Consider the following 54,426-nt stretch of genomic DNA (forward strand, 5'->3'; position numbering starts at 1 on the left):
GGTCGACCCGTTGGAAGTCAGCCTGGCGTTCCGCACAGGCCTGGTTGAACGGTTCCATCTGCCTGGGCAGCCACGGCATATGCGCTTTGCCAGCCTTGGCGGGGTGACCGCCGCCAATCTGGAGGAGGCGGAAAGCCGGGTCAGGGCTGCCGAACTCTCGCCAAAGCTAATGAAGTACCTGGTGGAACTACCGTTCTGGACGCAGTACCTCAAGCGCACGCATGCGGCCAGGTTCGAGGGCTTGAACGAGCCCTTTGATGGACGGCTGCAAGCGGTGTTCGACCAAAGCCTTACGCTGGACGACGCCAGTTACCGCGAGCAGATGAACATCATTCTTCGGGAGCAGGAGAAGGCCGAGAAAACCGAACTGGAGCGCTTGACCCTGGACGCCTTGAAGCAAGGCGAACTGAAGGGCTGCATCTAGTCAGGCCTTGTTCGCGTTGCTGCGCACCAGCCCGCGCACGGCAAACCGATTGGGGTGGCAGGCGTCAGCTACGCTGCGGGGCACGGGCAAGGGTTCGTCATCGAGCCAGGCCGCGAGCAGCTCGGCAGACAGTGGTGCGGTGATCAGGCCGCGGGAGCCGTGGCCGCTGTTGACGTACAAGCCGTCGAGCCAAGGGCAGGCTGTGTCCGGAACGCTGCGTGCGTCCTTGCGCAATACTGCGTAGGCCTGGTTGAACGCCATGCTGTCGGCCAGCGGCCCGACAATCGGCAAGTAATCCGGGCTGGTGCAGCGGAACGCAGCGCGGCCTTGCAATACGCTGGGGTCGAGCGTGTCGGCGTGCAGGCGCTGGGCCAGATCGGTGGAGATGTCGTGCAGCATCGTCAGGTTGCCGGCGTGGTCGGCAGCCGTGGGGGTGAGGTCTTCGTTCTTGAAGTCGAAGCTGGCCCCCAGGGTGTGTTCGCCCAGGCGCGGCGGGGCGACGTAACCTTCGGCACACACCACGGTGCTCAGGGCCTGGCTCTCGGCAGTCTGTGGCAGACGCGTGATCTGCCCGCGAATGCGCTTGAGGGGCAGGTCAGCGAAACGCTGGACCTCGGCGGCGCCGGCCAGGACCACCACGGGGGCGCTGGCCAGCAGGTGTTCACCGTCCCAGGCTTGCCAGTGATCGTCGACGCGGCGCAGGTCGAGCACATGGGTGTGGGGCAGCACCGTAATGCCGGTTTGGCTGGCTTGCCATTGACACAGCGCGGGGGGATGTACCCAACCGCCTTCAGGGAAAAACAAGCCACCGTGTTCCAGCGCAATACCGGCTCTGGCTTGCGCCTGGTCGCGGTCAAGCAGGTGCAACAGGTCTGGCGCAAAGGCTTGCGCAAGCTGTGCCTGGCGCTGGGCTTCCTTGGTGTCGAAGGCCAGTTGCAATACACCGCAGCCGTCCCAGTCCACGCCGCGATGCAAGTGCTCCAGCAGTCGGCGCGTGTGGCCGAAACCGGCGACGATCATTTGCGACAACGCGGTGCCATGGGCCGAGAGCTTGAGGTAAAGCACGCCCTGGGGGTTGCCCGAGGCTTCCTGGGCGAGTGCGGCATGCCGCTCTAGCAGGCTCACTTGCCAACCCCGCGCTGCCAGGCTGGCGGCCGTGGCGCAACCGGCCAGGCCGCCGCCGATGACCAAGGCCTTGCGTTCGCCTTCCACGGGCACAGGGCGGGCGAACCAGGGTTTGGCGCGGGTGGGCAGCGGGGCTGTTTCGGGCCAGCCGAGAAACTCGCCGCGCAGGATCTCCCACTTATGGCCGATGCCCGGCGTGCGCTTCATCTTGAACCCGGCGGCGTTGATCAGTCGTCGCACCCAGCCGGTGCTGGTGAAGGTGCTGATGGTCGAGCCCGGCGCGGCCAGGCGTGCCAGTTCGGCAAACAGCTCGGCGGTCCACATCTCGGGGTTTTTCGCTGGTGCGAAGCCGTCGAGAAACCATGCATCGACCTGCGCATCCAGTTGCGGCAATTGCTCCAGTACGTCGCCGATCAACAGGGTCAGGGTCACGCGGCCGTTGTCCAGCACCAGGCGCTGGAAACCCTGGTGGATGGCGACGTACTGCTGGAGCAGTTGCTCGGCGAATGGCTGCAACTCAGGCCAGAGGGCGAGGGCACGTTGCAGGTCGGCGTGGCTCAGCGGGTATTTTTCCACGCTGACAAAATGCAGCCGCGCCCCGGCCACCGCGTGCTGTTCGAACAGCTGCCAGGCGCACAGGAAATTCAGGCCCGTGCCGAAGCCGGTTTCGCCAATCACCAACCGCCCACCCACCGGCAAGGCCGCAAAGCGTTCCTGCAAGCGGTTCTGTTCGAGGAACACATAGCGGGTTTCTTCAAGGCCCGACTGGTCGGAGAAGTACACGTCGTCGAAGACCCGCGAGTGCGGGCGACCTTGTTCGTCCCAGTCGAGCTGGGCGTGGGTGATGGGGTTCATGGGCGGCTCGGTAAACACAAGGCCGTCATTCTAGCCGATCAATGGGGAATGAATTGACCCACGGCAAGCGCCGGTGGAATTTCCTCCCGCGTGTTGCTGCCCAATCCGCTAGTCTTGAGCCATCTTGAAACGGAGCTGCCCATGTTCGAATCCGCCGAAATCGGTCACGCCATCGACAAAGACACCTACGACGCCGAAGTGCCCGCCCTGCGCGAAGCCTTGTTGGAGGTGCAGTACGAGCTGCAACAGCAAAAGCGCTTCCCGGTGATCATCCTGATCAACGGCATCGAAGGCGCCGGCAAGGGCGAGACGGTCAAGCTGCTGAATGAATGGATGGACCCACGCCTGATCGAGGTGCGCACCTTCGACCAGCAGACCGATGAAGAACTGGCCCGCCCACCGGCCTGGCGCTACTGGCGACAGTTGCCGGCCAAGGGGCGCATGGGCGTGTTCTTTGGCAACTGGTACAGCCAGATGCTGCAAGGCCGGGTGCACGGGCAGATCAAGGACGCCCGCCTGGACCAGGCCATCGCCGGCGCCGAACGCCTGGAAAAGATGCTCTGCGATGAAGGCGCGCTGATCTTCAAGTTTTGGTTCCACCTCTCCAAGAAGCAGATGAAGGCACGGCTCAAGGCCCTGGCCGACGACCCGCTGCACAGCTGGCGCATCAGCCCGCTGGACTGGCAGCAGTCCGAGACCTACGACAAGTTCGTGCACTTTGGCGAGCGCGTGCTGCGCCGCACCAGCCGCGACTATGCGCCGTGGCATGTGATCGAAGGTGTCGACGCCAATTACCGCAGCCTCACCGTGGGCAAGCTGCTGCTCGAAGGCATCCAGAACGCCCTGAAACTGCCCAAGGGCAAGGCCAGCGGCATGAACCCGGCGCCGTTGATTGCGTCGGTGGACAAGAAAAGCCTGCTCGACAGCCTCGACCTGAGCCAGCGCCTGGAAAAGGACGATTACGAAGAACAGCTGATCACCGAGCAGGCGCGGCTGTCCGGCCTGATGCGCGACAAACGCATGCGCAAGCACGCGCTGGTCACGGTGTTTGAAGGCAACGATGCGGCAGGCAAGGGCGGGGCGATCCGCCGTGTCGCGGCCGCGCTCGACCCGCGCCAGTACCACATCGTGCCGATCGCCGCGCCGAGTGAAGACGAACGCGCCCAACCGTACCTGTGGCGCTTCTGGCAGAAGATCCCGGCGCGCGGCATGTTCACCGTGTTCGATCGCTCGTGGTACGGCCGCGTGCTGGTGGAGCGTATTGAAGGCTTCTGCACCTCCGCCGACTGGATGCGCGCCTATGGCGAAATCAATGACTTCGAAGAGCAACTGCGCGACGCGGGGGTGATCGTGGTCAAGTTCTGGCTGGCGATCGACAAGGACACTCAGTTGGAGCGCTTCCAGGCCCGCGAGGAAATCCCGTTCAAGCGCTTCAAGATCACCGAAGACGACTGGCGCAACCGTGACAAATGGGATGACTACCGTGGGGCCGTCGGCGATATGGTCGACCGTACCAGCACTGAAGTCTCGCCCTGGACGCTGGTGGAGGCCAACGACAAACGCTGGGCGCGGGTCAAGGTGCTGCGCACCATCAACCTGGCGCTGGAGGAGGCGTTTGCCAAGTCCGACAAGCACGCCAAAAAGAAACACAAATAACCGACTCGTGACGGACCCCGCCTCGCCTGTTGTAGTGAGCGGGCTTGCCCGCGCTGGGTGGCGAAGCCGCCCCAAACCCAGGCACCTCGGTCTTCCTGATACACCGCGGCGGATCGATTTGGGGCGGCTTCGCCACCCGGCGCGGGGCAAGCCCGCTCACTACGGGGATGGCAGTTCAGCAGGGGATGATTTTTGTCCCCATGCTTTTGCATACGCCGGGTGAATGATCGTCGCGGTTGGAATCAGCTGGATCTATGCTCGATCCATCTCCCAACAATGACAAGATCGAGGTAGCCCATGCGTGAAGTAGTGATCGTCGACAGCGTGCGAACCGGCCTGGCCAAATCCTTTCGCGGCAAGTTCAACCAGACCCGCCCCGATGACATGGCGGCCCATTGCGTCAACGCGCTGCTCAGCCGCAACGGCATCGACCCGGCCGCCGTGGAAGATTGCATCGTTGGCGCGGGTTCCAACGAGGGCGCCCAGGGCTACAACATCGGGCGCAACGTGGCGGTATTGTCGCAACTGGGCACCGGCACGGCGGGGATGACCCTCAACCGTTTCTGCTCGTCGGGCTTGCAGGCGATTGCGATTGCGGCCAACCAGATTGCTTCGGGGTGCAGCGACATCATCGTTGCCGGTGGAGTCGAGTCCATCAGCCTGACCATGAAAAGCGTCAACACCGACAACCTGATCAACCCGCTGCTCAAAGAGCAGGTGCCGGGTATCTATTTCCCCATGGGCCAGACCGCCGAGATCGTCGCCCGCCGCTACAACGTCAGCCGTGAAGAGCAGGACCTGTACGCCCTGCAAAGCCAGCAGCGTACGGCCCAGGCCCAGGCCGATGGTTTGTTCGACGATGAGATCGTGCCGATGGCGGTCAAGTACAAGGTCGAGGACAAGAACTCCGGTGCGGTGCAGATCCTCGACGGTGTGGTCGACCGCGACGATTGCAACCGCCCCGATACCACCTTGGCCAGCCTGCAAGGCTTGAAGCCGGTGTTTGCCGACGACGGTTCGGTGACGGCGGGTAACTCGTCGCAGTTGTCCGACGGTGCGTCGATGACCCTGGTGATGAGCCTGGAAAAAGCCCTGGAGCTGGGGCTCAAGCCCAAGGCGTTTTTCCGTGGTTTCGCCGTGGCCGGTTGTGAGCCGGACGAAATGGGCATCGGCCCGGTGTTCTCGGTGCCCAAGTTGCTCAAGGCCAAGGGTTTGCAGGTGGCGGACATTGATCTGTGGGAGTTGAACGAAGCGTTTGCGTCCCAGTGCCTGTATGCGCGCAATCGTCTGGAAATCGACAATGCCAGGTACAACGTCAATGGCGGTTCGATCTCCATCGGGCATCCGTTCGGCATGACCGGTTCGCGGCAGGTGGGGCATCTGGTGCGTGAGTTGCAGCGGCGCAACCTGCGCTACGGCATTGTCACCATGTGTGTGGGCGGCGGCATGGGGGCCACCGGCCTGTTCGAAGCCGTACGCTAAGGCTACTGAAGAAACCGGATCAAATTGTGGGAGCGGGCTTGCTCGCGAATGCGGTGTGTCAGCCAATACATGCAGCGACTGACACCCTGCATTCGCGAGCAAGCCCGCTCCCACATTTGAACTGCAGCGTATCGCGAGTCGTGTTCTTGCCCCTAGAATGCGGCTCCACTTCCTCTGGCTTCTGGGGCACTCATGCACATCTCTTCCGGCCGCTGGGTCTATGGCTTTCTGTTGACCCTGCTGACCGCGTTCCTGTGGGGCATCCTGCCGATCAAACTCAAGCAGGTGCTGCAGGTGATGGACCCGATCACCGTCACGTGGTTTCGCCTCACCGTTGCCGGTGGGTGTCTGTTCTTCTACCTCGCACTGACCAAGCGCCTGCCCAGCCACAAGGTGCTCGGCCCCAAGGGCGGCTGGCTGGTGGGCATGGCTGTGTGTGGCCTGGTGGGCAACTACGTGTTGTACCTGGTGGGCTTGCAACTGCTCAGCCCCGGCACCGCGCAATTGGTGGTGCAGATGGGCCCGATCTTTTTGATGGTCGCCAGTGTGTTTGTGTTCAAGGAGCGCTTCAGCCTGGGCCAGGTGCTTGGCCTGATCGTGCTGATCTGTGGCTTTGGTTTGTTCTTCAATCAACGCCTGGAGGAGTTGCTGACGTCCCTTGGCGATTACACGGCGGGCGTTCTGACCGTCCTGCTGGCCACCACCATTTGGGTGTTCTACGCCTTGGGCCAGAAGCAATTGCTCACCGCATGGAATTCGCTGCAAGTGATGATGGTGATCTACCTGTGTTGCGCCGTGTTGCTTACGCCGTGGGCACACCCGTTGGAAGCCTTGGACCTGAGCCCGCTGCAAGCATGGCTGTTGCTGGCGTGCTGCATGAATACCCTGGTGGCTTACGGTGCGTTTGCCGAAGCATTGGCGCATTGGGAAGCCTCACGGGTCAGTGCGACTCTGGCGCTCACGCCGTTGGTGACTTTTGTTGCGGTGGCGGTGGCAGCGTGGTGGTGGCCGGATTATGTGCAGGCCGAAGAGATCAACGCCCTGGGGTATGCCGGGGCGTTGGTGGTGGTGCTGGGCTCGGCGACCGTGGCGCTGGCGCCTTCATTGATGGCCGGGCTCAAGGCCCGGCGGTTGCGCATGGCGTCTTAGGCTCCCAGCATGTTTTCCGGGCGCACCCACAGATCGAACTCGGCATCGGTGAGGTAGCCCAGCGCCAGGGCGGCTTCCCGTAGCGTCAGCCCTTCGGCGTAGGCTTTCTTGGCGATTTCGGCCGATTTGTCGTAGCCGATATGCGGGTTGAGCGCTGTCACCAGCATCAGCCCGCGCTCCAGGTGTTCGGCCATTTGTCCGGCGTCGGGCGCAAGCCCAGCCACGCAATGTTCCTGGAAGTTGTTGCAGCCGTCGGCCAGCAGACGGATCGATTCCAGCAGGTTGTGGATGATCACCGGTTTGTACACGTTCAACTGCAAGTGACCCTGGCTGGCGGCGAGGCCGATGGTCACGTCATTGCCCAGCACCTGGCAGGCCAGCATCGACAGGGCTTCGCACTGGGTCGGGTTGACCTTGCCCGGCATGATCGAACTGCCAGGCTCGTTGGCGGGCAACTTGACCTCGGCAAACCCGGCACGCGGGCCGGAGCCCAGCAGGCGCAGGTCGTTGGCGATTTTCATCAACGCCACCGCGAGGGTTTTCAGGGCGCCGTGCAGGGTCACCAGCGGCTCATGGCCGGAGAGGGCGGCAAACTTGTTCGGCGCGGTGACGAAAGGGAGCCCGGACAACGCCGCCAGCTCGGAGGCAATCGCCTCGCCAAAGCCATGGGGCGCGTTCAGCCCGGTGCCCACCGCAGTGCCACCCTGGGCCAGCTCGCACACCGCGGGCAGGGCGCTGCGCACGGCGCGTTCGGCGTAGTCGAGCTGGGCGATGAACGCCGAGAGCTCCTGGCCGAAGGTGATCGGCGTGGCATCCATCATGTGGGTACGGCCGGTCTTCACCAGCTTCATATGCCGTGCAGCCTGTTCGGCCAGGCCACCGGAGAGGGCGGCAATGGCTGGCAGCAAGCGTTGGTGTATCGCCTGGACCGCCGCAATGCTCATCGCCGTGGGAAAGCAATCGTTGGAACTCTGGGAGCGGTTCACATGGTCGTTGGGATGCACCGGGCTCTTGCCGCCACGGGATTTGCCCGACAGCTCATTGGCGCGGCCCGCGATGACTTCATTGGCGTTCATGTTGCTCTGGGTGCCGCTGCCGGTCTGCCAGACCACCAGCGGGAACTGGTCGTCGTGCCTGCCTGCGAGGACTTCGTCGGCGGCCTGTTCGATCAGGCGGGCGATGTCGGCGGGCAGGTCGCCGTTACGGTCGTTGACCCGCGCGGCGGCCTTCTTGATCAGCGCCAGGGCGTGCAACACCGCCAGCGGCATGCGTTGCTCGCCGATGGCGAAATTCACCAGTGAACGTTGGGTCTGCGCGCCCCAGTAAGCGTCATCCGGGACTTCTACGTCTCCCAGGCTGTCGGTTTCGATACGGCTCATCGGGCACACTCCTTGAGATCGGTTTGCGCAGTTTAGGCCGTGATCGGCCGGTGGGGTTCCCTAAAAGACTTTTCATCGGATTCATCCGCGCGGAATCCTTGCCCGGCAAGGCCCGGGGTTGAGCCGCGAGGTTTTTTAGGCGCAGAATGGGCGCCCTTGGGGTCTTACCTCGCCTGCTAGAAAAGGAAACTCGATGACTCGTCTTCGTGCCATCTGTACCGCGGTTGCTCTGGTTTGCGCCAGCGGCCAGGTTTTTGCCGATACCGCCAGCCACAACGCCAGTGCCGAAGCCTTCCTTACCCTGGCCCACGCCGACAAGCTGGGTACCCCGGTGTACATGCAAGTGCAGCAAATGTTCGCCCAGCGTTTCGAACAGACCAAGGCACCTGCCGCCAAGCAGTCCGTGCTGGACAGCTACCAGGCCAAGGCCAACGCCGCCCTGGACAAGGCCATTGGCTGGGACAAGCTGAAACCGGACATGGTCAAGCTCTACACCACCAACTTCAGCGAATCCGAACTCAAGGACCTGGTGGCTTTCTACCAATCGCCATTGGGCAAGAAGGTCCTCGAAAAAATGCCGCAACTGACCCAGCAATCGGCCCAGATGACCCAGGCCAAGCTGGAAAGCGCCGTGCCGGTGGTGAACAAGCTGTTGGACGACATGACCAACGAGCTGGCGCCGAAAGCCGCCGCACCGGCCAAGAAGAAGTAAGCAGGAATGACCATGCAACAGCGTATCGAAACGGCGCTCGCCGCCCTGGGCTCGGACCACTTGAGCGTGCTGGATGAAAGCCACATGCACAGCCGTGGGTTGCAGACCCACTTCAAGGCCGTGCTGGTCAGCCCACAGTTCGAGGGGCTTAACCGCGTCAAGCGCCACCAGACGGTCTACGCCACCCTGGGTGACCTGATGAGCGAGTTTCATGCGCTGGCGCTGCATACCTACACGCCTGAAGAATGGGCGAAAATCGACGCAGCCCCGGCCTCGCCGACCTGCGCCGGCGGGCATGATTGATGATCGGGTGTCTCTGACACCGGGCATTTGTTAGAATCCGCAACGCGCCGCTCAGTCGGCGCGTTTTTTTTTGCATCCGGTTCACCCTTTACGAGGGTAGCCACCTGGAGAGAACACCCATGACTCAACCGATTGTCGTGGCGGCACTGTATAAGTTCGTCACCCTCGAAGATTACGTCGCCCTGCGCGAGCCACTGCTGCAGGCGATGGTCGACAACGGCATCAAAGGCACCTTGCTGATCGCCGAAGAAGGCATCAACGGCACCGTTTCCGGTAGCCGCGAAGGCATTGATGGCCTGATGGCCTGGCTGAAGAACGACCCGCGCATGGTCGACATCGACCACAAAGAATCCTACTGCGACGACCAGCCGTTCTACCGCACCAAGGTCAAGCTCAAGAAAGAGATCGTGACCCTGGGCGTCGAAGGCGTCGACCCGAACAAGAAAGTCGGCACCTACGTGGATCCGCAGGACTGGAACGCATTGATCAGCGACCCGGAAGTGCTGTTGATCGACACCCGCAACGACTACGAAGTGTCGATCGGCACCTTTGAAGGCGCAATCGACCCGAAAACCACCAGTTTTCGCGAATTTCCCGACTACATCAAAGCCAACTTCGACCCGGCCAAGCACAAGAAAGTCGCCATGTTCTGCACCGGCGGTATTCGTTGCGAAAAGGCCTCCAGCTACATGCTCAGCGAAGGCTTCGATGAGGTGTATCACCTCAAGGGCGGCATCCTGAAGTACCTCGAAGAGGTGCCGCAGGCCGAAACCAAGTGGCAGGGCGACTGCTTTGTTTTCGATAATCGCGTGACCGTGCGCCACGACTTGAGCGAAGGCGACTACGATCAATGTCATGCCTGCCGCACACCCGTGAGTGTCGAAGACCGCGCGTCCGAGCACTACGTGGCCGGCATCAGCTGCCCGCATTGCTGGGACAAGCTGCCGGAGAAGACCCGCCGTAGCGCGATCGACCGGCAGAAGCAGATCGAGCTGGCCAAGGCCCGCAATATGCCGCACCCGATTGGCTTCAACTACAAGCAATCCCCTTCCGAGGCCTGAGCCATGTCCGCGCGCTTGCTCTATGTAATGGACCCGATGTGTTCCTGGTGCTGGGGGTTTGCCCCGGTAGCCGAAGCCTTGGTGGAGCAGGCCCGGGCCGCCGGTGTGGAACTGCACCTGGTGGTGGGCGGCTTGCGCACCGGCAGCGGTGCGGCGTTGGAGCCGACCACGCGGCGCTACATCCTCGAACACTGGCAGGCGGTGACCGGCGCTACCGGCCAGCCGTTCAAGCGCGAAGGCGCGTTGCCCGACGGTTTTGTGTATGACACGGAGCCTGCGTGTCGCGCCATCGTCACCGCGCGCAGCCTGGCGCCGGATTGTGCGTGGACGTTGCTGGGGCTGATCCAGCGCGCGTTTTATGTCGAGGGCCGCGACGTGACCCTCGCCAGCGTGCTGGTGGACCTGGCCGAACAGGCGGGCATCCCGCGTATCGAGTTTGCCGGTGCCTTCGACCGTGCCGAGCAGCATGCGGCCACGGCTGCCGATTTCACCTGGGTGCAGGACCTGGGCATCGCCGGTTTTCCGACGCTGCTGGCCGAGCGCAATGGCCAGCTGGCTTTGCTGACCAACGGCTACCAGCCGCTGGCCGAGCTGTCGCCGCTACTGGGCCGATGGCTGGAGCGAGCCACCTGTGCATGAACCGGCCCAGCGCACTGATCGACTGACCTGGGCGGAGATCCGCCGCCTGGCCCTGCGTCACAAGAAATCCCTGTGGATCGCCAATGGCGTCGCCGTCCTGGCGACCCTGTGCAGCGTGCCTATCCCGCTGCTGTTGCCGCTGCTGGTCGATGAAGTGCTGCTCGGCCACGGCGACGCCGCGCTCAAGGTGATGAACCACGCGCTGCCGCTGGGCTGGCAGAAAGCCGCCGGTTATATCGGCCTGATGCTGCTGGTGACGTTGTTCCTGCGCTGCGGCGCGCTGGTGTTCAACGTGGTGCAGGCGCGGCTGTTTGCGCGGCTGGCCAAGGACATCGTGTACCGCATCCGCGTGCGCTTGATCGAGCGGCTCAAGCGCATCTCCCTGGGGGAATACGAAAGCCTGGGCAGCGGCACGGTCACCACCCATTTGGTCACCGACCTGGACACCCTGGACAAATTCGTCGGTGAAACCCTCAGCCGTTTCCTCGTGGCGATGCTCACCTTGGTGGGCACGTCGGCGATCCTGGTGTGGATGCATTGGCAGCTGGCGCTGCTGATCCTGCTGTTCAACCCGTTGGTGATCTACGCCACGGTGCAGTTGGGCAAACGGGTCAAGCACTTGAAGAAACTCGAGAACGACAGCACCTCGCGGTTCACTCAAGCCCTGACCGAAACCCTGGATGCGATCCAGGAAGTGCGCGCCGGCAACCGCCAGGGGTTTTTCCTGGGCCGCCTGGGCCAGCGCGCCCAGGAAGTGCGTGACTATGCGGTGCACTCGCAGTGGAAAACCGATGCGTCCAGCCGCGCCAGTGGCTTGCTGTTCCAGTTCGGCATCGACATCTTCCGCGCGGCGGCGATGCTCACCGTGCTGTTTTCCGACCTGTCCATCGGCCAGATGCTCGCGGTGTTCAGCTACCTGTGGTTCATGATCGGCCCGGTGGAGCAACTGCTTAACCTGCAATACGCCTATTACGCGGCGGGCGGCGCGCTGACGCGGATCAACGAGCTATTGGCACGGGCCGACGAGCCGCAATACGCCGGCGGCGAAGACCCGTTCAGCGGGCGGGAAACGGTCGGTATCGAAGTCCGCGGGCTGAATTTCGGCTATGGCGAAGACCTGGTGCTCGACCAACTGAACCTGGCCATTGCGCCGGGCGAGAAGGTCGCGATCGTCGGCGCCAGCGGTGGCGGCAAGAGCACCCTGGTGCAGTTGCTGCTGGGGTTGTACACGCCGCAGGCGGGCAGCATCCGCTTCGGCGGTGCGACCCAGCAGGAAATCGGCCTGGAGACCATCCGCGAGAACGTCGCCGTGGTGCTGCAACACCCGGCGTTGTTCAACGACACCGTGCGCGCCAACCTGACCATGGGGCGCACCCGCAGCGACCAGGCCTGCTGGCAGGCACTGGAAATTGCCCAGCTGGATGCTACCGTCAAGGCACTGCCGATGGGCCTGGACAGTGTGGTGGGGCGTTCCGGGGTGCGGTTTTCCGGCGGCCAGCGGCAACGCCTGGCGATTGCGCGGATGGTCCTGGCCGAGCCGAAGGTGGTGATCCTCGACGAAGCGACTTCCGCCCTCGACGCCGCCACCGAGTACAACCTGCACCAGGCGCTGGCGCGGTTTCTCAGCGGGCGTACTACACTGATCATCGCCCACCGTCTGTCGGCGGTTAAGCAGGCAGACCGAGTCTTGGTGTTTGACGGCGGGCACATTGCCGAGGATGGTGATCATCAACAACTGATCGCCGACGGCGGGCTGTACGCAAAACTTTATGGACACTTGCAACAAGTGCGTTGATTTAGCCTAGGCTGAGCTATCGGAAGCGGTTTTTCGCGTGCGTATCCAGCGGTGCATGTGCAAGGGACTTCATGAAGCAAAAGCGGACTCTCGGAACGCCTCGGCTGTTGGGCATTGTGTGGCCCTTTATCGCCGTCGTGCTGTTCCAGGCATTGTTAGGCTGCGTCAGTCTCTACGTGCTTTCGGCCGTGCGCGGCTACGTGGCAGGCGAAAGCTTGTGGTCCAAGGGCCAGAAAGATGCCATCTATTACCTGACCCTCTACGCCGACAACCGCGACGAAACCACCTACCTCAAGTACCAGCAAGCCATCGCCGTGCCCCAGGGCGGGCATGAACTGCGCATCGCCCTCGACCAACCCGCTCCCGACATCGCCGCAGCCCGCCAGGGCATCCTCAAGGGCGGTAACCATCCTGACGATGTCTCCAGCCTGATCTGGCTGTACCTCAACTTCCGCCATTTCAGCTACCTGGAAAAAGCCATCGAGCTGTGGACGGTCGGCGACGGCTACCTGCTGCAACTGGATGACCTGGCCCAGGAAATGCACCGCGCGATCCGCGCCGACCACCTCAGCGGCAACGACGTGCGGCAATGGAAGGCGCGCATCACTGCGATCAATGAAGGCGTGACGCCGGCCGCCAAGGCCTTCAGCGACGCCTTGGGCGAAGGTTCGCGGATGATTCTGCGCCTGCTGCTGATCACGAACCTGGCGACCGCACTGGGCCTGATCGTGCTGGCGCTGTTGCGCACCCACAAACTGCTGGCCCAGCGTCATGCGTTCGCCGACGCCTTGCAGGCGGAAAAGGAGCGTGCGCAGATCACCCTGGAGTCGATTGGCGATGGGGTGATCACCACCGACGTCGATGGCGCCATCGCCTACATGAACCCGGCAGCCGAGGCGTTGACCCACTGGAAGTCGGCCCAGGCCCAGGGCCTGCCCCTGGCCGCGTTGTTCAAACTGCTCGACGAAAACGCCGAGCCCGACGGTTTTACCCTGATCGATCACATCATCAAGGGCCGGCTCAGTGGTGGCAGCGAGCATTCCAAGCTGATCCAGCGCCTGGACGGCAGCACGGTTTCGGTGACGCTGGTGGGGGCGCCGATCTGCAGTGCCGGCAAGGTCAGCGGGGCCGTGCTGGTGCTGCATGACATGACCCAGGAGCGCCAGTACATCGCCAACCTGTCGTGGCAGGCCACCCACGATGCGTTGACCGGCCTGGCCAACCGTCGCGAATTCGAGTTCCGGCTGGAGCAGGTGCTGCATCACGTGGGGCGCCAGCAGAACCCACGGCATGCGTTGATGTTCCTCGACCTGGACCAGTTCAAGCTGGTCAACGACACCTGCGGCCACGCAGCGGGCGATGAACTGCTGCGGCACATCTGCGCGCTCCTGCAATCGGACCTGCGCGACGGCGACACTCTGGCGCGCCTGGGCGGCGACGAGTTCGGCATCCTGCTGGAAAACTGCCCGGCGCCGGTGGCGGAGAAAATCGCCGAGAGCCTGCGCCATACCGTGCAAAGCCTGCATTTTGTGTGGAAAGGCCGGCCGTTCATGACCACCGTCAGCATTGGCCTGGTGCATATCTCCCAGGTCCCGACCACCCTGGAGACGTCACTGCGAGCGGCGGACATGGCCTGCTACATGGCCAAGGAAAAGGGCCGCAACCGGGTGCAGGTCTATCATGCCGACGATTCGGAACTGTCCCTGCGGTTTGGCGAGATGGCCTGGGTGCAGCGCTTGCACATGGCCCTGGAGGAAAACCGGTTTTGCTTGTACGCCCAGGAAATCGCGCCCCTGGGGTATACCGATGGCGGCACCGGGCATATTGAAATCCTGCTGCGCCTGCATGACGAAGGCGGTCGCATCATCTTGCCCGACAGTTTTATCCCGGCCGCCGAGCGCTATGGCTTGATGACCTCGCTGGACCGTTGGGTGGTGGATAATGTGTTCAAGATCATCGCCGACTGCATGCGCGAGCGGCCGGGCCTGCCCATGGCGATGTGTGCGATCAATCTGTCGGGTATTACCATCGGCGATGACGACTTTCTCGGCTTTTTACGTGAGAAATTCAATAACTACGGTATACCGCCGGCGATGATCTGTTTTGAAATAACCGAAACCAGTGCTATCGCCAACCTGGGCAGTGCAATTCGCTTTATTAATGAACTCAAAGCCTTAGGTTGTCATTTCTCGCTCGACGACTTTTGTGCCGGAATGTCCTCATTCGCTTATCTCAAACATTTACCTGTAGACTTCCTGAAGATCGATGGAAGTTTCGTAAAGGATATGCTGGACGACCCGATTAACCGCGCCATGGTCGAAGTGATCAATCACATCGGCCACGTCATGGGTAAGCGCACAATTGCCGAGTTTGTTGAAACACCGCACATCGAACAGGCGTTGCTTGAGATTGGTGTGGATTACGCTCAGGGCTACCTGATAGAACGCCCGCAATTGTTTACCTTTGATAGCTTGCAGTGTCGACCTGTGCGACCGCAGCCCCTGTTATTCAGGGCGCCCGGCACATTCCGCTGAAACATACGCTGGTCTGTACTATCACACTAAAAAAGGAGCCTTATAGTGATCGACACATTCAACAGAACCGGCCCGCTAATGGAAGCCTCAAGTTACCCAGCCTGGGCACAGCAATTGATCCAGGACTGTAGCGAGAGCAAGCGCCGAGTTGTCGAGCACGAACTGTACCAGCGCATGCGTGACAACACGCTCAGCGCCAAGACCATGCGCCACTACCTGATCGGTGGCTGGCCGGTGGTTGAACAGTTTGCGTTGTACATGGCACAGAACCTCACCAAGACCAAGTTTGCCCGCCATCCTGGGGAGGATATGGCGCGACGTTGGCTGATGCGCAATATTCGCGTCGAGTTGAACCACGCCGATTATTGGGTGCATTGGGCGCGTGCCCATGGGGTCAGCCTCGAGGAGTTGCAGGCGCAGAACGTGCCGCCTGAATTGCATGCGCTCAGCCACTGGTGCTGGCACACCAGCTCGGCCGATTCGCTGATCGTGGCCGTGGCCGCGACCAACTATGCAATCGAAGGGGCGACGGGGGAGTGGTCGGCCGTGGTGTGTTCCACCGGTGTCTACGCGGCGGCCTTCCCCGAAGAAGAACGCAAGCGTGCGATGAAGTGGCTGAAGATGCATGCCCAGTACGACGATGCCCACCCGTGGGAAGCACTGGAAATCATCTGCACCCTGGCCGGGATGAACCCGAGCAAGGCCTTGCAGGTCGAGCTGCGCCAAGCCGTATGCAAGAGCTACGACTACATGTATCTGTTCCTGGAAAGCTGCATGCGCCTGGAGAAAGAGAAAGCGCCTGCGGCCGCGCGTGAGCGCCCGATGCGCGTCGCCAGCGAGGCGTGATGTGACACGTGATGGCGGGGTGCTTACCCCGCCATTGCCAAGCGGTTGCGGCCTTCGCGCTTGGCCACGTACAAGGCGCTGTCGGCCCGGCGCAATAGGCTGTCGGCCGACTCTGCGGCCAGCAGGGTCGAGCAACCGAGGCTCACGGTCAATTCGATTCTTGTCCCATCCGCCCAATAGTCGTGGGCTTGTGCCGCCTTGCGCAGGCGTTCGCCGACCAGCGCCGCCGCGTCCCGGCCGGTGTTGGACAGCAGGATCAGAAACTCTTCCCCGCCAAACCTGAACACCATGTCGACGTTACGCAACTGGCTCTTGATGGCCTGGGCCACGGTGCGCAACACGCTGTCGCCGGCCGTATGGCCATGGGTGTCGTTGATGACCTTGAAGTGATCGATGTCCAGCATCAGCAGCGACAGTGGGTTCAAATGCCGACGCGCCATGTCGATTTCCCGTTGCAGGGTCTGATCCATGGCGATGCGGTTACCGGTTTGCGTCAACGGATCGCGCAGCGCGCTGCGGGTGGCCGCGCGATAGAGCAGGGCATTGCGCATCGGGTAGAGCAGGGTAGCCAGCAAGGATTCGAGCTGACTCAGTTCGTCTTCCAGAAGGCGCTGGTTGCGGCGGAACACCAACTCGCCCAGGTGCTCGCCTTCATGGCTCAGCGCGTAGCTCACCGAGTGATGGCCGCGATGGCCAAACTCCAGGCGCAGGTCGCTGGCCTGGTGGTGATATTGCAGGGCGTCCAGGGGGACCAGGCGTTGGATTTCGCGGAAAAACAGGCCGAGGATCCGCTCCGGTTCCAGGCTGGTCTGCAAGTGCATGCTCAACTGCTGGCGCAGCTGCGCGACTGTGGTGGGGCGTCGTGGCAGGGAGGACGGTTGACCGAAACCCAGGCGTTGCAATTTGGCACTGTCGAAGTCAATTGCGTTGGTATGGGTCGGTGTTTTCATAAACTATCAGCCTCTAAGCGCAGAACTGTCTTACAGGCTCGATAAGAGTGGCGAGTGCCATGCGTCGTACTGTTCCCTCAGTTCCGTAAAACATTGGAAACAGTTTAGACCGCTTTGCAGTGGGTTATAACCCCTGGGCACTGCCACACGTCTTGTCATCGCCTAACCTGCTTGAGACAAGTTAGAGCGAGATTCATGCCAAATCCTTTGTTTTTATAAAAGTCCTTTTAAATCAAATGGCTGTAAATACAGCCAACGTGCAACGGTGCCCAGTGACGCCATTTATTTGGCTATGGGTTGACCAGCGTTGTACGGTCGATCTGATCGATCGAGGTCACACCGGTCAGGGTCATGGCCACGCGCATTTCCTTGGCGAAGATATCCAGCAGGTTTTCCACGCCGTGCTGACCCTCGGCGGCCAGCGCGTAGGCGGTCGAACGTCCCAGCAGGCACGCCTTGGCGCCGAGGGCGAGCATGCGTACCACGTCGAGCCCGGAGCGCACACCCGAGTCCACCAGCACCGTCAGATCGTCCCCGACCACTTCGGCAATCGGCGGCAATGCCTTGGCGGTGGACAACACGCCATCCAACTGCCGGCCGCCGTGGTTGGAGACCACGATGCCGTCGGCGCCGAAACTCACGGCGTCCTTGGCGTCTTGCGGGTCGAGGATGCCCTTGATGATCATCGGGCCCTTCCAGAATTCACGGATCCACTCCAGGTCTTTCCAACTGATCGACGGATCGAAATTGTTGGCCAGCCAGCCGATGTAGTCTTCCAGGTGCGTGGGTTTGCCGAGGTATTTGGAGATATTGCCCAGGTCATGGGGGCGCCCCATCAACCCGACATCGACGGCCCATTGCGGCTTGGTCACGGCTTGCAGTATGCGGCGCGAAGCGGCGAACGGCCCGGACATGCCCGAGTGCGCATCGCGGTAACGCGAACCCGGCGTGGGCATATCGACGGTGAATACCAGCGTCGTGACCCCGGCGGCCTGCGCACGCTCCAGGGCATTGCGCATGAAACCGCGGTCCTTGAGCACATAGAGTTGGAACCAGATCGCCTGTGGGCTTTGCGACGCGACCTCTTCAATCGGGCACACCGACACTGTCGACAGGCAGAACGGAATACCTTTGTTCGCCGCCGCCTTGGCCGCCTGCACTTCACCGCGACGCGCATACATGCCGGTCAGGCCAACCGGGCTGAGGATCACCGGCAGCGCCAATTCCTGGCCGAACAGCGTGCTTTTCAGGCTCAGGTTGTCGACATTACGCAGGATGCGCTGGCGCAGGCTGATGTCGGCCAAGTCCGTGCCGTTGGCGCGCATCGTGTGCTCAGCGTTGGCGCCACCGTCGATGTAATCGAACAGAAAGCGCGGCAGCTTGCGTCGGGCGGCTTCACGGTAATCGGAAGCGGACGAAATGATCATCAGCGTAAACTCCACAGGTCAAAGGGGGTTCACGATAAGCAAAGCTCTGGCATGATAAAAACAACTTTTTCAACTAGCATCCAGTCGCTAAAGGAATACTGATGAACCTCAGAACACTGCGCACCTTTGTCGAAGTGGTGCGCCAGGGCGGTTTCTCCCAGGCGGCTGAGGTTGTGTCCCTGACCCAATCCACGGTGAGCAAGGCGGTCAAGACCCTGGAGGATGAACTGGGCATGCCGCTGCTCAATCGTCTCGGGCATAAGAACGAACTCACCGCCGCTGGCGAAATGACCTACCGCCGCGCCCAGGTGCTGCTTGCCGAGCACAATGACCTGCTGGCCGAGATCAACGACTTGCGTGGCCTCAAGCGCGGCGTACTGCGCATCGGCTTGCCGCCAGTGGGCTGCGGTGTGTTGTTTGCAGCGATGTTTGCGACCTACCGCCGCCGCTATCCGGACATCGAGATCGAACTCACCGAATACGGCAGCAAAAAACTGCGCGACTGCCTGGAAGCGGGGGAGGTCGACCTGGCGGCGCTACTGCTGCCGATGGACGAAGGTTTCGACTACCAGCCCGTACGCAACGAACCGTTGATGGCCGTGCTACCCGTGGAGCACCCTCTGGCGCAAAACACGCGCATCGACTTCAACGACCTGGCGGACTCGCCGTTCATCCTGTTCGAAGCCGGCTTCGCCCTCAACGCCAAGATCCTCGCCGCGTGCGAACGCAAAGGCGTGACCCCTCGGGTCGCGGCCCGCAGCGGGCAGATCGACTTTATCGTCGACCTGGTCTCGGCGGGCCTGGGCGTCGCCTTCCTGCCGCGCATGCTGGCGCACAAGCATCAACACACCGGCATCGCCCTGATCCCGCTGGACGAACCCCACACCGACTGGCACATCGCCCTGGCCTGGCGCGCCAGCGCCCACCTGCCACCCGCCGCGCGGGCCTGGCTGGATTTGGCCAAGGAACAGCCACTCACGACCGATCATCCGGTACGTTCGCACTGAATGCTTGACTTCTTCTTTTTAATCAGTAACATACGGCGCATTCCGCGATAGCTCAGTTGGTAGAGCAAATGACTGTTAATCATTGGGTCCCTGGTTCGAGTCCAGGTCGTGGAGCCAGATAGAGAAAAGCCTGCAGAGATGCAGGCTTTTTTTTGCCTTGGATTTGGCCGGGGTGATCGAAGCGCACAGCGTGGCAGGCATGAAGACGTCTCTAATCCCACGATTCAGAGGTAAGCCCCATGAAAGTCGCTGCAGTCGTTTCAACCAAAGGCGGGCCGGGTAAGACCACGGTTGGCGCCAATCTGGGCGCGTTCTGGCTTCGTAGTGCGCGCGAATCCGGCAAGCAAATGGAAACCTTTAAAATGATCAACTTAAGGCTGGCGAATGAGTATCTGGCTGGGCCGGTATTTTGCCCTGACCTAGATCAAATGGGGCACGTTGATATCGAAGATTTACCTGTTTCGCGAAGTTTGAGCGATAAAATCAGGATGTGGGATGATGAGTATCAAAGTACTTTCAATGACGAATATCCTCCCGACTCTGGGTTTTGCTCTCCGCAGGAGAAAGTCCGTCATGTAAACGAGGGGTGCCTATTGGCCCAAGAAATGCAGGCGGAATTAGGCGATAGCTATAAAATTGAGTATTGCCCCTGAGATTTCTTAAAAATTCCTAAGGTTGTTGTGAGCATAATCTGTCTGAGTCATATGTACATAGGGAAAAAGGGGGGCGGATTTAAATTCTCTTGATAAATAAATTTGGCCCCTCTTCGTGCTGTGAATATTTTTGATAATCAGGGCGTCATGTTGCGTCCACCAAGGAAAACTCCGTGATGGAAGAAAGAGTGACTTACGCTGAAATTAGGTCTTGGTTTTTGGGCAGTTACTACAGCTACTGCAGAGTAAAGCTTAGGCATCGAAGCGCTTGGGTCGAAGGTGAAAGCGAGGTAGGCTTTGCCTATAGCGAACTCGAAAATTCCTTTGATCTGCCAGTTGAGAAGTTGATGCTTGAAATTTTAGCTCTTGTTCTTTCTGCGGGTCGATCTTCCGAGAGCGTCAAACAATATCATATGGATGCTGCCTTAATGCTGATCGAGCAGATTGACCTTTCCTCTATGCTGAAAGAGCTGCCTCCGGAAGAGGCAGTAGACCTTGTTGAAGATCTTCGATTATTAGACATTTTGTAAGCTTTGTACGAACAGTTATGTCGATGATACTGCATAGCGCAGGCCGGCGATCTAGATGTATGGACTCGATCTCCATCATCATGCTCGGTTCGATAGTTTCTCCGGTATCAACGATGTGTTTTGAAAAGGACAAAAAAGGGGACGAATTTAAATTTTCTGAATAAATTAATCTGGCCCCTTTTCTCACTCACCGTGGATATGTCCTGTCCATGCACCTTTCATCCATTGGCGTGAGGGCTAAAATGAACATTCGTTTTTTTATGGAAGAGTCAGCTGAATTCTCAAGTCCTCGGTGCAGCACTGATGTGGAGAGAGTAGATGGTGTAGATCTTCTCGCATGCTTATTGATCGACAATGGTGGAGTGCCTTTTAACGAAACCATTCCTTGGTTGGATGAAGGGTTGAATAGACTATTGGCAGTGAGACGCGACGAGAAAGTTTTTACGGAATGGGCTCGTGATGCCTGGGCTGCTCATATATCGAAAGATGGAGTGAAAATTTATTCGCTTTATGATGAGGATTTTTCAATCACCATTAGCTTGGACGACTTCGAAAAGGCTTTACGAGGTTGGAAGGACTTTCTAGTGTCGCCGTAGAAACGGGCGACGCTTATGTAAGCTCAGCGATTGCGTGACGCAAGGGGCAAGTTCTGGCGAATTATCCTAAAATCACTGCGAATGTTTTCGATGCACGGCTCCGGATCCGACGAATTCTGATAGGTGTAGTATGTTGAAGGACTATGAATTTTTGCTGGATTCAATAAGTTCAGAAGATTACTGGTCGGATGTAGGAATTGATATCTTGGCCTCCAAGATCTCTCAGTTTGATAATTCAAGCTGGAACGAACTTGAATCTATTTTTCTGGCGAAGTCTGAAGTCTGGCGAGGTCGGTGCGCGGAGTCTCTCGGTGACTCGGATGATGAGCGGGCTTTGCGCGTTTTGCTAGCGCTTCTAAAAGCTGAAGAGGAGTCGGTTGTCATTCATGCAATTGAATCAATTGAATCAGTTTTTTTGGCTGGCTACATTCTTGACAGGGCGCAGGTCATACGCGCTCTAGATGAGGAGTTTGAGGTAGAGAGCAGAACATTGAAGCTAATGGCGGCTACGCTGGTTAGGAAGTTAAGTCAGGCATAAAGGTTACTCGGTAGCTGACAGAGGGCACCTCCTTTTCCTACAGGTCATTGCTCTGCGTCGCTTTGACAAGCCAAGTCAACCCAACCCGACTAACTTTCCAGGCATGACGTATGACAGACAATGCTCACCTAGCTTGAATTGGACTTGCAGAAAATGCCTCTTTTCAATCTGCCAGTTTCAGTGTGCGATAGGCGAAAAATACCCATCGTCGGATAGGTTGGCTTTCTCTGCCATCTGGCGATATATTTTAGCCATATGGCAGAGGAGGGCGACCATGATTCCTGCAAGCAAAAGCCTACAAGCGACAACATACGATCCAGCGCGGCCGCTGCAGCTGCTGTTTGGCGAAGGCAAAAAACTCAAGGTTACGAGTGCGTTTGAGCTTCATTCCATGATGGAGAAGGGGTTTCCGTCAGAGCTGGTGATTGCGTTTGTTCAGTCATACAGCCAACTACGAGATCACCATGTGTTCTCTAAGGTGCTCGGGCTTTCGGATCGAACGGTGCAGCGGCGTATCAAAAAGCCCGAACCCCTGACGGCTGAGCAGACCAACAGCACGTGGCGTCTGGCTAGCGTATTGAGTAAGGCAGAGGAGGTGTTGGGAGATCGCCAGCAGGCGCTCAACTGGATGACCTCTCCTGCTATGGGGCTCGAGGGAAAGACGCCTCTGGATCTGCTGACGACTCAGATGGGATTTGAGTTGGTAGAGGACTTTCTGACCCGCATGGAATACGGGGTGTATTCCTGATGACGATAGTGCCAGGGAATGGTGAGTTGTATTTGTGGCGATTGGATCAAGAGAAGCATGCATCCACTTGGTCGTCCGGTATTGGGGCTGAAATCGCTGGCGGCCGGTGGAACTCTAAAGGTATCAAAGCGGTGTACTGCTCCGCAGATCCGTCTACTGCGATCCTTGAGGTGGCCGTGCACAAAGGTTTTCAGGCGCTGGACACGATTGCGCATGTACTCACGTGTGCCCGGGTCAAGGACTTCAAGCTCGTCCATCGGGTCATGCCTGACTCGGTACCTAACGCAAACTGGCTGTTCCCGGGCTCACCCGGGCGAGGTCAGCAGCAGTTTGGTGACAGCCTCTTAGCAGAGCATCCCTTCGTGTTGATTCCTTCAGCCGTTTCCCGGCATAGCTGGAATGTGCTGATGAATCCCTCTACAACGCTCGATTTGTTCGAATTGATAAGTCAGGAGCATTTTGCCCTCGATACAAGATTGAACCCTCCTCAGTAGGTGCTTTGAGCAGAGAGGTGGGCCTCGGAGGGTTCGGCGACTGAGGGACTGCGTAGGTCTTACCGAGACGAGGCTGTAGAGAAAATTGGAGCTAGGTAGGTTTGCCCCCCCATAACGCAGGCGAGCGAAATCATCGCTGCGTCGGTAAGTTCGTTCCGTTTGACCGACAACCGTTGAGTTTTTTTCTAATGGGGTGTGGCTGATAGCCAGATGAAAAGGCCTGCACAGATGCAGGCCTCTTTTTGCCTTGGGATTGGCTGGGCAATCGCGTAGGTAGGCGCAGTTATAGGGTCTGCACAATCACCTGGCTTTTCAGGTCGTTGACCATCCCTTCAATCGTCGGCTTCATCGCGACGTAGTCCTGTGCGCTGCACTGCGCGTCGGTGTGGGCGAACTGGTAACTGCGGGTCACCACCACGCTGTTGCCGTCCTGGGTGTACGTGGCTTGGTAATCGAAGCCGCCGCTCTTGAGAGACACCGCCTTGGGCACTGCCAGAATATTTACCGTCTTCGGAAATTCGAAGCGCGCCCGTTCGGCAATTTCGCCAGACAGGCAGGTAAAGTTCTGGGTGCGCTCTTTCTCGGCCATAAACGCAAACACGTTCTGTGAAATGCCGCCGGCGAGGCTGGTGAGGGTCGGCACGCCGGTCGGGCCGGGCAGGTTGACCAGGTTGTCGGTGTGGCCCGTGATCGTCGATTTGAAGATCGGCGCATTGCCTTCCAGGGTGTCGCTGACGACTTCACCATTACCGGACTGGCCGTACATGCTGAGGATTTCCTGCGTCAGTTTCTTGAGGTCGGCGGGCGGCAGCGACTTGAATACGAAGCGGTTGAACTCCGCGCCCCAGCCTTCCACGGTGGAGACGTGGTTGAAGTCGGCGCCGCCGTTGTCGGCGACGGTGAAGGTCAGGGTGTTCTCGACTTTGCCCAGTTGGCTGATCGGCGTGCGTTCCAGTGCGCCGGTCTGGGTCAGCAACACCGGCTTGCCCAGGTCCGGAATCGGCAGATAGCCGGCGCCAATCGGCGCCGCCGTGGAGTCCAGGTACAGGTCCAGGCTCGGGACGTAGGTGATCGCATGGTTGAGCAGGCCCAGCGTCGGCACCGTTGGCAAGGTATAGGCGTTGCCGAAGTTGATCAGCGCCGGTGAGCTTTCGAGGGCGACGGCCTTGAGCAAGGCTTCGAGCAGGGCGACATGGTCTTTGCAGTCGCCGTAACGGTTGTCCAGCACCGCCTGCGCCGGGTGCGGTACTACGCCGCCAGGGCCGACGTAAACCGCGACATAGCGAATGTTCTTACGCACCCAGTCGCTCAGCGCCAGGGCTTTGCTACGTGGGGTGTCGAGGTTGTTTGTGAGTTCCTTGGCCAGTTTGCTGATGGCGGGCGTCACTTCGATCTGTGCCCTGGCGGCGTAGGCTTGGGCAAATTGTTTGTAGTCGGCGAACGTCGATACAGCCATGAATTGCCCGTAGTCGCTGTAGGCGACAGCACCGTTTTCGATTCGGAATTTCTCGCTGGGCAGTTGTTCCCAGTGATAGATCTTGCGACCGGGTGCCGCCGCTGGCGTGGAGGCCTTGTAGCCTTTGACATCGGCGTACAGTGGCATGCTCGCTGGCATGTCGTAGGAAAAGCTGGTTTGCTCGGTTTGGTAGAAGTCCGGGATGTTGATGTCTTCGAACTGCTGGGGAAACAATGGCTTGTTGCGCTGCAACTGGTAGCGCAAGACCAGGCGGTCGCCGACCGCCACGTCCGGGAAGATCACCACTTTGACCCGGGAGTCCTGGAACATCGGCGCATCGGCTGAGGCGCGCTCTTGCTGCTCCTTGATCTGTTTGGGCTGTACGCGGATTTTGCGACCGCTGGCTTTCTGGGTGTAGGCCTCGACGACTTTCAAGGTTTCCAGTGTGCGGTTGAAGCTCAGTGGCCGTTGGGCGTGCAGCTTGATTGCGCGCTCTTCATTGACCCGCGAGATCATTTCCACGTTGAGCACAAAGCTGCCGTCAGCATTGACGACATAGGCGTGGGTATTTTTTTCGACAGTGAGGGAGTGGTCGGTGTCATCGGCCTGCACCTGTGCCGTGAACAGCCCGCAAACCACCACAGCCAGCACACCGAACAGGCGCGCCGGGGAGAGAGTAAAGCCTTGCATAAAGATCCTTCTGAACGATGACGTGCGCCGTCGGTAACAGGGCGCGCATTCCTTGGGTAATCCGCTTAATGCGAAGCATTACTATATAGAAGTGGCGATAGGCCTGCAGTGTTTTTCCACGCTTCCCCGGCGGTTTTCCAGGTCTGCTACGGCTGTTTGAGTTGCGGCGCCACAACCGACGCCGCCACATCCCACGCCATCAGCAGCTGATCAATCGCCGCGTCGATCACGGCATGGGGCACGTTATCCCGTGCCAGGATCGACACCCCCTGCAAAAAGCTGTCAAACACCGTTGCCAGCACCGGGGCCTGCGTGTGTTGCGGCAATTGCCCGGCGCGGATCGCGCGCTCCACACACGCGACGATCCCCGCCCGTGTGCGCAGGCGTGATTGCGTCAGTGCATGGGCGACCCGCGCATTCTCCGGGCTCGGTGCACTCATCACGCCTAGCGCGACCATGCAGCCCTTGGGGTGCCCGTCTTCGCACTGCATGCGCGCCGACTGACGCAGGGCGGTTTCGATAGCCTGGCGGGGCAACAGGGTTTCGTCCCACAGGCATTCGGTGACTCTGGCGTAGGTCGACAGGTAGCGCTGCACGCATTCGTCGAACAACGCCTCCTTGGAGCCGAACGCGGCGTAAAAACTTGGCGCGGAGATACCGCCACCCAGGCCGGCCTTGAGTTGGGCGAGGGAGGTGGCGTCGTAGCCGTATTGCCAGAAAAGGTGCATCGCCTGTTCCACGGCATGGTCACGGTCGAAATTACGCGGGCGGCCCATCTGTGCCATGTCAGGTCTCCAGTAGAAAACGAGATAAATACTAGTCGATACATAAGTCGTTGACAATGTACCCGCTGGGCTTGCAACATTTGTATCGATCAGTATTTAAGTCGTCCCAGGAGTTGCCCATGACACCTTCACTCAGCTTGTCCGCGTCTTCAGAACGCTTGCCCATCGGCGCCTTGCTCGCCCTGGCCATGACCGGTTTCATCTGTATCGTCACCGAAACCTTGCCCGCAGGCCTGCTGCCGCTTATCAGCGCGGGCTTGGCGATTTCTCCGGCAATGGCCGGGCAGATGGTCACCGCCTATGCGCTGGGTTCGGTGCTGGCAGTCATCCCCATGACCATTGCGACCCGTGGCTGGCGTCGGCGTAATGTGCTGTTGCTGACCATCGTCGGTTTCCTGCTGTTCAACTCGATCACCGCGCTGTCATCCCACTACGGGGTGACCCTGGTCGCGCGGTTCTTCGCCGGCGTCGCCGCTGGCTTGGCCTGGAGCCTGCTGGCTGGTTACGCCCGGCGCATGGTCGCGCCCCGGCAACAGGGCAGGGCGCTGGCATTGGCGATGGTCGGCACGCCGATTGCGCTGTCGCTGGGTGTGCCTCTGGGCACGTTGCTGGGTGGGCTGCTGGGGTGGCGCACCACATTCGGGCTGATGTCGGCGCTGACGCTGGGGCTGATTGTGTGGGTGCTGGTGAAAGTCCCGGACTATCCACCCCAGGCCGCGCATCAGCGTTTGTCCCTGGGTAAGGTGCTGGCCACGCCGGGCGTGCGCCCGGTGCTGGCGGTGGTGATCAGTTGGATGCTGGCGCACAACATTCTGTACACCTACATCGCGCCCTTCGTGGCGCAGGCCGGGTTGGCGGAGCGTGTGGATGGAGTGCTGCTGGTGTTCGGGCTGGCGGCATTGGCGGGGATTTGGCTGACGGCCAGGCTGGTCGAGCCGCTGTTGCGCAAAACCGTGCTGGTGAGCCTGGCGACATTTGCAGGGGTCAGCGTGGTGTTTGGTGTTGTAGGAAGCCTGCCCGCAGTGATCTATCTCGGTGTCGCGGTGTGGGGGCTCAGCTTCGGCGGTGCAGCGACGCTGCTGCAAACCGCCCTGGCCGATGCGGCGGGGGATGGTGCGGACGTCGCGCTGTCGCTGAATGTGGTGGCGTGGAACAGCGCAATTGCCGCCAGTGGCATCGTCGGCGGGGTGTTGCTGGAGACCTGGGGCGTGGCGTCGTTCCCGTGGGCGATGCTGCTGTTGATTGCGCTGTCATTCGCACTGGCCTGGAGTGCACGCAGCCATGGGTTCAAGCCAGGGCCTCGAGGTGCGGGAAAACCTGCAGCGATTGGGCACTAATCTGACATTCGATAGTCAATAATCCTCGTAATATCATCCACTTGGCGGCGTTTTCCGCCGCCTGTCGCGTCACTCTCTGTCGAAGATTTAATGCATGTACCTACGCAATATTGCAGTTGGTCTCACCGCCCTTGTTTTACTTTCCTCCGGAGCCAATGCGCGCAGTCTGCCGGACCTTTACTCCAAACAGCAAAAGCAGGCGTCATTCGACAATTGCGCTGACTTGTTTCCCGCTGCAACACCGATCAATACCGCCACTGTGCCCGCCACGATGAGGCCCCTGGCGCTGTGCTCCGACCACTTCGCCGTGCTCTATTCGCAAACCAGCAAGACCCCGCTGGTGGTGGTCGAGCGCCTGAACGCCGCACAGTTGAAAGACGCCAAGGGCGAGGAACGCACCAACCAGTTCTACGCTGACCCGCGTATTCCCAAGGGTGGGCGCGCGGAATTGAGCGACTACCGCAGCCAGCATCCGGCCGTGGACCGTGGCCACCAAGCCCCGGCTGCCGACGCGCCGAACGCTAACGCGATGGCGCAGTCGTTCGCGCTGTCGAACATGGTGCCGCAAGACCCCACCAACAACCGCAAGATCTGGAGCAAGGTCGAGGCCGACGTGCGCAAATTCGCCGTGCGCGCCGGCGGCGATGTGTATGTGTTCACCGGCCCGTTGTTCGACCCCGGCCACAGCACCATCGGCGCCAATCAGGTCTGGGTGCCGACGCGCCTGTTCAAGCTGGTGTATGACGCTTCGTCCAAGCGCGCCTGGGCCTACGTGCTGCCCAACGCCGAAACCCGCATCCAGAAACCGATGGACTACGACACCTTTGTAAAAAGCACAGGGCTCAAGCTGCTGGGTAACCTGCCGGTATCGGGGTCGGTGGGGCGTACTTAGTCGTACGCTTACTTGGCCTTTTTCAGCGCTTTCAAACGCAGGGTGGCGCGTTGCACGGCGGCCATTTTCTCCGGCCGTTTCATCCTTTTCCATTTACGGATGTCGTCTTTGCTGCGCCCGCAACTGACGCAGAGGTCGCCGCTGAGCTGGCAGGTGGAGATGCAGGGGTTTTCTATATCTTTAGCCAAGGGGGCACCCATAGATGGCGTCAGTGGTCGCGGTTACGCCGCACGAAACTCGACGGTGAGGTGGCTCACTTCATGCACCGGCTTGAGGCGCTCGCGAATGCGCTCGGCATCCGTCGTTGCGGCGCCCACCACACTGACAATCGCCGCATGGGCGTCTGGCCCCACGCGCCAGACGTGCAGGTCGGTGATCCGCGCATCGCCGGGCTGCTCAACCAACTCGCGGATCTCGGCGGCGACGTGCTCATCGGTCTGGTCCAGCAGCACGCCGGCGGTCGCGCCCATCAGGCTCCAGGCCCAGCGCGCAATGACGATGGCGCCGACGATACCCATCACGGGGTCCAGCCACACCCAACCGAGGTAGCGCCCGGCCAGCAACGCGGCGATGGCGAGGACGGAGGTCAGCGCATCGGCGATGACGTGCACGTAGGCCGATCGCAGGTTGTTGTCGTGGCCGTGGTGGTGATGGTCGTGTGCGTGGCCGTGATCATGGCTGTGGCCGTGGCCCAGTAGCAGCGCACTGGCGATATTCACCACCAGGCCCACCACGGCAATCAGGGTAGCCGTGCCAAATTGCACCTCGGAGGGCATCAGCAAGCGCATCACCGATTCCACCCCGATACCCAACGACACCAGCGCCAGGATCAGTGCCGAGGCAAAGCCGCCGAGGTCGCCGACCTTGCCGGTGCCAAAGCTGTAGCGCGGGCTGTGCGCATGGCGTTTGGCAAAGGCGTATGCGGCGGCGGCAATGCCCAGGGCGCCCGCGTGGGTAGCCATGTGAAAACCGTCGGCGAGCAGGGCCATGGAGCCGGTGAGCGCACCGGCGGCGATTTCCACGACCATCATCACCACCGTCAGCATCACCACCCACAGGGTGCGCCTGGCGTTTTCATCGTGGGATGCACCGAGGAACACATGCTCGTGGCTATGGCTATTGGCGAGGCTCATTTGGAATAGCGCCGAATGGCTTCAAGCAACTCTTCGACGCCCTTGCTGCGTTCTTCTTCGGAGAGGGCAGGGTCGGCCACGTGCGACCTGGCGTGGTCTTCGATGATTTCTTCCATCAACCCGTTGATCGCGCCGCGGGTGGCCGCCACCAAGTGCAGGGTCTTGGCGCAGTTGGCATCCGCTTCAAGCTCGCGCTCGAGGGCCTGGATCTGCCCGGCGATGCGTTTGACGCGTTTGATCAGGTTGTCTTTGTTTGCCGAGACGTGGCCCATGCCTATACCCCCCCTACCTATGAAGGGGGCGATCATTGCATACCCCACCCCCCTATAACAAGGCGCGGCGCTGCCGTGTGTTTACGCTTGTTCCGCAGGCGCGGCGGCTTCTTCGGCGAGTTTCAGACGGTCGGCTTTGCTGATGTATTTGTCTTTGGATTTTGGCGCCAGTTTGGCACTGGCTTTTTTGGCTTTGGCCTTGAACAGTTGCTGGAGCTTTTTCTGGCGATTCATGGGGTTTTATCCGACGGGTTAAGGTGCGGATGATACCAGCTAAAAATCCCAGCCCTACAGCGCGCAATCCAGCCGAATCGGCCCAATCTCGATCATACCGGCCGACACCGAAGCGATACCCTCCATCCCCCAGAACAATGGCCCGCCATCACTGACCAGATCATAGATCGCACTTTCACTGATCAACCGGCCGTTGCGCTGATCGTACAGGCGAAAGAACGCCGGGCTTTCCCAGCGCACAAACAGGTGAACCTCGGCTGTTTCGTCCGGATGGGCCTGGGGGTGAAAGGCGCTGGGCAGTACCCAGAAAGGTTTGAATTGCTGCACCCGATAACAGCCGTTGGGGCTGATATGGGCGGAGCCGGAGGGTTGCGCCAGGCCTTTTTCCCACCACTGCGAAGCGCCCCACAGCGCTGCGCAAGTTAAGAGTGTGCTGAAGACTACTTTTCTCACGTTGACACGGCCTTATTTGCCCGCAGGTTGGGCGAGAAATTCGCTGATCAGGGCCACCACCTGCTGTTGAATCACCTCCCGTGGTCGCGCGCCCTCGCCATCGCGGCAAATCATGCCGTCACCGGGCGAACTCTCTTCAATCAGCGCCTCGCCGCCGGGTTTGCAGATCGCCATAAAGCTGAAGTGGGTGGCGTCGCTGATCTGCACATACTGGGTCGATGCTTTCGGCAGACGCCTGGCCAGGTCGGCGGATTCCAGTTCGGCCGGCAGTTGCGGTTCCGTCACGCCCGCCGCAAGTATCAATGCCGGCACCGGCAGTGCCGCCAGGCTGGCGTCGGTCATGCCGCGTGACAGGCCCAGGTCCAGCGATACCACGGCGCTGACGCGTTTATCGCTCAGGTCTGCTGCCACCTTGGCGTTGTCGGGGTTCATCTGCCGGTACGCCGTGCAGGCGACCAATTGCGGGTGAGCGGTGCAGTCCTGGGCGAACAGCGCGGGGTCGAAGCGCGCGCCGGCGGCTTCCAGCACGGTCCAGCCGCCGAGTGAATGGCCTATCACGGCAATCCGACGATTCTCCACGGCGCCGAATTGCTTGGGCTGCGTGAGCACCGCGTCGATGGCGCGGCTCAGGTCCTTGGGCCGTTGCCACAACTGCGCGGCGGCCTCGGGGCTGCGATCTTTGCTGGTGGTGCCGGGGTGGTTGACCGCCGCGACGATATAACCCTGATGCGCCAACGCACTGGCCAGCCACACCTGATTACCCCAATTGCCGCCATTGCCGTGGGAAATCACCACCAACGGATGTCTGCCGCTGGCGGGCGGTGCGTCGGGCACGGCGAGGGCGCCGTGAAAGACGGCGTCGTCGCGGATCAGCTCTGGGGCTTTGGCGGTTTTAGCGGGATACCACACGACCATCTGCAACGGGCGGTTGCCGTGGGCGTCGGGGAGGGTGGTGTTCTGGAAGCCGATGGGGCTGTTGTCGGCGAATGCAGGTGTGGCGAGGCAGACCAGGAACAACGCGGCAAGGGTGATTTTCACTGTTGTTATCGTCCTTGAAGTGAGGCGCGCATCATGACTGGAAATCGGCGATTTGAGTAGAGGGCAGGCGGGACTAGGAAGTTGCTGACGAACTCCAACTTTCAAGTATGACGCAGTTGTCTTTCTTGATTTTAGGAAGTGTGTGGGTTTATGCGGTTATTGAATCGTGCACAGGTAGTGGCGTGATTCTTACAGTTGGCTTGATTGGAACCTTAAGTGTTAATACCTGACGCTAGGGTGAAGATTATGAAAGGTTTTATCGTGTTTCCTCAGCGCGTAAATCTCGCTGGAGCGGTTCTTGCGCTGTTTGCTGTTTTAGTTGTTTTTAACAATGAAGCCGCTTTTGCCGGGGAGGGATCAATCACTCAATCCACTGCGCCCGGTCCGGTGCTGATTTTATCCAATGCTGATACCGTTCCCGCTGTTGGTTTTTCAAATTTCTATGCTACTTCTTCGGAGTTTCCTGCGGTTATGCTATTACCGTCCGTACAGCACTCAAGAATATTGTATGGACATGCTCGCGAATGCGAAGTGTCAGTCACCCGATAGATAGACTGATCCACCGCATTCGCGAGCAAGCCCGCTGCCACATTTTTGATCTCTGTGTTTTAGTTCATCGCACCAGGCACGGCTGTTTGTTGTTGAACTTCCACCCTGGAATCAAAAACTGCATCGCCACGCTGTCATCCCGTGCGCCCAGGCCCATGCCCTTGTACAGCTCATGGGCCTTGGCCACGGCGTCCATGTCGATGTCCACGCCCAGGCCGGGTTTGGCCGGCACGTTCACGTAGCCGCCTTCGATCTTCAGGGGTTCCCGGGTCAGGCGCTGGCCGTCCTGCCAGATCCAATGGGTGTCGATGGCGGTGATGTCGCCCGGTGCGGCGGCGGCGACCTGGGTGAACATCGCCAGGGAAATGTCGAAGTGGTTGTTGGAGTGCGAACCCCAGGTCAGGCCCCACTCATGGCACATCTGCGCGACACGTACCGAGCCTTGCATGGTCCAGAAGTGCGGGTCGGCCAGGGGGATGTCCACTGATTGCAGTTGGATCGCGTGACCCATTTCGCGCCAGTCGGTGGCGATCATGTTGGTCGCGGTTTTCAGCCCGGTGGCGCGGCGGAATTCGGCCATTACTTCGCGGCCGGAATAGCCGTTTTCCGCACCGCAGGGGTCTTCGGCGTAGGCGAGCACGTGGTGTTGGTCGCGGCACAGGCGGATGGCTTCTTGCAGAGACCATGCGCCGTTCGGGTCGAGGGTGATGCGTGCATCGGGGAAGCGTTCGGCCAGGGCGGTGACGGCTTCGATTTCTGCGTCGCCGCTCAATACCCCGCCTTTGAGCTTGAAGTCGTTGAAGCCGTATTTGGCCTTGGCGGCTTCGGCCAGGCGCACCACGGCTTCGGCAGTCAACGCTTGCTCATGGCGCAGGCGGAACCAGTCGTCATCGGCGTCGGCTTCGTTGCGGTAGGCCAGGTCGGTGGTGTTGCGGTCGCCGATGTAGAACAGGTAACCGAGCATTTTCACCGCATCGCGCTGCTGCCCTTCGCCAAGCAGGGCGGCCACCGGCACTTCGAGGAACTGCCCCAGCAAGTCGAGCAACGCGGCTTCCATCGCGGTGACGGCATGGATGGTGATGCGCAGGTCGAAGGTTTGCAGGCCGCGCCCGGCAGAGTCCCGCGAGGCGAAGGTGCTGCGCATCTGGTTGAGGATGCGCTGGTAATGGCCGATGGGCTGGCCGATCACCAGGCTGCGGGCGTCTTCCAGGGTTTCGCGGATGCGCTCGCCGCCGGGCACTTCGCCGACGCCGGTGTTGCCCGAACTGTCCTTGAGGATAACGATGTTGCGCGTGAAATACGGACCGTGGGCGCCGCTGAGGTTGAGCAGCATGCTGTCATGGCCGGCGACCGGGATGACTTGGAAATCGCTGACGATAGGCGTGTTCATGGCAGGTTCCTAAATAGGTTCAGAGAGGTTTGCTGATGGCCGCGCCGCTGGGCACGACGCTGGGTGCCGCCAGCGCGGCAGAGGGCGAAGTCTTGGCAAAGAACACCAGGATCGCGGCCAGCACCGAGGTGCCGGCCAGGCCGTAGAGGCCGCCCTGGATCGACCCGGTGGTCTGTTCCAGGAAGCCGAATGTGGTCGGCGCAACAAAGCCGCCCAGGTTGCCGATGGAGTTGATCAGCGCGATCACCGCCGCAGCGATGCGCGCATCCAGGTAGCCCTGGGGAATCGGCCAGAACAGCGACGACGCCGACTTGAAACCGATCGCCGCAAAACAGATCGCTACGAAGGCAAACACCGGCCCGCCGGTGGTGGACATGAACATGCCCGCCGCCGCAATCAACAACGCCGCCGCAACCCACGCCTGCTGGAACTTGAACTTGCCCGACAGCGACGCGAAGGCGTACATGGCGATGATCGAGATCAGCCACGGGATCGAGTTGAAGAAACCGACCTGCACGTCACTCAACTCACCCATCTTCTTGATGATGCTCGGCAGCCAGAACGTCGCGGCGTAGATCGTCAACTGGATGCAGAAGTACAACGCACAGAACAGCATGATCTGGCGGTCCTTGAGCAGCTTGCCGATGGTCGGCTTGACCGTGCTCAGCGCTTCACGGTCGCGTTGTTCCTGGTCGATGGCGTTGACCAGTGCGTCCTGCTCTTCGCGGCTCATCCATTTCGCGTCGTGAGGCTTGGAGTCGAGCCAGAACCACACAAAGAACCCCAGCGCCACCGAGGCCAGGCCTTCGATGCTGAACATCCATTGCCAGCCGTGCAGGCCGAAGCCTTCGATCTGCAACAGCGCCCCCGACAAGGGGCCGGAAATCAGCGAGGCAACCGCCGAGCCACTGAGAAAGATCGCGATGGCCTTGCCGCGCTCAACGCCGGGCAACCAGCGGGTGAAGTAGTAGATCACCCCCGGGAAGAAACCCGCCTCGGCCACACCCAGCAGAAACCGCAGGATGTAGAAGTGGGTTTCGTTCTGGATGAACGCCATCAGCGTGGCGACGATGCCCCAGGTGAACATGATGCGGGTCAGCCAGATCCGTGCGCCGACCTTTTGCAGGAGCATGTTGGAGGGCACTTCGAACAGTGCGTAGCCGATGAAGAACAACCCGGCGCCGAAGCCGTAGGCCGCTGCGCCGATGCCCAGGTCATGCTCCATGTGCGTGCGCACGAAGCCAATGTTGACCCGGTCGATGTAGTTGAGGATGAACATAATCACGAACAGTGGCAGCACGTGGCGCTTCACTTTGCTCACGGCGCGCGCGAGGACGGGATCACTGGTTGAAGCGGCGGATGCATGGCTTGAATGGGTCACAGTTCAAAACTCCCCCTGATTGTTTTTATGCGGGTTTGTGCGTCTTGTTGATAGACATCATACAAGTGCTTTTCTTGAAGCCGCAATCGGGCGCTGTGATTTTTGTTTTTATAAGGCCGTAGGGTTTATTGGTATTTTGGTTATTTTTCAGTGTTTGCTGGGTTTTTTAGGCTGTTTGTTGGGTTTGGATAGGTGTGGATGCCTTGGCGATGTGTTTGAGTCTGTGCCAAGCAAAAGATAGTCATCATACAAGTTGTGTGGGATTTTGAATCTGCCCGGCCTCGTCTGCGGGCAGGGTGTTAAGCTCCCACCAGCCCAGCCCCGTGGACCCGTAACGATGCCCAATGAAAACGGAACGCCTGTCCGTAAACGTTCCAACAACCTCGCCCAAGGCGTGCTCGACGCGCTGACCCAGCGCATCCTGCTCGGGCAATTGCAGCCCGGTGAAAAGCTGCCATCCGAATCCACCATCGTGGCTGAACACGGGGTAAGCCGTACCGTGGTCCGCGAGGCGCTGTCCAAGTTGCAGGCCTCGGGGCTGGTGGAGACACGCCACGGCATCGGCACCTTTGTGCTCGCGCCGCAAGCGCAATCCGGCCTGCGCCTGCATGTGGACACGGTGGCCAGCGTGCGCAGCGTGCTCGAGTTGCGCTTGGGCCTTGAGGTGCAGGCGGTGGCGCTGGCCGCACTGCGCAGGAGTGATGAACAATTGGCGCGCATGCGTGTGGCGCTGAGTGACTACCAGGCTTGCCTGGCCAACAACGACAGTTGCGTGGAAGCAGACAAGCGCTTTCACCAGTTGATCGCCGAAGCCACCGGCAATACCTTCTTCACCGAAATCATGCTGCACCTGGGCAATGCGATGATTCCGCGCACCCAGGTCAAGGGCGCCGAGCGCGGCGGCGCGGACTTCGCCCAATTGGGCCAGTTGGCGCACCTGGAGCATGAGGCAATCTTCAATGCGATCAAGCGCCAGGACCCGGACGCCGCACGCGCCGCGATGGTGCTGCACTTGAGCAACAGTCGCGATCGTTTTTCGGGAGAGTAGGGCAGTTGAACGAACACACTTTATCCATACGCCTGGAGCGCGTGGCGGCGAACGTGCCCGCCGGTGCACGCCTAGCCGATATCGGCTCCGACCACGCTTACCTGCCGGTGGCGTTGTTACGTCGTGGCGCAATCACCGCGGCGGTGGCGGGCGAGGTGGCGGCTACGCCCTTTCACGCGGCGCAGCGCACCGTGCGTGACAACGGCCTGGAACAACAGGTCAGCGTGCGCCTGGCCAAAGGCTTGGCGGCCATCGAGCCGCAAGACGGCATCACCGCGATCAGCCTGTGCGGCATGGGCGGCGAAACCATCCGCGACATTCTCGCCAGCGGCAAGGCGCACCTGAACGGCCGCGAGCGGCTGATCCTGCAACCCAACGGCGGTGAGCAACCGTTACGCCAATGGTTGATGGACAACGGCTACGCCATCCTTCACGAGGAGCTGCTGCACGAGAACCGCTTCTACTACGAAATCATCGTCGCCGAGCGCGGCGAGCCCGTGCGCTACAGCGCCGAGCAACTATACTTCGGCCCGTTGCACTTGCAGGCCCGCAGCCCGGTGTTTTTGGCCAAGTGGCAACGTACGCTGCGCGAGAAACAAAAGACCCTGGCCAGCCTTGAACAGGCGCGCCAGGCGGGGCTTGAGGACAAGTTGCAAGCGCTTGCGCGGCACGTCAGCTGGATCACCGCACTGTTGAAAGGCGAGTGAAAACAAAATGTGGCGAGGCCGCTTGCACCCTCTCCACAAGCACAGCGTTCGCCCTTGACTGACTGGCACCAGGGCCCGCTCCAGATCCGTTGTTTTGTACCAATGGTTACGCCTGTGAGCGGTACTGAGTGCTTTTGCCCCATTTCAGGGCGAGTGACGTGCGCTTTTTGTGTGCCACCCCGCGTAACTCAAGCCTCCCAACCTACGGCCCGTATCTTGCTTGAGCCAATTTAATCAATGACATGGCGTTTTGCCGTTAGTCATTTCAAGGCTTCACCGTGCGGTGCACCGCGTGGGTCGTTTTAGGGAGTGGTCGGACATGCACAGCTTTTTATCACCCGGTATCCGCCTACTCGGCCGTTTTGGTTTCGCGCGCAAGTTCCAGATCCTGTTCTTCCTGTTCATGCTGCCCCTGGCCGGCAGCCTGTGGATGATCGGGCAGGACTACCGCGCCAAATTGACTGTGATCTCCAGCGAGCAGTCCGGCGTGCGCCAACTGCTGGCGATGGACGCGCTGGACGCCCAGTTGACCGCCCAGCGCAACCTGGCCGCACGCTGGAAAGCCGCCGACATCCTGCACGCCCCCACGCCGGCGGCGAAGGCGGCGATGGACAAGGTCGATGCCAACTTCCCGGTGCTGCTGCAAAGCCTGCAAACCCTCGGCGAGGCGCTCAAGGCCCAGCATGCCAGCGCCGATATCCTGACGCGCTTCGAGGCGTTGCAGGCCACGGTCAAGGGTATGGATTCTCAAGCCTTGCGTACCGTGGGCTGGTGGCCGGACGGCTATGATCGCTTCACCGCAGCCCTGACTGCGATGCAAACCCTGCGCGAACAGGTGACCCTGGACACCGGCCTGATCCTCGACCCATGGCTGGAAACCTACCTGCTGATGCAGATTTCCACCCAGCACACCCCCGACCTGATCGAGCGCATCGGACGCATGGCCAGTGTGGGCCAGTCGTCCATCGCGTCTGGCCAGTTCACCCTGCAAAGCCGCCTGCAGATGCGCGACCTGCGCGGCCGTATCGGCGATGCGCGGGATCAGTTGGTCAAGGCCGCCGCCTCGCTCAAGGCCAAGCAATACGCGGGCATCGAGGCGTGGACCGCGCAGTACGACAGCAGCCTGCAAGGCCTGGATAACCAACTCAAGGTCCTCGACGACGGCGTGTTCGGCGGCACCATCAAGCTCGATACCACAGCTTTCGAAAGCAGTGTCGATACCATGCTCGACAGCCTCGGCGCGCTGCGCAACCAGACGCTGAAGTCCCTGGATGCGCGGTTGAGCTATTACCACAACCGCTCGCTGCAGCAGATCATTCCCGTGGCGGCGACGTTCAGCCTACTGGCGTTGGCGGCGCTGTACCTGTTTATGTGCCTGCAAGCCTCGATCCGCCGCAGCGCCAGTGGCATCACCACCCTGGCGGAGTCGCTGCGTGACGGCAACCTGTGTGTGGAAGTGGCGGTGCAAGGGCGTGACGAACTGGCGGCGATCAGCACTGCGCTGAACGTCGCAGTGGTGCAATTGCGCACCAGCCTGCTGGGGGTCAATCACGAGACCCAGCAATTGGGCTCGGCGGTGCTCACCCTCAATTCGCAATCAGGCAGCACCCTCAACGAAGTCGAAGACCAGCAACAACAGATCAGCCAGATTGCCGCCGCCGCGACCCAGTTGGCCGCCACATCCATGGGCGTCGCGCGCAGTTGCGAACAAGCCTCGGGCAGCGCCCAGCAGACCCGGCGCATCGCCGAAGACAGCAGCCGCGACAGCCAGCGCACCACCGCGAGCATCCAGCAGCTCAACCGGCGCCTGACCGACACCGCCAATGCCTTGGAGCAAGTCAGCCAGCAGGGCCAGCAGATTCAATCGGTGGTCGACACCATCCGTGGCATTGCCGAGCAGACCAACCTGCTGGCGCTCAACGCCGCCATCGAAGCCGCCCGCGCCGGCGAACAGGGCCGTGGTTTTGCGGTGGTGGCCGATGAAGTGCGCAGCCTGTCGCAACGTACCCAGGCCTCCACCGCGCAGATCGCCAGCACCGTGGACAGCCTGCGCGCGACGGTGAGCCAGGCGGTCACCCTGATGGGCGCCGCGTGCGAGCAAGCGCTGACCGATGCCGAGTCCGTCACCGGGCTCGGCACGCGCCTGGGCGAGATCGCCGGCGCGGTGCAGAACGTCACCGACACCCTGGCGCAGATCGCCACGGCGGTAGAAGAACAGGCCGCGACGGCGGATGAAGTCAGCGGCAATATCCAGCAGGTGGACCAGGCGGCGGGGCGCTTGCTTGACGGTGCACGGGCGGTCAACCAGGCGGCCGATACCTTGAGCAAGGGCAGCCAGGCGTTGAGTGATAACACTGCACGGTTCCGGCTGAGCTGATCTCTGTTTGTGTCGCGCGCTTGTGTGGGAGGGGGCGGGCCCCTTCCCATCTTTGAGTGCCTTTCAGCATTTCGATGGGAGCGGGCGGCGATCAGTCAAATGCCTCTGCAATAAAGGCTTCCAGCGTTGCCGCTTCGAGGATTTCCATGGAGAAATGCCCGAAGCGCTTGGGCAACCAGATGATGCGTCCGCCGGACGGCGATTGCAGGTTTTCGCGGGCGAGCGGCGTGCCGTTTTCGTCTTCGGGTTGCACTCCAGCGGCGACCAGTTCGTCGTAGGCGATTTCGATGTCCGGCGTGGTGTAGCAATGCCGGTAAATCATCCCTTCGCCGTGGGCGTCCAGCAATGCGCGCAAGTTCCCCGCAATGGGCTGGACCAGCATGAAGCGCTCCTGCCCCAGCAGCACCACGGCATACCGCACGTGCAGGCCGCCGCGTTCCCACACGAACGTCTTGGAGATGCGGGCCTTGAGGATGTGCGCGTAGTAGGCGCAGGCCTCGTCGAGGTTTTCGACCAGTATGTCGACGTGACTGAATTTCAGATCCATGGTGCCTCTCCGTACGAGCCGATCCCCATCGTAACCATGGCGCCCGTCACACTGAAATATATTTCCTGGCACTCCAGGCCAGTGGCGTAGTCTCTTGCTCAGTCATTCACTGTCGCCCAGCGGAGCCACCCTATGATCACCGTCCACCACCTCAACAACTCCCGCTCGCAGCGCATCCTCTGGCTGCTCGAAGAACTCGGCCTGCCGTACCAGATCAAGCGTTACCAGCGCGATCCGAAGACCAACCTTGCACCGCCTGAACTCAAGGCCATCCACCCGCTGGGCAAATCCCCGGTGATCGAGGACGGCGGCCAGGTGCTGATCGAGTCCGCCGCAATCATCGACTACCTGATCCGCCGCCACGGCGCCGGCCGCCTGCAACCGGACCCGGCCAGCGCCGCCTACGACCAGTATGTGCAATGGCTGCACTTCGCCGAAGGCTCGGCGATGTTGCCGTTGATGCTCAACCTCTATGTCGGCCGCCTGGGCGAGGCGGGCGCGCCGTTGCATCCGCGCATCGAATCGGAAGTGGCCAATTACCTGGGGTACCTGAACGACGTGCTGGGGCAGACGCCGTACCTGCTTGGGCATGAGTTGAGCGGCGCGGATATTCAGATGAGCTTTATCGGCGAAGTCGCCGGGGCGCAGGGCAAGTTGGCGGCGTATCCGCACCTGGCGGCGTGGGTGCAGAAATTCCAGGCACGCCCGGCGTATCGCAAGGCAGTGGAGCAAGGTGGCGAGTACGCATTCGCCAAATAACCCCCCCTGATGTACACCAAACGGGCCACTGTAGTGAGCGGGCTTGCCCCGCGCCGGGTGGCGCAGCCGCCCCAAATCCCGGCACCTCGGTCCCCCTGAAATACCGCGGCGCATCGTTTGGGGCGGCTGCGCCACCCAGCGCGGGCAAGCCCGCTCACTACGGGGGCGTCGTGGCAGGGTGGGTTAGCGGACTACTTCGAGCGCGGTGTATTCATTTACGTAATGGGTTTGGCTCGAGGTCGATTCCAGCGTCAGGGCCACGCCCAAATCCTCGATGAACACGCGCGAGGTCTTGTAGTCGCCCTGGTCGCAGGCCAGCTTTATCGCGTCACCGGTCAAGGTTGCAAACACCTGGCGTGCCGGGATGCGCGCACCGACGGTGCAGGTCAATGACGAGTCGATGGCTTTGTCGGTCGGCCGGGCGGGCACATTGACCATGTGCAACTTCGCGCTCAGCGTCTGGCCCTGGGTCCAGCTGGCGGGGATGTGCAGCTCGGCTTCACGGGTTTGCAGCACCCGGCCATCGCCCACGCCGTTCATTTTCGATTTCAGCTGGATCATGTCCGCCTGCGTCAGGCGGTCGACGTTAAAGGTCTTGCCGTAGACCTCGTTCTTCACCAGCAAACCACCCTCGGCCTTGAACGTGACCGAAGTCGGCTGGTCCTGGCTGCCATCGCCTTTGCGGGCGAAATAGGTGTAGCTCAGTGTCTTGAACTTGGGTTGCAGCAGCGGCGAGTCGAGGCGCTGGAGCACGTTGGCCGGCACTTCGACATCGCCAATCTCTGTTTCGGCCTGCGTGCGTGGGTAGTCCACTGGTGCAATGTCCGGCCGCAACTGCGCCAGCAGCCCCGCGTTGACCCCGCCCTGCACCGAACAGCTGATGCGCGATTGCGTGCCTTGCTTGCCTTCCGGCTCAACGATCAGCACGCGCTCCACCTGGCGCAGGCCCGGCGCCTTGCCCGGCTGCGGTTTGATCGACAGCCAGCCGTTGCCGACCTTGAGCTCGCTGCGGGTGTATTCCTTGTCGCCTTTTTGCAGCGAGCCGGGCTGCTCCAGCAACGCGGTGAGGCGTTGTGCGACCTCATCGACACCGCCATCGACAATGAAGCCCCAGTAATAAAACAGGCCCAGCGCGCCAAGGTCGGTGACCTCATCGTTGTACGACAGCAGCTTCAGCCCGCCGATGGCCGGCGCGCTGACCGGAACCTGGTTGGCCTTGTGGTCGGCACGGTTTTTAACCGCGATCCAGGTGAAGTTCTTTTCCTGCTTGAGCGGCGCATAGGCCTGCCAGGCGTCGCGGTGGCTGTTCAGGCTGCTGAAGAAACTCGCATCGCAACGGGTGAAGGCCTTGAGCGTGTCGGTCAGCGCGGCATCGCTGGCGTGGGCAGCAGTGGGGAGCAGCAGGGCACAGGTCAGCAGGGCGAACGGCAACTTCATGGGGCGGGATTTCCTTATCGAAGGGCGGGGAGCAGGGTCGGGCATTATCCAGCAGTTGGGCGACGGGCTCTAGTTGGCGGAGCGGGTCAGGCGCAAACGCCAATTGCCGCCGTGACGGGCTTGGCAGTCTTCTTCGCAGTCGAACTGGACGCAGCGGTTCAGCGGCACGGGCGCGATGTCGGCGGCGTGCAGGGCCGTGGCGGTGAGTTCGCGGATGCGCGTGTCCAGGCCGGTGGCCAGGGCGTGGTCGCGGTGGGCACGGGTGTCGAAGACCCAGGTGATCACCAGGCTGCGCGGGAAGTCGGCGTAGTTGACCGTATGAGTCAGCCACTCGAAGCCCGGGATTTCGGCTTCGGCGGTTTCGCAGGCTTCGGTCAGGCTGGCGACGAGGCTGCGGTCGATGCGCGCGCTGTCGCGTTTTGAGAGGGCCATGGAACGCTCCGGAAAAAGGCAAGGGCCGCAGGTTAGCAGGGGCCGAGCGCAGTTTCAGCCATGGCACTGCCCGACGGTGGGAGGTGCCGAGATTGAGTGAGGCGCCGATGGGGTCGCTTCGGTCAACCTAAAGCTCACGCTATGCCCGTCGATAACCTGTAGGAACCCACCGATCATGGATTGATTGAAATGGTACTTTCCGTCAGCTCGACCTTCATCCCGCCAGCAAACACCCAGCTTAGGCCTTCTGAACACAAGCTCGAGCCCCAGCCGCTGACAGATGCCAACCAGCACACCCTGGCAAATGCCTCGCCCGCAGTCATCTACCATCCCAGTGAAGACACCAGCGCCACGGTGAAACAACTCGAGGTCGTCGACACCTGGATCGGCCGCTCCCAATCCCCGGAGTTCCCTCGATTCGCTCAGATTGCCGCTGGGGCGCATGGAGGGCTGAAAGCCTCTTTCCAGGCATTCCAGGCAACGCTGTCGAACAGCGCTCCCGACCTGGCCAGCAAAAAATATGGTTTCACTGTTGAGGCCGACGGCAACCTCAAGGTACTCGATCCCGCCGCGCAGCTCAGCCGCTCGGACACCCAGCGGCTCACGGATCTGCTAAACAAATCCCTTGGCCTCAAAGCCGCCGCCGTTTCTTATTGGGATGCGTCCATCGATCTGGTTGACGCCGATTCACCGTGGTCGGGCAGCTACATGGGTTACTACAGCCTGACGAAGGAAAACTTCGCCAGCACTATTGATCTGGCGCCCTTGCTGAAAGACACGCGCAGCATGGTTCCCGCAGAGTTCAAGGGCGCGACTTTTTTCACTCAGTTGTCCAATAAAGGCGAACGGGCCACGCGCGAGACGGAAAGCGCGATGCTTGAGCGGCGAGCAGCGCAGCGGTTCTCCTTGATGGTCTGACTTGCGGGTGGGTAGGTGATGGTTTGGGGCGGTTAGTGTTGTTTGCGACGGGCTGCTTTCGACGGGAAGCTGCCGCTCGTGACTGGCCGTTTCTGGCCGATAACTGACTTTTTGGTTGGAAAGGCCGAGCTGGAATGGCTGATAGGCAGCTAGTACGCTTGAGTCCCTCTAATGATAGCCATGGCGTTTTCATCGTACTGATAGTCGCCGTAATTACACTTCAAGATCTGCCCTATCTTGGGTTCAAAGTTAATAGCCATCAATCGTCCTTAGAGCTGGATTGCTGCCAGAACTCATGATGCTACAGCGCCACGCATTCCGCGCGAAGGAGTGCTGGGCATATCCATGCGATGGGTTGCTGCGAAGGTTGCGTGAGCGAGTGACGCCCGATTAGCGCCTCATGAGTGGGTAGTGCTCGATGCGACACGGATGCGGGTGGCCGTCGCCCTTGCAAATCCCATCCAGATACCGGTAGTCAATCTGCACCGACTGGCCTTTTCGAGGCCATTGCCGACGCGGGAGGGTGTTCTGGTAATCGGTGGTTTCCGGGGTGAAGGTGACCGTCGAGCGTTGCTGGGGACATTGCGTGGTGGGGGAGGTCGGGGCGACCTTGAGGATCCGCCCCTGCAGCTGTGGGTAGGGTTGTTTCAAGACGTTGACGATCTGTACGTCCAGCCGGCAAATCTGCCAGCTCGCCGCGTGGACGGGGCTGCACAGGGTGGTGAGCGCAAGGGCCAGCGCTGCGTATGTTTTCATGGGCTAAATGTCCAGATCCTTGGAACAAGCAACCTGGCAAGGCCCTGAACTTCCGTCAGCTTCTGGCTGACTTAGTCCTTGGCGCCGGGTCAGTTGGGGAGTGGTAGCACTATGCCAATTACCCAGCGGCCAATACAAGTCTTATGAATTTGAGAGGGGGCCTATAGAGATATAGGTGTAAGCAATAAGCCAGAATGACTTTAGATATGCAGTCGCATGCTGTGAGCTTTGACTATCGGGCTGAACCAGAACCGCGCCGGCGGTCCGCTTTTGGCCGAAAGCAGCCTTCCCCAATCTGGAAAAAGGGCACGGAATTAATGTCCTGAAAAACAACCCGTCCCTTTTTCAACCCTCCAATTCCGCTTCCAGTCGAATTAGCACCCCGAATGGCAAATGCTCATCCGGAACAAGGCGTCTCACGGTCCAAAAGCTTGGCGGTGAGTAGCACGCCCAATTCACTCAGCTGATGAATGGCCAGCGCAATGTCGCGCTGCTTGCCGTTCAACTCTTCGGAAAGGTCGAGCAGCAGGGTGCTGACCGAGGTGAAGGTTTCGTAGCTATTGGTGATGAGAGCTTCATTGCTTGCGCCGGGAGCGACGCTAAAGAGACCGGTTGAATCGTTAGTCATGGTTAAGTTCCTTGCTTGGGGCCACTACCTCATCGCTACTAAACAATAAGGCGGTAGCTGTACGCAGGTTAGTAGACCGGTGGAACCTAACAAAACCGGCGCGCCCGAGGGCGCCCTGCGCACAGCCACCATCAAGCACAGACAAGGACGTCTGATAGATAATGCTCATGCAGTTGTTAGGTTAAATCGTAGGCTACTAAACCCGATCACCGAGAAGTTCAGCGACCGCGCAACCTTAGATTTCGCCACCCCAGCGCACAAGCCGGCGGATTCTGACGCAGGCGTAGGCAACGGAGCAAGGTGCCAGATGGCTTTGGGATTTATCTTGGGTTGAACTGCGCAGTTGATTGGCGCAACGGCCGAGTTTTTAGGCCATCGCTGTAGGTTACGGCCAGCCCTTTTGTAGCCACTTTCTGAAATTGAATCCCGCCCGCCATTCATCTGCCAGCAGCATACGTGGCGCAATAAACCCGCCCCAATTTGCCAAAGATCTCAATCATGTCGATCCAGATCAGTGATCAGCAGCGGGTTGTTCTGCCGCAGTGCGTTGACGACTTCTTCGCAGGTGCGTCGCTTGGCTTCGATGTCGTCCATTTCACTGCTGGTCAGGCCGACCCGTTGGAGAAATTCGGCCCGGCCGTGCGGGCTGTCGGTGGCTGGTAATTGTGGGTCGGCGACAAAGGCCAGGGCGACAATATCGGTGGGGTAGCCGACGTTGATGGGACTGTTGGCGGGGATTCATTAGTTGGCTTTGAAGCCATTGCCGGAGCCAAATACATAACGCCCGAGGTTTTGCAGCAGGTTGCAGACCCAGATCAACGCGTCGCGTTGTTCGCCGTTGCTTTACAGGCGAAAGGTCAGCTCAAAGCCATAGCCGCTGAACGCTTTACCGAGGGCTTCTTCGTCGTAGTAGAGGGACGTGAAGCCGTAGGTGCAGAAGTGGAAATATGTGGCTCCTGCGGCATTGCTCGAGTAGGCGCTGATGCCGTCGATGGGGTTGGGGCCGCCCATAGCGTGTTTTATTGCCGTGCCCAAGTGCCAGGGATCGGTTTCGCCGTATAGCGGCGCCAAGGCGCGGTCGATGGTGTCCCAGCCAGGCGCCGCGTCGCTTTGTAAGGCGCACAGGCTTTGATAATCGCCAATGCCCGGACGCTGCTGCGCATTAGAGGGAGTGACGTTAGAGGTGGGTGCCGGGCGCGGGTTGAATACATCCCGCAGTTTTTTGAAGAAGTTCACGCGCAATCCTTGCAGTAGTTGGACCTTGGGGCTGCCTGTTCACGGGTTGGCGGGACTCAGCCATGTCTCACTCCAACTGAACCGATATACGCCCGCATCGCTTCCAGGGAGCGCTCGACACACTCGACAAGGGCGTGCTCTTTCACGCGTTGGTCGAGGCTATTGCTTGACGACAGCAAGTGGCAGGGCCATCCCGCGATTGTCGGCGGGCCTCGCGCGAGGCCCCGCCTGGACTACCTCAACTTCACCAATACGGCCACAACCACCATCCAAGTGAATGAGATGCCCATCATCGTCAAGTTCATGAGCAGATATCTTTTCAGATAAGGTGGAAAGTTTTTGAAATCGACTGGGTCCAGTTCACCGATGATAAGAGACGCTCTTGGCCACACGATCATCCCGGCGATTTTTGATATTTCCAAGAGTGACCAGATCAGCCCCCTTTTTCCCAAGCTCGTTCCCCAGATGTAAATGTAACGGCTGTTTTTTAAGGCTTTCTTGATGGCCTCCAGGTGGACTCGGCTTAGGTAAAGACTGTGCGCAATACTCGCGATTGCGAGCAGACCCGGCGCGCCGATAAAAAGAATCGCAACCCAAGGGTTCCACGTGTCGATACTCAAGGTTGTGTGGCCTCGTAGATTTTTTCACCTATGTATTCGCCGCCCATACCACCGACGGTGGTTCCCACCCAAGCGCCAGTTCCCACTATCGCGGCGACGCAGGCAATCCCTCCGATACCTCCTGTTGCTACCCCAATAGCCAGGCAGATCGAACCGCTGGCAGAACTTGCTAAAGCGCCACCTGCAACACCGAAGGCAGTAGAGAATGCGAATTTCCCTCCCTCAGTAAGCTTGACCTTCTCGCAGGCCGCACCGGGATCTTTACTGCACACCTGCTCGATTGCCATCAAGGACGACACGCCACCAATCCCAATACCGATGTAACCGCCCGCCTTCATGTACTTGGCCGCCCGGCTAACCGCATCCACATGAGCGGAATACCCCGGAATCTGCCCTGGCCCGCCTGCCTTGTCCCAATGATGCACCAGGCTCTTACTGGAAATACCCAGCGCAGTTTTCAACTTGGGATGATCCCCCAGCGTGGTCTGGCCTCGCATACGCGTGGAGTTAAGCAAATGAGCATCCAACTGGGCGAGCAAGCGCTGGCGTTCGGTGAGGAACTGCGGCGATCTAAGGTGGCCGTGCTGGCGATAGCTTTCCTGATGCAAGCGTTCAATGGCGTTGAGTGTGCCGCGCAGGTTGGTCAGGTGGGTCTCCATCACCACTGAACTGACACCTAGCCACGTTGACGTGTGGCCGATGAAGCTGGCGATTTCGGCGCCGTGGCGGTGCAGGAAGTCGGCCTCTTCCGGTGTCAGGGTATCGAGCGATGAATCGACCTGTTGCGCGGCCTGCATCAGCAGTGCCTCTTGGCGGGTGCAAGCGCTGTTGTCGGGATCGCTCAGTACGATCAATGAGCTGGCTTTAACGTGGCTTCTGCGCGGGTTGAGTGCTTGAAACTTGCGCATCACCGCCGGATCGGGCGTGGGGAAAAGGGTGGCTTCCAGTGCTTCCCGGCTCATGCTTTTGGGCACGATATAGAAGCCAGGTTCCTGACCCTGTGGGCTGTTAACAACAGAGGGTGTCCAATTGCTCGAAGGTGTGTGTGTCGGTTGGTTCGGTGCGGCCGAGGCGCGGGCCTGAGTCACAGGCGCCGCTTCAACGGTTCGTCTGGACACAGGCTGTTCGTAGCCTTTGTTGATATAGGTGGCGGTGTAAATTGAAGGAGTGAATTTGGCTCGGCAGGGGCAACTACTGACACTATCCAACGTGCCGGCCATAAGCCTGCCATGACTGTTCATGTGTGAAATACCGCCGAGTATTTTATAAATGCCCGGATGTTTTCCACAGGTCACTCGGTCCCCCTCACAGGCATGGAGGAGGCCATATATGTTTACTCTTGGGTCACCGTCCAGGACTTTTCCGCCGCAGGTGGTCTTGTCACCCAAGCCAATGAAGTAGCCTTCAGTCATTTATATTTTCCTTTTTATAAAGAGGAGGTCAGTTAGACGGCATGACACAGAGCAACAAGCGGTAAGTCACCCAGCCGAGGGCAATCAGTAAACGCGCACTTATCGCGCAGTTACCCTGATGATCTGGTTTTTTGAAGTACAGTCGGACGCTTCCTGGCTTCATTTAGGAAAAGTCTGGTCGGTAGGTAAGAGCTGACGCTGTACTCGCGCCGGAGGAGATATTTCCCAAAGCGCTGGGCAGATAGGTCTACCATGTCGCCCCCGGCAGCTGTTCCACGCGCTACCGACCTCTCTTTTTCAAGGTATTGCCCATGTCCATCGACCAGATCAGCCTGCCCAAAGGCGTCGGCCCCCACGCCGCTAAGCTCCTCGACTCCATCACCGGCGCTTCGACTCACGAAGAACTCAACCGTGCCGGCGGCAAGGCGGAAGGTTTTGTGTTGGGGCTGGAGTCGACCAAAGCCATCAAAAGCCAGGTCGCCGAGTCGCTGTACGTGGCTTACGATGACGCGGCGAGCCACCGGGCCAGTGAGTTGAAGGGCTGATAGCCCGTGGACGCTTCATATTTCAGGATGAAATGCTCATGTTTAAAGCTGTTGTCGCGTCACTGCTGCTGATTTCCCCTCTCTGCGTTTCGGCCGCTACTTCGGTGGATGTCTCGAAGATTTACGGCAAGATCCAGTTCGTCGACAGCTACCCCGACTACAAGGTCAAGGTCGTGAATCAATACCCTGACCTCAAAGTGCAACAGGTGAGTATTTACCCTGACTCGGTTGGAAAATGGCAGACGGTGAGTTCGTTTCCCGATTACAAGATCCAGATTGTCGATTCGTATCCGGACTTCACCATTCAATATGTGGAGTCCTACCCTGGAGTGAATTGAAGGGCGTGGCGCGACACATGGTTTGAAGGGAATACACATGACATTGACCGTCGACCGCCTGCTCGAATTGGCCATGGCCAACCCCATCAATGCCGAGATCACCGCGCGTTTGCCGACGCTGGGGTTGGATCAGTGTTTGCTCACCGCCGGCTGCTTGTTCCAGGCGGTGTGGAACCATCAGGCGAACCGGCCTGCTGGGCATGGGGTGAAGGACTACGACGTTTTTTACTTTGATACGGACCTTTCCTACGAGGCTGAGGACAAGGTCATACGTGCGGCGCAGCGGTTGTTCGACGACCTGGGCGTGAATGTCGAGGTGAGGAACCAGGCGCGGGTGCATCTTTGGTATGGCCAGCGGTTTGGGCGGCCTTACCCGCAATTGCACACCGCCAGGCAGGGGATTGATCGTTACCTGGTGGCGGGCACGTGCATTGGCTTGGACGTGGCGACGGGCGAGGTGTATGCGCCGTATGGGTTGGAAGATGTGGAGCAGGGGGTGTTGCGGATCAATCCCCATCACCCGGAGCCGCAGTTGTTTGCCCAGAAGGCGCTGAGTTATCAGGCCCGCTGGCCCTGGCTCAAGATCCTGGAACCAAACCCTGCCGACACGGTTTGACGGGATAACGCGGTGTCTGGGGTGGGGCGGCTGCGCCACCCGGCGCGGCGCAAGCGGGTGTTTGAAGGGGGCGTGAACTTTTACCCCTGTGCTGCCCGTCCAAGTTGAAATGCCCAGCCAAGGACCGACCATGACTTTTTTCATCTTCCTGCTCGCCTGCGTCGCCGCCGCCAGTACCGGCCTGCTGTTCAAGCCCGGCGCGTGGTACGAATCCCTCGTCAAGCCAAGCTTCACGCCGCCCAACTGGCTGTTCCCGGTGGCGTGGACGCTGATTTATCTGCTGCTGGCCTGGGCCGGTTATCGCCTCAGCCTGATCCCGGACAGCCAGGTGGTGTTGGCGTTGTGGGCGGCGCAGATTGCGTTGAATACGTTGTGGACGCCGGTGTTCTTCGGCGCGCATCGCATCCTGGCCGGGATGGTGATCCTGGTGGTGTTGTGGCTGACCGTGGCGACGATGGTGGTGCTGGCGGTGCGTCTGGATCTGATCACCGGGTTGATCCTGTTCCCCTACCTGGCGTGGCTGTGTGTGGCGGCGGCGCTGAACTTCTCGATCCTGCGCAGTAACCGCTGATGCCCTATAAACCATGGCCTGCCAGCGAACCCCAACTGGCCGAAATGCGCCGTTTCAACAAGAAGCTCGCGTGGCTGCCGCGCTTCAAGATCCGCAACCGTGTGACGCCGCGCTTGATCCAGGCGCTGTTGCGCGCCGGTCAGGTGTTCAAGCGCTCGCCCGTGGCGCAAACCCGGCTCGCCGGCAACGTCCCCGTGCGTATCCTGCGGCCAGTCGGCAAACCCAAGGGCGTGGTGCTGGATATTCACGGCGGCGGCTGGGTGATCGGCAACGCGCAGATGGACGACGATCTCAACCTGGGCATGGTCAATGCCTGCGACGTCGCGGTGGTGTCGGTGGACTACCGGCTGGCGGTGGACACGCCGGTGGCAGGCTTGATGGACGATTGCCTGGCGGCGGCGCGTTGGTTGCTCAGCGCCGAGGAGTTTGCCGGGTTGCCGGTGGTCGTTGTCGGCGAATCGGCCGGCGGGCATCTGGCGGCAGCGACGTTGCTGGCGCTGAAGCAATCACCAGAGCTGCTCCAGCGGGTGTGCGGCGCGCTGTTGTACTACGGCGTTTACGATTTGAGCGGCACGCCCAGCGTACGCGTGGCGGGGCCGCACACCTTGTTGCTGGACGGGCCGGGCATGGTCGAGGCGCTACGCCTGCTGACGCCGGGGTTGAGCGATGAAGAACGTCGGCAGGCGCCATTGTCACCGCTGTATGGCGACTTCAACGGGTTGCCGCCGGCGTTGATGTGGGTGGGCACGTTGGACCCGCTTAAAGACGACACGCTGTTGATCGCCGAGCGCTGGCCTGGGGCTGAGGCGTACCTGGTGCCGGAGGCGGCGCATGGGTTTATTCATTTTCCGCTGGGGGTGGGAGCGGCGGTGCTGGAGCACAGCCGGGCGTGGATTCTGCAACGGATTCAGGCGGTAAGCGCCGTGGGTGAAGCGTGACAATGCTGATCCAGCCGGTTGATACGCCGGCTATTCCCGAGGTACTGGCCTTTGTGCTGCACGCCCGTGGCGAGCTGTTTCCCAAGCTCAGCGATGCAGGTATGCCGAACGATCTTGCACAGTTCGAGGCGGTTTACGTGCAAGGCAGCGGCCGGTTTCTGATCGCCCGCGCTGGCGACGAAATTGTTGCCGCGATTGGCTACTTGCCCTATGACGGGCGTTTTCCCCAGTTGGATTACCAGGGGCGCCGGACGGTGGAAGTGGTGCGCCTGTTTGTGCTGCCAGCGTTCCGCCGTTCTGGATTGGCGAGGGAGTTGTACCTTGCGCTGGAGGTGCTGGCGCACGCGCAGGGGGTGGAGGTGATGTACCTGCACACCCATCCGTTTCTGCCGGGTGCGATCGAATTTTGGCGGCGGCAGGGGTTTGCGGTGGTGGACGTGGAAGCTGATCCGGTGTGGCAGACCACGCACATGCAGCGGCTGCTGTAGTGGCCTGAAGAAGCACCACTGGACTCCCCGTGTTTAGTTGGAACGCAGCCGCAGTATCTGCGCGCCGTCGAACGGGTCTGTGAGGTAGTGCGCCTGCACCCCGAATGTGTCTTGCAAACGCTGCGGCGTCAGCACTTCCAGCGGCTTGCCCAGCGCCACCAATCGCCCGTGGTCCAGCACCGCCAGGCGATCACAGGTCAGCGCCTGGTTCAGGTCATGCAGGGCAATCAGCGTCGTCACCGGCAGCGCTTGCACGCCTTTCAAGATCGCCAGTTGATGCTGAATATCCAGGTGATTGGTCGGCTCATCCAGCAACAGGATCTGCGGCCGTTGCGCCAGGGCGCGGGCGATGTGCACGCGTTGGCGCTCGCCGCCGGAAAGGCTGCGCCAGGCGCGTTGGGCCAGGTGGGTGGCGTCCACGTCGTGCAGGGCTTGGCGCACGATGGCGTCGTCTGCATCCGACCACGGGCTCAGCGCCGACAGCCACGGCGTGCGGCCCAGGGCCACGGCGTCGAACACGCGGATGGCGTCATCGGTGTCGGCCTGTTGCTCTACCACGGCCAACTGTTGCGCGATGCTGCGGCGCGACAGCTGCCCGAGGCGCTGGCCGCCCAGCAGCACGTCGCCACACGCCGGGGTACGCAACCCGGCGAGCAGCTTGAGCAGGGTGGATTTGCCGGAACCGTTCGGCCCGACGATACCGAGGGTCTCGCCCAGCTCCACGTCCAGGTGAATGTCGCGCAGCAACTCGGCTTCGCGCACCCTGAAGCCCAGGCCACGGCAACTGAGCACGCTCATCGCGCATTCCTCCGGCCGATCAGGATCAGCGCAAACACCGGCGCGCCTACCAGCGCGGTCACCACACCCACCGGGATCACCTGGCCCTTGATCAAGGTGCGCGACAGCACATCCGCCGCAATCAGGAACAACGCCCCCCCCAACGCGCTGGCCGGCAGCAGGCGCGAATGCCCGGTGCCGAGCAGCAGGCGCACGGCATGGGGGATCACCAAGCCGACAAAGCCGATGGAGCCGACAATCGACACCATCACCGCCGTCACCAACGCCGCGCAACCCACCAGCACAAATTGCACGCGGCGCACCGGGATGCCCAGGGACGCCGCCGAATCCGTGCCAAAGGTGAACGCATCCAGCGCCCGGCGATGCCACAGGCACACCGCCAACCCCACCAGCGCCACCGGCACCGCCAGCCACACCGACGGCCAGCGCACGCCGCTGAGGTTGCCCAGCAGCCAGAACATGATGCCGCGCGCCTGTTCGGAGCTGGCGGATTTGGTGATGAGGAATGCGGTGAGTGCGTTGAACAGCTGCGAACCGGCAATGCCGGCGAGGATGATCTGCCCGGTGCCGCTGGACGAGCCGCTGGCCCGCGCCAATAAAATCACCAGCGCAAACGCCGCCATCGCGCCGACAAACGCGCCAGCCGACAATGAAATCAAGCCGCCGCCCACCCCGATCAGCGCCACCAGCACCGCACCTGTCGAGGCGCCGGCGCTGATGCCCAGCAGGTACGGGTCGGCCAGCGGGTTGCGCAGCAGCGATTGCAGGATCACCCCGCAGGTCGCCAGCCCGGCACCGCAGGCGGCGGCGACCAGCGCGCGGGTCAGGCGGTAGTTCCACACCACGCCTTCGTCGATGGGGTCGAGCACGTAGCCGGCGCCCCACAGTTTATTGGCCAGCACCTGAAGTACGACCTGCGGCGAGATGGCGATTTCGCCGATGGCCACGCCGGCGAGCACGGCGGCCAGGAGTAGGGCCAGGGCGAGGAGGGCACGAATCATTTCGGCAGGTCGTAGCCGTCGATGGCCGTGGCCAGTTGCTCAAGGCCGTCGAACATGCGGATGCTGGCCTGCAACGCCAGGGCGTCGAGGATGATGATGCGGTTGTTTTTTACTGCATCCATGTTGCGGGTGACCGGGTCGCTGCGCAGGAAGGCGAGTTTCTTTTCATGGTCGTCGGCAGGGTAGCGGCGGCGGTCCATGCGGGCGATGACGAGGAAGGTCGGGTTGGCCTTGGCGATGGTTTCCCAGCCCACGGCGGGCCATTCTTCATCGGACTGCACCACGTTGCGCAGGCCGAGGGTTTGCAGCATGAATTCGGGAATGCCCTTGTGCCCGGCGACATACGGGTCGCTGGCCAGCTCGGCGCTGGAGAACCACACCAGTGCGCTGGCCTGCTTGAGGCCCTTGCTCCGTACGGTGGCGACGGACTTGGCCAGGCGCGCCTTGAGTTCGTCGTTCAGCTGTTGACCGCGGTCCTGCACATCGAAGATCGCCGCCAGTTGGCTGATGCTTTTGTAGATGGTCTCGATGCGGAACGGCTCCAGCCGCGTGCCGTCGGCGCCCACCAGGTTGTCCTTGCCTTCGCAGTCGGAGGGCAGCAGGTAGGTGGGGATCTGCAGTTCGTGGAATTGCTCACGGGTGCCGACCACGCCTTGTGCGCCGACCACCCATTCCAGCTCGGCGGCCACTAACTGCGGGCGCTTGGCGATCACGGCTTCGAAGCTCGGCTCATTGTTGGCCAGGCGTTCGATGCGCTCGTTCTGTGCCTTGAACTGCGGCAGCACACTGTTGAACCACAGTGAGGTGCCGACCACTTTGTCGCCCACGCCCAACGCATAAAGCATCTCGGTGGCGGCCTGGCCGATGGTCACGCTGCGCGCCGGCGCTTGCTGGAAGGTGAGGGTGCTGCCGCAGTTTTCCAGGGTCAGCGGGTAGTCAGTCGGCGCGGCGTGGGCCAGGGCACAAACACTCAGGCCGGTGAGCAGGGCGGTAATGCGTGGCAGCATGGGGCAATCTCCGTTGGGACCGTACAGGGAGCTGGGGCGGTACGGTAGTGGAAATACAGCCATGAACGCTGCCGGTCCGGCAGGCCAGGGATGCCCTTCCCGGACACCCCGCCGGTTGGTGATAACGCTTGGCCGGCAGGTCTCCTGACTGATGCGTCATCGCCACGCTCCGGCCTTCCCGGACAGCGTCCAGTGGCAGTGGGGAGCAGGCTCAGCACCTACAGTTGCGGGGGCAGTTCCGATTGGCGCGGGTGGCCGCGCTTCGGATTCCCTATTAGTCCCGTTGGGGAACCGGCGCGGTATGGTAGTCGATCTTGGACGTGAGGGCGCGTGTCTCTTATGATGCGCGGCCACGGAACCGCCCCATACAAGGAAAATACAGTGAAACGTTTAGTCGCCCTCGCCCTGATCACCCTGCTCGCCGGTTGTGCGACCCAGGGTAAAAGCGAATCGCAGATTTTCGACGAGGCCGCCACTGCCCATGTCATGTCGCTGCCTGCCGGCGCCAACAAGGTGCGTTTGCACAGCGTCAAGATCGCCAGCCATGGTGTGATCGGCGACATGCTGGCGACTGTCCTGGGCGGCGGCGCGAATGCCGGCCAACTCAGGCAAGAACTGCTCAACGCCCAGCGCCTGGGCGACAGTGGGTTCTTGATCATTGGGGCGCGCAGTTCAATCGACGTGGCGGTTGTTGAGAACGCCTGCGAAGGCCTCGGTTTGCAGGGGATGAATAT

57 protein-coding genes, 1 tRNA gene, 1 pseudogene and 1 riboswitch (2 of these 60 running past the window's edge) are annotated in these 54,426 nt (G+C 60.8%); of the genes and pseudogenes, 34 read left to right on the forward strand and 25 right to left on the reverse strand.

The genetic code is table 11. The features are described from left to right. Window positions 1-424, forward strand: the 3' portion of a protein-coding gene (locus LIY36_RS05670) for an NEL-type E3 ubiquitin ligase domain-containing protein (RefSeq protein WP_226455058.1). The gene continues 4,403 nt to the left of window position 1, outside the view; only the last 424 of its 4,827 coding nucleotides appear in the window; its start codon lies beyond the left edge, outside the window; it ends in the stop codon at window positions 422-424. Here LIY36_RS05670 and mnmC read toward each other — a convergent pair whose 3' ends face one another. Continuing rightward, window positions 425-2,404 (reverse strand): bifunctional tRNA (5-methylaminomethyl-2-thiouridine)(34)-methyltransferase MnmD/FAD-dependent 5-carboxymethylaminomethyl-2-thiouridine(34) oxidoreductase MnmC, encoded by a 1,980-nt coding sequence (mnmC, locus tag LIY36_RS05675; protein WP_226455059.1) that lies wholly within the window; start codon window positions 2,402-2,404, stop codon window positions 425-427. Between the two features lie 141 nt (window positions 2,405-2,545). Here mnmC and pap point away from each other — a divergent pair, with 141 nt between their 5' ends. The 3 genes from pap (at window position 2,546) to LIY36_RS05690 (ending at window position 6,691) form a co-directional block, all read left to right on the forward strand. Further along, a complete protein-coding gene (pap, locus tag LIY36_RS05680) occupies window positions 2,546-4,060 on the forward strand; it encodes a polyphosphate:AMP phosphotransferase (protein ID WP_226455060.1) in 1,515 nt (504 codons plus the stop codon). Between the two features lie 297 nt (window positions 4,061-4,357). After that, complete coding sequence (locus LIY36_RS05685) at window positions 4,358-5,542, forward strand: thiolase family protein (protein ID WP_226455061.1); 1,185 nt, start codon at window positions 4,358-4,360, stop codon at window positions 5,540-5,542. Window positions 5,543-5,734: 192 nt separating this feature from the next. Then, complete coding sequence (locus LIY36_RS05690) at window positions 5,735-6,691, forward strand: DMT family transporter (protein WP_192296906.1); 957 nt, start codon at window positions 5,735-5,737, stop codon at window positions 6,689-6,691. On the opposite strand, the gene LIY36_RS05695 is transcribed toward LIY36_RS05690, so the two are convergent. Then, window positions 6,688-8,070 carry a class II fumarate hydratase gene (locus LIY36_RS05695; protein ID WP_226455062.1) on the reverse strand — a complete coding sequence of 461 codons (1,383 nt, stop codon included), beginning with the start codon at window positions 8,068-8,070 and terminating at the stop codon, window positions 6,688-6,690. The genes LIY36_RS05690 and LIY36_RS05695 overlap by 4 nt on opposite strands. Before the next feature lie 193 nt (window positions 8,071-8,263). Here LIY36_RS05695 and LIY36_RS05700 point away from each other — a divergent pair, with 193 nt between their 5' ends. From LIY36_RS05700 to LIY36_RS05730, 7 genes are all read left to right on the forward strand, one after another. Further along, window positions 8,264-8,782, forward strand: a complete 519-nt coding sequence (locus LIY36_RS05700; protein ID WP_192296904.1) for a DUF2059 domain-containing protein — start codon at window positions 8,264-8,266, stop codon at window positions 8,780-8,782. A gap of 6 nt (window positions 8,783-8,788) precedes the next feature. Next, window positions 8,789-9,085: a BolA family protein gene (locus tag LIY36_RS05705; protein WP_226455063.1), complete on the forward strand. Its 297-nt coding sequence runs from the start codon at window positions 8,789-8,791 to the stop codon at window positions 9,083-9,085. Window positions 9,086-9,204: 119 nt separating this feature from the next. Continuing rightward, entirely contained in the window at window positions 9,205-10,146 is a 942-nt protein-coding gene (trhO, locus tag LIY36_RS05710) for an oxygen-dependent tRNA uridine(34) hydroxylase TrhO (RefSeq protein WP_226455064.1), read from the forward strand. Window positions 10,147-10,182: 36 nt separating this feature from the next. Further along, window positions 10,183-10,785, forward strand: coding sequence for a DsbA family protein (locus LIY36_RS05715; protein ID WP_226455221.1), 603 nt, complete (start codon window positions 10,183-10,185; stop codon window positions 10,783-10,785). Next, window positions 10,778-12,580 (forward strand): ABC transporter ATP-binding protein, encoded by a 1,803-nt coding sequence (locus tag LIY36_RS05720; protein WP_192296901.1) that lies wholly within the window; start codon window positions 10,778-10,780, stop codon window positions 12,578-12,580. The genes LIY36_RS05715 and LIY36_RS05720 overlap by 8 nt, the downstream gene beginning before the upstream one ends. Before the next feature lie 71 nt (window positions 12,581-12,651). Next, a complete protein-coding gene (locus LIY36_RS05725) occupies window positions 12,652-15,114 on the forward strand; it encodes an EAL domain-containing protein (RefSeq protein WP_226455065.1) in 2,463 nt (820 codons plus the stop codon). 78 nt (window positions 15,115-15,192) lie between these two features. Beyond that, entirely contained in the window at window positions 15,193-15,960 is a 768-nt protein-coding gene (locus LIY36_RS05730) for an iron-containing redox enzyme family protein (protein WP_230412706.1), read from the forward strand. A 23-nt stretch (window positions 15,961-15,983) separates the two neighbouring features. Here LIY36_RS05730 and LIY36_RS05735 read toward each other — a convergent pair whose 3' ends face one another. Beyond that, complete coding sequence (locus LIY36_RS05735; protein ID WP_226455067.1) at window positions 15,984-16,910, reverse strand: GGDEF domain-containing protein; 927 nt, start codon at window positions 16,908-16,910, stop codon at window positions 15,984-15,986. A 290-nt stretch (window positions 16,911-17,200) separates the two neighbouring features. Beyond that, on the reverse strand, window positions 17,201-18,337 hold the full coding sequence (gene lldD / locus LIY36_RS05740) for an FMN-dependent L-lactate dehydrogenase LldD (protein WP_226455068.1): 1,137 nt from the start codon (window positions 18,335-18,337) through the stop codon (window positions 17,201-17,203). Window positions 18,338-18,438: 101 nt separating this feature from the next. Here lldD and LIY36_RS05745 point away from each other — a divergent pair, with 101 nt between their 5' ends. The 8 genes from LIY36_RS05745 to LIY36_RS05780 all read left to right on the forward strand — a co-directional run bounded on the left by LIY36_RS05745 (window position 18,439) and on the right by LIY36_RS05780 (window position 22,903). Further along, window positions 18,439-19,344 (forward strand): LysR family transcriptional regulator, encoded by a 906-nt coding sequence (locus LIY36_RS05745; RefSeq protein ID WP_192296896.1) that lies wholly within the window; start codon window positions 18,439-18,441, stop codon window positions 19,342-19,344. Window positions 19,345-19,385: 41 nt separating this feature from the next. Continuing rightward, window positions 19,386-19,461 (forward strand) — tRNA-Asn (locus LIY36_RS05750). A gap of 122 nt (window positions 19,462-19,583) precedes the next feature. Beyond that, a complete protein-coding gene (locus tag LIY36_RS05755; RefSeq protein WP_226455069.1) occupies window positions 19,584-19,997 on the forward strand; it encodes a ParA family protein in 414 nt (137 codons plus the stop codon). 176 nt (window positions 19,998-20,173) lie between these two features. Continuing rightward, on the forward strand, window positions 20,174-20,527 hold the full coding sequence (gene imm2, locus LIY36_RS05760; RefSeq protein ID WP_226455222.1) for an Imm2 family immunity protein: 354 nt from the start codon (window positions 20,174-20,176) through the stop codon (window positions 20,525-20,527). Between the two features lie 242 nt (window positions 20,528-20,769). Then, window positions 20,770-21,123, forward strand: a complete 354-nt coding sequence (locus tag LIY36_RS05765; protein ID WP_226455070.1) for a hypothetical protein — start codon at window positions 20,770-20,772, stop codon at window positions 21,121-21,123. 130 nt (window positions 21,124-21,253) lie between these two features. Next, entirely contained in the window at window positions 21,254-21,661 is a 408-nt protein-coding gene (locus LIY36_RS05770) for a HEAT repeat domain-containing protein (RefSeq protein WP_226455071.1), read from the forward strand. A gap of 274 nt (window positions 21,662-21,935) precedes the next feature. Then, window positions 21,936-22,409 (forward strand): type II RES/Xre toxin-antitoxin system antitoxin, encoded by a 474-nt coding sequence (parS, locus tag LIY36_RS05775; protein ID WP_192296893.1) that lies wholly within the window; start codon window positions 21,936-21,938, stop codon window positions 22,407-22,409. Next, window positions 22,409-22,903 (forward strand): RES family NAD+ phosphorylase, encoded by a 495-nt coding sequence (locus LIY36_RS05780; RefSeq protein WP_226455072.1) that lies wholly within the window; start codon window positions 22,409-22,411, stop codon window positions 22,901-22,903. Before parS ends, LIY36_RS05780 begins: the two co-directional genes overlap by 1 nt. A gap of 283 nt (window positions 22,904-23,186) precedes the next feature. Here LIY36_RS05780 and LIY36_RS05785 read toward each other — a convergent pair whose 3' ends face one another. Both LIY36_RS05785 and LIY36_RS05790 read right to left on the reverse strand, forming a co-directional pair. Next, window positions 23,187-25,049: a DUF3857 domain-containing transglutaminase family protein gene (locus LIY36_RS05785; protein ID WP_226455073.1), complete on the reverse strand. Its 1,863-nt coding sequence runs from the start codon at window positions 25,047-25,049 to the stop codon at window positions 23,187-23,189. A 146-nt stretch (window positions 25,050-25,195) separates the two neighbouring features. Continuing rightward, a complete protein-coding gene (locus LIY36_RS05790; RefSeq protein WP_192296887.1) occupies window positions 25,196-25,834 on the reverse strand; it encodes a TetR/AcrR family transcriptional regulator in 639 nt (212 codons plus the stop codon). Between the two features lie 119 nt (window positions 25,835-25,953). Between LIY36_RS05790 and LIY36_RS05795 the strand changes: the two genes are divergently transcribed. Both LIY36_RS05795 and LIY36_RS05800 read left to right on the forward strand, forming a co-directional pair. Beyond that, window positions 25,954-27,171 carry an MFS transporter gene (locus LIY36_RS05795; RefSeq protein ID WP_226455074.1) on the forward strand — a complete coding sequence of 406 codons (1,218 nt, stop codon included), beginning with the start codon at window positions 25,954-25,956 and terminating at the stop codon, window positions 27,169-27,171. Between the two features lie 94 nt (window positions 27,172-27,265). Continuing rightward, window positions 27,266-28,063, forward strand: coding sequence for a DNA/RNA non-specific endonuclease (locus LIY36_RS05800; RefSeq protein ID WP_226455075.1), 798 nt, complete (start codon window positions 27,266-27,268; stop codon window positions 28,061-28,063). A gap of 8 nt (window positions 28,064-28,071) precedes the next feature. Here LIY36_RS05800 and LIY36_RS05805 read toward each other — a convergent pair whose 3' ends face one another. The 6 genes from LIY36_RS05805 to LIY36_RS05830 form a co-directional block, all read right to left on the reverse strand. After that, on the reverse strand, window positions 28,072-28,251 hold the full coding sequence (locus LIY36_RS05805; protein WP_064453335.1) for a DUF1289 domain-containing protein: 180 nt from the start codon (window positions 28,249-28,251) through the stop codon (window positions 28,072-28,074). A 33-nt stretch (window positions 28,252-28,284) separates the two neighbouring features. After that, window positions 28,285-29,196 carry a CDF family Co(II)/Ni(II) efflux transporter DmeF gene (dmeF, locus tag LIY36_RS05810; RefSeq protein ID WP_226455076.1) on the reverse strand — a complete coding sequence of 304 codons (912 nt, stop codon included), beginning with the start codon at window positions 29,194-29,196 and terminating at the stop codon, window positions 28,285-28,287. Continuing rightward, window positions 29,193-29,468 (reverse strand): metal/formaldehyde-sensitive transcriptional repressor, encoded by a 276-nt coding sequence (locus LIY36_RS05815; RefSeq protein ID WP_226455077.1) that lies wholly within the window; start codon window positions 29,466-29,468, stop codon window positions 29,193-29,195. Before LIY36_RS05815 ends, dmeF begins: the two co-directional genes overlap by 4 nt. An 81-nt stretch (window positions 29,469-29,549) precedes the next feature. Next, on the reverse strand, window positions 29,550-29,702 hold the full coding sequence (locus LIY36_RS05820) for a DUF2986 domain-containing protein (RefSeq protein WP_192296881.1): 153 nt from the start codon (window positions 29,700-29,702) through the stop codon (window positions 29,550-29,552). A 54-nt stretch (window positions 29,703-29,756) separates the two neighbouring features. Continuing rightward, window positions 29,757-30,155, reverse strand: a complete 399-nt coding sequence (locus LIY36_RS05825; RefSeq protein WP_226455078.1) for a hypothetical protein — start codon at window positions 30,153-30,155, stop codon at window positions 29,757-29,759. A 12-nt stretch (window positions 30,156-30,167) separates the two neighbouring features. Further along, complete coding sequence (locus tag LIY36_RS05830; RefSeq protein ID WP_226455079.1) at window positions 30,168-31,193, reverse strand: alpha/beta hydrolase family protein; 1,026 nt, start codon at window positions 31,191-31,193, stop codon at window positions 30,168-30,170. 246 nt (window positions 31,194-31,439) lie between these two features. Here LIY36_RS05830 and LIY36_RS05835 point away from each other — a divergent pair, with 246 nt between their 5' ends. After that, a complete protein-coding gene (locus LIY36_RS05835) occupies window positions 31,440-31,742 on the forward strand; it encodes a hypothetical protein (RefSeq protein ID WP_226455080.1) in 303 nt (100 codons plus the stop codon). Between the two features lie 64 nt (window positions 31,743-31,806). Here LIY36_RS05835 and gudD read toward each other — a convergent pair whose 3' ends face one another. Continuing rightward, a complete protein-coding gene (gene gudD / locus LIY36_RS05840; RefSeq protein ID WP_226455081.1) occupies window positions 31,807-33,132 on the reverse strand; it encodes a glucarate dehydratase in 1,326 nt (441 codons plus the stop codon). A 19-nt stretch (window positions 33,133-33,151) separates the two neighbouring features. Beyond that, the gene (locus LIY36_RS05845) at window positions 33,152-34,513 is read right to left on the reverse strand and encodes an MFS transporter (protein ID WP_226455082.1); all 1,362 of its coding nucleotides are present in this window, start codon (window positions 34,511-34,513) and stop codon (window positions 33,152-33,154) included. A gap of 337 nt (window positions 34,514-34,850) precedes the next feature. Between LIY36_RS05845 and LIY36_RS05850 the strand changes: the two genes are divergently transcribed. The 3 genes from LIY36_RS05850 (at window position 34,851) to LIY36_RS05860 (ending at window position 38,645) form a co-directional block, all read left to right on the forward strand. Continuing rightward, a complete protein-coding gene (locus tag LIY36_RS05850) occupies window positions 34,851-35,561 on the forward strand; it encodes a FadR/GntR family transcriptional regulator (protein ID WP_192296876.1) in 711 nt (236 codons plus the stop codon). Between the two features lie 5 nt (window positions 35,562-35,566). Further along, on the forward strand, window positions 35,567-36,268 hold the full coding sequence (locus LIY36_RS05855; RefSeq protein ID WP_226455083.1) for a tRNA (adenine(22)-N(1))-methyltransferase: 702 nt from the start codon (window positions 35,567-35,569) through the stop codon (window positions 36,266-36,268). A gap of 319 nt (window positions 36,269-36,587) precedes the next feature. Then, complete coding sequence (locus LIY36_RS05860; RefSeq protein ID WP_226455084.1) at window positions 36,588-38,645, forward strand: methyl-accepting chemotaxis protein; 2,058 nt, start codon at window positions 36,588-36,590, stop codon at window positions 38,643-38,645. A gap of 91 nt (window positions 38,646-38,736) precedes the next feature. Here LIY36_RS05860 and LIY36_RS05865 read toward each other — a convergent pair whose 3' ends face one another. Then, window positions 38,737-39,192, reverse strand: a complete 456-nt coding sequence (locus LIY36_RS05865) for a VOC family protein (protein WP_226455085.1) — start codon at window positions 39,190-39,192, stop codon at window positions 38,737-38,739. Between the two features lie 132 nt (window positions 39,193-39,324). Between LIY36_RS05865 and LIY36_RS05870 the strand changes: the two genes are divergently transcribed. After that, the gene (locus tag LIY36_RS05870; RefSeq protein WP_226455086.1) at window positions 39,325-39,951 is read left to right on the forward strand and encodes a glutathione S-transferase family protein; all 627 of its coding nucleotides are present in this window, start codon (window positions 39,325-39,327) and stop codon (window positions 39,949-39,951) included. Window positions 39,952-40,134: 183 nt separating this feature from the next. Here LIY36_RS05870 and LIY36_RS05875 read toward each other — a convergent pair whose 3' ends face one another. Further along, window positions 40,135-41,388 (reverse strand): hypothetical protein, encoded by a 1,254-nt coding sequence (locus tag LIY36_RS05875; protein ID WP_226455087.1) that lies wholly within the window; start codon window positions 41,386-41,388, stop codon window positions 40,135-40,137. A 69-nt stretch (window positions 41,389-41,457) separates the two neighbouring features. Next, a complete protein-coding gene (locus LIY36_RS05880) occupies window positions 41,458-41,820 on the reverse strand; it encodes a hypothetical protein (RefSeq protein ID WP_226455088.1) in 363 nt (120 codons plus the stop codon). A gap of 189 nt (window positions 41,821-42,009) precedes the next feature. On the opposite strand from LIY36_RS05880, the gene LIY36_RS05885 reads away from it, so the two are divergent. Then, window positions 42,010-42,738 (forward strand): hypothetical protein, encoded by a 729-nt coding sequence (locus tag LIY36_RS05885; protein ID WP_226455089.1) that lies wholly within the window; start codon window positions 42,010-42,012, stop codon window positions 42,736-42,738. Between the two features lie 390 nt (window positions 42,739-43,128). Here the strand turns inward: LIY36_RS05885 and LIY36_RS05890 are convergent, their stop codons facing one another. The 5 genes and pseudogenes from LIY36_RS05890 to LIY36_RS05910 all read right to left on the reverse strand — a co-directional run bounded on the left by LIY36_RS05890 (window position 43,129) and on the right by LIY36_RS05910 (window position 47,390). Next, window positions 43,129-43,494, reverse strand: coding sequence for a hypothetical protein (locus LIY36_RS05890; RefSeq protein ID WP_226455090.1), 366 nt, complete (start codon window positions 43,492-43,494; stop codon window positions 43,129-43,131). 397 nt (window positions 43,495-43,891) lie between these two features. Next, window positions 43,892-44,122 (reverse strand): DUF6124 family protein, encoded by a 231-nt coding sequence (locus LIY36_RS05895; RefSeq protein ID WP_226455091.1) that lies wholly within the window; start codon window positions 44,120-44,122, stop codon window positions 43,892-43,894. Window positions 44,123-44,614: 492 nt separating this feature from the next. Beyond that, a pseudogene (locus tag LIY36_RS05900) lies at window positions 44,615-45,133 on the reverse strand (suppressor of fused domain protein). A gap of 458 nt (window positions 45,134-45,591) precedes the next feature. Continuing rightward, entirely contained in the window at window positions 45,592-45,978 is a 387-nt protein-coding gene (locus tag LIY36_RS05905; RefSeq protein ID WP_192296865.1) for a hypothetical protein, read from the reverse strand. Further along, window positions 45,975-47,390 carry a PAAR domain-containing protein gene (locus LIY36_RS05910; protein WP_226455092.1) on the reverse strand — a complete coding sequence of 472 codons (1,416 nt, stop codon included), beginning with the start codon at window positions 47,388-47,390 and terminating at the stop codon, window positions 45,975-45,977. The genes LIY36_RS05905 and LIY36_RS05910 overlap by 4 nt, the downstream gene beginning before the upstream one ends. Window positions 47,391-47,701: 311 nt before the next feature. Here LIY36_RS05910 and LIY36_RS05915 point away from each other — a divergent pair, with 311 nt between their 5' ends. The 6 genes from LIY36_RS05915 to LIY36_RS05940 all read left to right on the forward strand — a co-directional run bounded on the left by LIY36_RS05915 (window position 47,702) and on the right by LIY36_RS05940 (window position 50,886). Further along, entirely contained in the window at window positions 47,702-47,935 is a 234-nt protein-coding gene (locus tag LIY36_RS05915; protein ID WP_192296863.1) for a hypothetical protein, read from the forward strand. 38 nt (window positions 47,936-47,973) lie between these two features. Continuing rightward, complete coding sequence (locus LIY36_RS05920) at window positions 47,974-48,273, forward strand: hypothetical protein (protein WP_226455093.1); 300 nt, start codon at window positions 47,974-47,976, stop codon at window positions 48,271-48,273. A 37-nt stretch (window positions 48,274-48,310) separates the two neighbouring features. Beyond that, on the forward strand, window positions 48,311-48,889 hold the full coding sequence (locus LIY36_RS05925; RefSeq protein WP_192296861.1) for a nucleotidyltransferase family protein: 579 nt from the start codon (window positions 48,311-48,313) through the stop codon (window positions 48,887-48,889). Window positions 48,890-49,019: 130 nt separating this feature from the next. After that, window positions 49,020-49,460: a tryptophan-rich sensory protein TspO gene (gene tspO / locus LIY36_RS05930; protein WP_226455094.1), complete on the forward strand. Its 441-nt coding sequence runs from the start codon at window positions 49,020-49,022 to the stop codon at window positions 49,458-49,460. Continuing rightward, window positions 49,460-50,398: an alpha/beta hydrolase fold domain-containing protein gene (locus LIY36_RS05935; RefSeq protein ID WP_226455095.1), complete on the forward strand. Its 939-nt coding sequence runs from the start codon at window positions 49,460-49,462 to the stop codon at window positions 50,396-50,398. Before tspO ends, LIY36_RS05935 begins: the two co-directional genes overlap by 1 nt. A gap of 2 nt (window positions 50,399-50,400) precedes the next feature. Continuing rightward, window positions 50,401-50,886, forward strand: a complete 486-nt coding sequence (locus LIY36_RS05940; RefSeq protein WP_226455096.1) for a GNAT family N-acetyltransferase — start codon at window positions 50,401-50,403, stop codon at window positions 50,884-50,886. Between the two features lie 33 nt (window positions 50,887-50,919). On the opposite strand, the gene LIY36_RS05945 is transcribed toward LIY36_RS05940, so the two are convergent. Genes LIY36_RS05945 through LIY36_RS05955 form a run of 3 tightly spaced genes read right to left on the reverse strand, consistent with a single transcriptional unit; the run spans window position 50,920 to window position 53,692 of the window. Continuing rightward, window positions 50,920-51,684, reverse strand: coding sequence for an ABC transporter ATP-binding protein (locus tag LIY36_RS05945; protein WP_226455097.1), 765 nt, complete (start codon window positions 51,682-51,684; stop codon window positions 50,920-50,922). Beyond that, window positions 51,681-52,685, reverse strand: a complete 1,005-nt coding sequence (locus LIY36_RS05950; protein WP_226455098.1) for a FecCD family ABC transporter permease — start codon at window positions 52,683-52,685, stop codon at window positions 51,681-51,683. Before LIY36_RS05950 ends, LIY36_RS05945 begins: the two co-directional genes overlap by 4 nt. Beyond that, complete coding sequence (locus tag LIY36_RS05955; protein ID WP_226455099.1) at window positions 52,682-53,692, reverse strand: ABC transporter substrate-binding protein; 1,011 nt, start codon at window positions 53,690-53,692, stop codon at window positions 52,682-52,684. The genes LIY36_RS05950 and LIY36_RS05955 overlap by 4 nt, the downstream gene beginning before the upstream one ends. Before the next feature lie 117 nt (window positions 53,693-53,809). Beyond that, a riboswitch (cobalamin riboswitch) is annotated at window positions 53,810-54,003 on the reverse strand. Between the two features lie 70 nt (window positions 54,004-54,073). On the opposite strand from LIY36_RS05955, the gene LIY36_RS05960 reads away from it, so the two are divergent. Continuing rightward, on the forward strand, window positions 54,074-54,426 hold the 5' portion of the coding sequence (locus tag LIY36_RS05960) for a hypothetical protein (RefSeq protein WP_226455100.1). Its footprint extends 91 nt past the window's final position; 353 of the gene's 444 nt are visible here — the first part of the coding sequence; it begins with the start codon at window positions 54,074-54,076; its stop codon lies beyond the right edge, outside the window.

Source organism: Pseudomonas sp. AF03-9 (assembly GCF_020515815.1).
GTDB lineage: Bacteria > Pseudomonadota > Gammaproteobacteria > Pseudomonadales > Pseudomonadaceae > Aquipseudomonas.

What these genes read in the sequence shown, in the direction of transcription:
- LIY36_RS05935 (WP_226455095.1), top strand. Translation starts at nt 49,460, where the DNA reads ATGCCCTATAAACCATGGCCTGCCAGCGAACCCCAACTGGCCGAAATG.
- LIY36_RS05925 (WP_192296861.1), top strand. Translation starts at nt 48,311, where the DNA reads ATGACATTGACCGTCGACCGCCTGCTCGAATTGGCCATGGCCAACCCC.
- LIY36_RS05910 (WP_226455092.1), bottom strand. Translation starts at nt 47,390, where the DNA reads ATGACTGAAGGCTACTTCATTGGCTTGGGTGACAAGACCACCTGCGGC.
- LIY36_RS05770 (WP_226455071.1), top strand. Translation starts at nt 21,254, where the DNA reads ATGTTGAAGGACTATGAATTTTTGCTGGATTCAATAAGTTCAGAAGAT.
- LIY36_RS05715 (WP_226455221.1), top strand. Translation starts at nt 10,183, where the DNA reads ATGTGTTCCTGGTGCTGGGGGTTTGCCCCGGTAGCCGAAGCCTTGGTG.
- LIY36_RS05835 (WP_226455080.1), top strand. Translation starts at nt 31,440, where the DNA reads ATGAAAGGTTTTATCGTGTTTCCTCAGCGCGTAAATCTCGCTGGAGCG.
- LIY36_RS05820 (WP_192296881.1), bottom strand. Translation starts at nt 29,702, where the DNA reads ATGAATCGCCAGAAAAAGCTCCAGCAACTGTTCAAGGCCAAAGCCAAA.
- LIY36_RS05875 (WP_226455087.1), bottom strand. Translation starts at nt 41,388, where the DNA reads ATGAAGTTGCCGTTCGCCCTGCTGACCTGTGCCCTGCTGCTCCCCACT.
- LIY36_RS05800 (WP_226455075.1), top strand. Translation starts at nt 27,266, where the DNA reads ATGTACCTACGCAATATTGCAGTTGGTCTCACCGCCCTTGTTTTACTT.
- LIY36_RS05780 (WP_226455072.1), top strand. Translation starts at nt 22,409, where the DNA reads ATGACGATAGTGCCAGGGAATGGTGAGTTGTATTTGTGGCGATTGGAT.
- LIY36_RS05695 (WP_226455062.1), bottom strand. Translation starts at nt 8,070, where the DNA reads ATGAGCCGTATCGAAACCGACAGCCTGGGAGACGTAGAAGTCCCGGAT.
- LIY36_RS05890 (WP_226455090.1), bottom strand. Translation starts at nt 43,494, where the DNA reads ATGAAAACATACGCAGCGCTGGCCCTTGCGCTCACCACCCTGTGCAGC.
- LIY36_RS05700 (WP_192296904.1), top strand. Translation starts at nt 8,264, where the DNA reads ATGACTCGTCTTCGTGCCATCTGTACCGCGGTTGCTCTGGTTTGCGCC.
- LIY36_RS05785 (WP_226455073.1), bottom strand. Translation starts at nt 25,049, where the DNA reads ATGCAAGGCTTTACTCTCTCCCCGGCGCGCCTGTTCGGTGTGCTGGCT.
- LIY36_RS05795 (WP_226455074.1), top strand. Translation starts at nt 25,954, where the DNA reads ATGACACCTTCACTCAGCTTGTCCGCGTCTTCAGAACGCTTGCCCATC.
- LIY36_RS05735 (WP_226455067.1), bottom strand. Translation starts at nt 16,910, where the DNA reads ATGAAAACACCGACCCATACCAACGCAATTGACTTCGACAGTGCCAAA.
- LIY36_RS05815 (WP_226455077.1), bottom strand. Translation starts at nt 29,468, where the DNA reads ATGGGCCACGTCTCGGCAAACAAAGACAACCTGATCAAACGCGTCAAA.
- LIY36_RS05725 (WP_226455065.1), top strand. Translation starts at nt 12,652, where the DNA reads ATGAAGCAAAAGCGGACTCTCGGAACGCCTCGGCTGTTGGGCATTGTG.
- LIY36_RS05870 (WP_226455086.1), top strand. Translation starts at nt 39,325, where the DNA reads ATGATCACCGTCCACCACCTCAACAACTCCCGCTCGCAGCGCATCCTC.
- LIY36_RS05880 (WP_226455088.1), bottom strand. Translation starts at nt 41,820, where the DNA reads ATGGCCCTCTCAAAACGCGACAGCGCGCGCATCGACCGCAGCCTCGTC.
- LIY36_RS05945 (WP_226455097.1), bottom strand. Translation starts at nt 51,684, where the DNA reads ATGAGCGTGCTCAGTTGCCGTGGCCTGGGCTTCAGGGTGCGCGAAGCC.
- pap (WP_226455060.1), top strand. Translation starts at nt 2,546, where the DNA reads ATGTTCGAATCCGCCGAAATCGGTCACGCCATCGACAAAGACACCTAC.
- gudD (WP_226455081.1), bottom strand. Translation starts at nt 33,132, where the DNA reads ATGAACACGCCTATCGTCAGCGATTTCCAAGTCATCCCGGTCGCCGGC.
- lldD (WP_226455068.1), bottom strand. Translation starts at nt 18,337, where the DNA reads ATGATCATTTCGTCCGCTTCCGATTACCGTGAAGCCGCCCGACGCAAG.
- LIY36_RS05915 (WP_192296863.1), top strand. Translation starts at nt 47,702, where the DNA reads ATGTCCATCGACCAGATCAGCCTGCCCAAAGGCGTCGGCCCCCACGCC.
- LIY36_RS05765 (WP_226455070.1), top strand. Translation starts at nt 20,770, where the DNA reads ATGAACATTCGTTTTTTTATGGAAGAGTCAGCTGAATTCTCAAGTCCT.
- LIY36_RS05705 (WP_226455063.1), top strand. Translation starts at nt 8,789, where the DNA reads ATGACCATGCAACAGCGTATCGAAACGGCGCTCGCCGCCCTGGGCTCG.
- LIY36_RS05955 (WP_226455099.1), bottom strand. Translation starts at nt 53,692, where the DNA reads ATGCTGCCACGCATTACCGCCCTGCTCACCGGCCTGAGTGTTTGTGCC.
- LIY36_RS05950 (WP_226455098.1), bottom strand. Translation starts at nt 52,685, where the DNA reads ATGATTCGTGCCCTCCTCGCCCTGGCCCTACTCCTGGCCGCCGTGCTC.
- LIY36_RS05850 (WP_192296876.1), top strand. Translation starts at nt 34,851, where the DNA reads ATGCCCAATGAAAACGGAACGCCTGTCCGTAAACGTTCCAACAACCTC.
- LIY36_RS05790 (WP_192296887.1), bottom strand. Translation starts at nt 25,834, where the DNA reads ATGGCACAGATGGGCCGCCCGCGTAATTTCGACCGTGACCATGCCGTG.
- trhO (WP_226455064.1), top strand. Translation starts at nt 9,205, where the DNA reads ATGACTCAACCGATTGTCGTGGCGGCACTGTATAAGTTCGTCACCCTC.
- LIY36_RS05940 (WP_226455096.1), top strand. Translation starts at nt 50,401, where the DNA reads ATGCTGATCCAGCCGGTTGATACGCCGGCTATTCCCGAGGTACTGGCC.
- LIY36_RS05920 (WP_226455093.1), top strand. Translation starts at nt 47,974, where the DNA reads ATGTTTAAAGCTGTTGTCGCGTCACTGCTGCTGATTTCCCCTCTCTGC.
- LIY36_RS05745 (WP_192296896.1), top strand. Translation starts at nt 18,439, where the DNA reads ATGAACCTCAGAACACTGCGCACCTTTGTCGAAGTGGTGCGCCAGGGC.
- LIY36_RS05865 (WP_226455085.1), bottom strand. Translation starts at nt 39,192, where the DNA reads ATGGATCTGAAATTCAGTCACGTCGACATACTGGTCGAAAACCTCGAC.
- dmeF (WP_226455076.1), bottom strand. Translation starts at nt 29,196, where the DNA reads ATGAGCCTCGCCAATAGCCATAGCCACGAGCATGTGTTCCTCGGTGCA.
- mnmC (WP_226455059.1), bottom strand. Translation starts at nt 2,404, where the DNA reads ATGAACCCCATCACCCACGCCCAGCTCGACTGGGACGAACAAGGTCGC.
- imm2 (WP_226455222.1), top strand. Translation starts at nt 20,174, where the DNA reads ATGGAAGAAAGAGTGACTTACGCTGAAATTAGGTCTTGGTTTTTGGGC.
- LIY36_RS05755 (WP_226455069.1), top strand. Translation starts at nt 19,584, where the DNA reads ATGAAAGTCGCTGCAGTCGTTTCAACCAAAGGCGGGCCGGGTAAGACC.
- parS (WP_192296893.1), top strand. Translation starts at nt 21,936, where the DNA reads ATGATTCCTGCAAGCAAAAGCCTACAAGCGACAACATACGATCCAGCG.
- LIY36_RS05885 (WP_226455089.1), top strand. Translation starts at nt 42,010, where the DNA reads ATGGTACTTTCCGTCAGCTCGACCTTCATCCCGCCAGCAAACACCCAG.
- tspO (WP_226455094.1), top strand. Translation starts at nt 49,020, where the DNA reads ATGACTTTTTTCATCTTCCTGCTCGCCTGCGTCGCCGCCGCCAGTACC.
- LIY36_RS05690 (WP_192296906.1), top strand. Translation starts at nt 5,735, where the DNA reads ATGCACATCTCTTCCGGCCGCTGGGTCTATGGCTTTCTGTTGACCCTG.
- LIY36_RS05685 (WP_226455061.1), top strand. Translation starts at nt 4,358, where the DNA reads ATGCGTGAAGTAGTGATCGTCGACAGCGTGCGAACCGGCCTGGCCAAA.
- LIY36_RS05895 (WP_226455091.1), bottom strand. Translation starts at nt 44,122, where the DNA reads ATGACTAACGATTCAACCGGTCTCTTTAGCGTCGCTCCCGGCGCAAGC.
- LIY36_RS05730 (WP_230412706.1), top strand. Translation starts at nt 15,193, where the DNA reads ATGGAAGCCTCAAGTTACCCAGCCTGGGCACAGCAATTGATCCAGGAC.
- LIY36_RS05860 (WP_226455084.1), top strand. Translation starts at nt 36,588, where the DNA reads ATGCACAGCTTTTTATCACCCGGTATCCGCCTACTCGGCCGTTTTGGT.